Here is a 57671-nt window from a genome sequence, read left to right as displayed (position 1 = left end):
CGGATCGCATTCTATACCATCATCGCCGCATCCCTCCTCCTTGCAGCCCTGGTCTGGCCGGCTGCCCCCGACACCGTTCCGATACACTGGAATATCGCGGGCGAACCCGATGCCTGGGCAGATGCACGCACCGGCATCGCGATCCTGCCGGCACTCATCATCGCCACAGGAATTGGCCTTGCTCTTCTCTCACGGGAGTTTGGGTCAGGCGACACACAGACCAGGAGAGCCACCGGCTGGTTCATCGTTCTGCTGCTCGCCTTTCTCCTTGGTATCCAGGTATTTGCCGGGCTCACCGCAACCGGCTACCCGGTCCCCACAAACTTCTTCTTCCCGATCCTCTTCTCCCTCCTCTACCTTGGGACCTCGATCCTCCTCCCCCGCCTCAGAAAACCAAACAAACTGATCGGCATCCGGACACCATGGACCATGAAGAGCGAAGCAGTCTGGATACGAACCCACCAGAAGAGCGGCCGGGTCATGCAGGCAGCAGCCGGGATCACCCTCCTTGGCTCATTCTATCCCGATTACCTCTTCCTCTTCATCCTCGCCCCGGCACTCGGCGCCCTCCTCTGGCTTGTGCTTGTCAGCTACCGTGAGTATCGAACCTTCGGTGAGATCCCATGAAGGATGACACCACCTCCCAGCAGACCCTGGAAGCATACTTTGGCCACCGGACATTCCGGCCAAACCAGGAGGCAATCGTTGATGACCTCCTCGCAGGCAGGGACGTCCTCGCCGTCATGGCAACCGGCGGCGGCAAATCCCTCTGCTACCAGCTCCCCGCCCTCCTCCTCGGGGGTACAACAATCGTCATCTCACCCTTGATCGCCCTGATGAAAGACCAGGTCGACGATCTCAGGGGACAGGGGATCGCAGCTGCCCTCCTCACCTCAAACCAGACCTATGACAGGCGGCAGGCAGTTGAGGAGGATCTCAGAAACCAGGCGATCAGTATCCTCTACGTCTCCCCGGAACGCCTGAGCCTCCCTGCATTCCAGGCACTCCTTGGGTCAATCCAGCCGAAACTCTTTGCAATAGATGAAGCCCACTGCATCTCCCAGTGGGGGCACCAGTTCCGGAAAGACTACCGGGAACTCCGGATCATCCGCGATCTCTTCCCACACACGCCGATCATCGCCCTCACCGCCACTGCAACTGAGGAGGTGAGATCCGATATCACCACCCAGCTCCGCCTCAGATCCCCCCGCCAGTATGTCGGCGGCTTTGACCGTACAAACATCCGGTATACCGCACTCCTCGAAAAAAGCGATTCAGAACGGTTCCGGAGACTTGTTGCATTCATCGCAGGCCACAGGAACGGATCCGGGATCATTTACTGCCGTTCAAGAAACGCAGCAGACGAGATCGCAGCAAAACTCCGGAAACGGCATATCCTTGCCCTCTCCTACCACGCCGGACTCCCGGGAAACGAACGCGAACGGATACAGGAATCATTCCTGAAGAACAATACGCAGGTCATCTCGGCAACTGTTGCGTTTGGGATGGGGATCGACAAACCCGATGTCCGGTTCGTCGTCCACTACCATCCTCCAAAAGATATCGAGTCCTTCTACCAGGAGAGCGGCAGAGCTGGTAGGGACGGCAAACCCGCCGAATCCCTCCTCTTTTACAGCAGGCAGGACTTCGTGATCGCAGGGAAACTTATCGAAAAAGAGTACCAGAACCAGAAAGACCGCGAGATCCGGCTTCGGAAACTCGCGCTCATGCAGGAATGGTGCGAATCAGCAACCTGCCGCCGCAGACACCTCCTCGCCATCTTTGGGGAAGAATATGGGAAAACCAGCTGCGGCAGCTGCGACTCCTGCCTGCCAGGAAAAAAATAAAAAAGATCTCTTTACTCAGCCGGTGTTCCGCAGTTTGCACAGAACTTTGTACCGGGTGCAAGCTCCTCGCCGCATTTCCCGCACGTTTTGGGCCCGGCATCCATTTTAGCACCGCACTCGGGGCAGAACTTCATCCCTTTCTTCACAGATGCACCGCAACTCCCGCACGGCTCGCTCTCCTGAACCTGCGGTGAACCGCAGTGGGGACAGAATTTTGTGCCGGGTGAAATCTGCTGGCCGCATTTGACACAGGCAACAGTCTGCTGCTGCTGCGGTGCCTCCTGCTGCTGACCCCCGCCACCAAACGGTGCAGCGGGACCGCCGCCGCCTGCCATGGACTGGCCCATAACATTGCCCATACCCATACCGGCGCCCATACCGGCACCGAGTGTGGCAAACCCGGCTCCTTCACCGCCGCCGCCCTCTGCAGCACCCCGTCCGATATTCTCGATTGCACGGCCGGACTGGTACTGCATGAAGTTGACACCAAGTGCAGACATCGCACCGCGTTTATCAACAGCCTCCTGCACCTCTTCGGGGAGGTTGATATTCAGGCCTGAGAACTTGGTGATGGAGAGACCGTAGTTGCTCGTCTCGGACCCAAGCTTTGAAAGGCACAACTGCTCTATCTCGGTGAGATACGCAGGCATATCGAGAATGCCCATCTGCTTGTGGGTCTTCAGCTCGCCGAGGGTATCATTGAGGATCATGATGATCTGGTCTTTCAGCCAGCTGATGATCTCCTCAGAGGTTGTCATCCCTTTTGTACCGACAAACTGGGTGATCAACAGCATCGGATCGGCAACTTTGTACGCAAACTGGCCAAAGATCCGGATCCTGACAACCCCAAAGTCGGTGTCACGGAAGGTCAGAGGCTCAGATGTCCCAAACGTTCCCCGAAACTCCCGCTTCTGTGCCCAGTAGAACTCGCCGATCTGCTTGACACCCACAAGGGTTGCGGAGAGTGCCTGGAGCCCGGCGATGTTCTGGGTTGTGAGTGCGTAGCGGTCCGGCCGGTCAAAGACCTGCATGGCCTTGCCGTCACGGAAGAAGATACCCCACTCATCCTCACGGACAAGGACGTTATCGTTCCACATCACATTCTGGGGGAGCCGCCACATCACGTTCTCGCCCTTATGCTCCTCCACCCAGTAGAAGAGTTTCCGGGCCTCTGTTCCCTTGATGTCGCTTCCCGCTCCCGTATCTTTTGAACGCCTGAAAAATACCATCAGATTGCCCCCAGATCAGCCATTACCTGGTGCCGCTCCCGAAAGACAGTGCCAAACTGAATCACACCTGCCTTTGCTTCACGGCAGGCCGGCCCGACCGCCTTGAAATCTCCGATCTCCGCATCAGCGAGGATCTTCTCTGCTGCTTCCTTCAGCCCGTTCACATACTCGAGCATGGAGAGATCATACTCGTACAGGGTATCCAGCTGACTCTCGTCGATCCGGAAATTCGGGTTGATCCCCGAATACCCCTGGTCTGCATGACGGATCTTTGCCTCAAGCGTCTTCAGTGACTGGATGAGTGTTCCAAGATCATTCATCACCGGCAGCTCCAGTGCCCGTGATGCCGCCTCCCGTGACTGCATAATTGGAGCCATACAGTCATCACGGATTTTGTCGGCAAGCTGTATCCTGAGAAGATTATCTGCAATACGAAGATCCTCACGTTTCCTGTATCCTCTGAATCCAGGGATCGCAAGCTGGATCTGCTTGATCAGCCCGCGATCATCCTCGACTCGTTCCCTGAGATCTGCCATTTTTTTTCCGTCCTCAATTCCTACTTCCTGGCAAATGTATAGACCATGAATGCAAGCGCCGCTCCGGCAATGATACCGCCAAGCAGCAGCCCGATGTCGACAATCGGCCAGACTGGCCGTAACGCAAGCGCCACAACGCCAATAAGTCCAAGTATGCCTGCGAACCCGAGAAGGTACTTGTTCTGGGTGCCAACACCCATTGAGAGCCCTGCCAGTATCAATGCCAGACCGACAAAGAATACCGACACGACAATATAGATATCGCCCTCCCTGAAATAGTTCACAAGCAGTGCGACACCAAACATAAGGGCAACTGCTGCCCATCCCATCTGAAATCGTTTATCTTCCTGTTTCATCTCTATCATCTCCAACGTAAGGGTTTTGTCAACTACAATCCACTCATATATTTTGCATTGCTCTTGTAAAATGGTAGGTATATAAGCTCTTTTCCATGAACCGTGAAGTCATAGGTGAGAGACTGGAGTGTTCCGGATATCTCAACCTCATGGCGCAGGAACAGAAATTCAGCAGCCTGTGCCGCATCTTCCCGGTTCATCACAACCGGCAGGCGGTCAACCCTCTGGAAACCGTTCTGTTCTGTAAATGATGGTTGTTTGAGCGTATATTCCATATTCCATTCTTTTCTCTGGTCATTTTCAATATCTGCTGCGCATATCCAGAACTTCATCTGCCCTGATAACTGCTTCTGGCCTTTGAAGAACCGTCCGATCCGTCCTCCGATCACTTTCTTGTCCGTGACATTGAGATCAGCATCCACAACCCAGAACGGGATATAGATCTTCTCTCCGCCTTTCTCTGTTCCAAAACCTGCCACCCGGGTTACCAGATCATTGAGGTTCCCGGTATCAAACTCCATGATCTTTTCACATTTCGGGCAGGCGAGTGCGAGGTCACGTTTCTTTGCCGAGAGAGACGCCCCGCATGATGTACAGGCTAATGATTTCAGTCGTAACATAGCAAAGCTCACCGTCCAAACCTGATCTGCGGCTTTCCAATCGAAACCGATCCCTTCAGCTTCGACATATCCATACCTGCCGAAGCACCCGGCCGGTCACCTTCCACAATCTCTGATCCATACCTGAACTTGTAGTAGGCTCCGGCTATCATCACCAGACCGACGATAATCAGCAGGAAGCCAAGACCATCGTCTGCGGCAAGCATCGAGATGCCAAACCCGGTCAGGCTGCCGGCAACCGCAGATCCAAACCCGATGATGAGCGTCTGGTAGAGTGGATCCCCAGGCGCCCTCCCCGAGAGGATCTGGCCTGTTACCCCATCCACAATCGCGAAATACCCGCGTTCCTTGTACCTGAACCTGACGATCCAGAACGGGTAGTAGACCAGCTCAAACCCTTTTGGCAGAATAAATGACCGTGAGAAGGTGACATTTTCAATCCCGGCAGTGGCCTCTGCCAGTGCCATGTTCCTGATCCCTTCTTTGGCCCGGTCATTTGCATCATCCCGCGAACTCGTCGGCTCAAAGGTCGGAACTTCACCCTCCTCAAGTGGAGCGGCTTCCCCCTCGGTATTTCGGAGGGTCGTAACGCCGATATCCCCGCTGTCACAGGCGATCTCAGTCCAGGTAAACTCCCGGTCAACAACCCTCTCGTAGTAATCAGTGGAGGTCTGTGTATTCCCCTTATCATCTGTATCCTGCCGCTCGGTATACCCGCAGGCAATAGCCCTGCCCTGGCCGACCAGCCTCCAGAAGGGAAGATACAGCGAGGAGACCTCGGTTATCCGTGACTCTTCCGTCAGATCGCGGGCCTTGAGCCCTTTTTTGAACCAGGCCCTGACAATCTCTTCTGCCTTCCCGGCATCAAGAGTATTTTTCAGCCTGATCTTGCCAACACCCTTATCAACAACAAGTGAATGGGCGGCTTCACAGAACGGGCAGAGGGCAAGCTGCTCACCCTCCTGGATATCGATTCTGCCACCGCATGAGGGGCAGTTCATCCCGAAAACAATCTTCTGGCTCATCTCTCAGACCTCCCGTGTGACCCGGTGGCCAAGGTAAAGCGACACGCCAAGCCCGATAACAACCAGGATGAAGAAGATGGCGTCGACAATCCCCCCGAGAAGCGCTCCGATAAAGGCGATCCCAAACCCGGCACCGGCAACAAGCATGTACGGAAACGAGGATCTCGTTGGAAATGTCCCTGCATAGACTGTTCCGCCTGACCCATCGATTATGGCATTGAACTCCTCGCCATTGAAGGAGTAGGTGACCGAATAGATCGGGAAGTAGATGAGCGACTGCTCCTTTGGGGTGCCCGGCATCTCCTCAAGGTATGCGTCCATATTGATCTCAACCTCCTCAACCAGTGCATCACCTGCATCAAATGAACTGTCATAGAGGGTGATATCGCCTGGCGGGATCTTGAGCTCCTGCATACCCGGCAGGGTTGTTCCTTTCGCTGGCCTGACCAGAATCTTCTCCCGTCCGTTCTCATCCCGCTTAAACTGGTAAACGGGGAAGTAGATCTTTGTAAATGACGTTATTTCAGCTCCTTTCTCAAGCTCCTTTGCCATGAGAGGCCCTGCTGTCCAGCGCCTGAATATGGCTTTTGCTTTATCCTCGTTGATTGTGAAGGGGAGTGCGTAAAAAAACATCACGCCTGCCCGATCCACAAAAACCGTGCTCTCACAATATGCGCACTTCGAAAAATGTATGCCGGAGTCCACTTTCATGGGTGCGCCGCATTTCGGGCATTGAAAAGCCGACATAATTGATAAGGGTTTATGTTATTATTTAAGGATATCGAATGGACAGTTTTCCTGAAAAAAAGCGTGTATAGGCCCTGAAAAAAGATTGTATTTGGGATAACCTCCCGCCGGAACAGGGCATTCGCTTTTCGGATGGTGTAAACAATTTGAAAAAGAGGGCAGAATGCTGCCCACGCAGTTCACCGGTTTGCCGGGTTCTTTACAATCTTCAGGGTTACAGACGCCTCCTTAGCACCAATTCCAAGGAATCTGCCGGGATTTTCAACCTTCATCTTGGCTGCGCTTCCGAGGGTGATCACCTGATCGTAGACGGTGACGCCTTTCCTGTCATAGGTGGAGGCGGTGTCAAAGGCAACATCCACCTTCTCATCAGAGGTGACGTGAATCCAGTAGGTACCTGCCTCCAGATCGTAGGTGACAAACTTTCCACTATCCAACGTCAGGGTTGTGTCGTGGAGCACCTCTTCACGATCCATACACCCTGATACCAGAACGCCCGCTACAAGAAGTGTAACAAGCACGAGAAAAGACAGACTCTTCATACTAGTGTCTTTCGGCATTACGAGGTATTAACATTTTGGTCATATCGGTTCAGGCGGTTTCTTTATAAGTTTTGAGTACAAATGTGTACATCATACAACATACTTTTACCCTAAGAGGAGTTTGTGTACTATGAGGACAAAAATATATCTTGACGAGGAGAGCATGCCAAAGACCTGGTACAATATCCAGGCAGATCTCCCCTCTCCCCTTGACCCGCCGCTCCACCCGGCAACAGGCAAGCCGGTTGGACCAGACGATCTCGCCCCGATCTTTCCAATGGAGCTGATCGGACAAGAGATGAGCCAGAAGCGTGAGATCCCTATCCCGGATGAAGTCAGGGAGATTCTGCAGCTCTGGAGGCCGGCTCCCCTGTACCGTGCCCACCGGCTTGAGCAGTACCTCAAGACACCGGCAAAGATCTACTATAAGTACGAAGGTGTCAGCCCCGCAGGCAGCCACAAGCCAAACACCGCAGTTCCCCAGGCATACTACAATATGAAAGAGGGAACCGAGCGGATCGCAACCGAGACCGGTGCGGGCCAGTGGGGATCAGCCCTCTCCTTTGCAACCAGCCTCTTTGGACTCGAATGTACTGTCTACATGGTCAGGTCAAGTTATGCGCACAAACCCTACCGGAAATCCATGATGGAAGTCTGGGGTGCAGAATGCATCCCAAGCCCAAGCCCGCGAACGGCTGCCGGCCGTGCAATGCTTGAGAAAGATCCAGAGACCACGGGATCGCTTGGGATTGCCATCTCCGAAGCTGTCGAGGATGCAGCCACCAATGGCAACACCCATTACGCACTCGGCTCTGTCTTAAACCATGTCTGCCTCCACCAGACCATCATGGGGCTTGAAGCACGCGAACAGCTCGCAATGGAAGATACCTATCCTGATTACGTCATCGGGAGCGTCGGCGGCGGATCGAACTTTGCCGGGATCGCGTTTCCGTTTGCAGGCGACAAGCTGACCGGGAAGGCAACAGGGACCGAGATCATCGGGGTCGAACCGGCTGCCTGCCCGACACTGACACGGGGGCTGTATGAATATGACTATGGCGATGTTGCAGGCCTCACCCCGATGCTGAAGATGTACACCCTCGGCCACGACTTCATCCCGCCAGCCCTCCATGCAGGCGGCCTCCGCTACCATGGCGACTCGCCGATCGTCTCCCGGCTCGTCCATGACGGTATCATCACCCCGAGATCATATCTCCAGAACGAGATCTTTGAAGCAGCAGAGATCTTTGCCAGGACTGAAGGGATCATCATCGCTCCTGAAGCAGCACATGCAGCAAAAGGTGCAATCGATGTCGCACTCGATTGTAAAAAGACCGGCGAGGAGAAGACGATCCTCTTCTGCAACTCCGGCCACGGCCACTTCGATATGTCTGCATACGATGCCTACCATGCAGGCGAGATCATCGATTACGAATGCCCTGATGACCTGATCAAAGAGTCACTTGCAAACCTCCCGAAGCGATCGTGATGGTGTCAGTCGGGCTTGTGATCAACCCGATTGCAGGTCTTGGAGGGACAGTCGGGCTCAAAGGGACCGACGGTCTCTCCCTGGAGGCTCTCCGGCGGGGTGCAACACCCCGCTCCTGCAGACGGGCAGCAGAAGCCCTCTCCTACCTTGGAAAAACCAAAACCAGGTTCCTCACCGCATCCGGGCCAATGGGTGAAGATGCAATGCTTGCAGCCGGCATCACCGGCTATACCATCCACTATCACTGCGGGAACCAGACGACTGCAACTGACACAGAGGCTGCCTGCGTTGCAATCCGTGATGCCGGGGCAGACCTCCTCGTCTTTGCAGGCGGCGACGGCACAGCACGGGATGTTGTTGCCGCAGTCGGCACAACAATCCCGATACTTGGTATACCAGCCGGTGTCAAGATGTACTCTGCAGTCTTTGCAACAGATCCGGCAGCCGCAGCAGCCCTGATCCGTGATGCCGGCAGGCTGCCGGTCCGTGATGCCGAGGTGCTCGATGTCGATGAGACGGCATACCGTGAGGGCAGGCTCAGCACCACGCTCTATGGGATCGCCAGAACACCCTACCGTCCGGGCTATGTCCAGCATGCAAAAGAGACATTCCGGGGAGCCAAAAACGATGCAGATGATCAACAGGACATTGCCGGTTTCATGGCAGGAGTCCTTGCATCAGGCAGACCCTTCATCCTTGGACCCGGGTCGACCACCACGGCCATAGCAGGTGCAATGGCTCTTCCAAAGACACTCCTTGGATTCGATGCCTATGCCGGCGGCAGGCTCGTCATCTCTGACGGTGATGCACACGCTCTCCGGGAATTTCTCGATGATCACCCGGATACCCGCCTCATCATCAGCCCGATCGGATCCCAGGGCTTCATCATCGGGAGGGGAACCCAGGTGATCACGCCAGACAATCTGCAGGTGATCGGCCATGACAATATCATCGTGGTGGCAACTCCGGGCAAACTGAGAGCCACACCAGACCTTCATATCGACACCGGGGATCGCGACCTCGACAGAACCTTTCCCGATACAATACGCGTCATATGCGGCTATGGGCTTGCAGAACGGCGAAAAATCAGGATACATGGTCAGGATCCCGGCACCTGATCGCACATTTTTATATATCCGCCTCCACATTGGAGACCAGTACTGGAGACGATCAGATGCCAAATGTCACCGCATTCCTCGATATCGGAGCAGCCAGATCAAAAAAACCCGTCATGATCATCCCTGCAACAGGCGAATCATACACCATGGGTGATCTCCTGAATGCTGCATCAGCGGCTGGAGATCTCCTCTCCTCCTCGGGTGTTCGGAAGGGTGATCGGATCGTCTTGTACCTGGGGAGCAGCGCCGGATACCTGATCAGCTACTTTGCGGCATGGCGGATCGGGGCAGTGGCGGTTCCAACAAACAAAACCCATACCCGGGACGAACTTCTCTATGCGGTCACGAATTCGGGATCACGGTTTCTGATCACTGATCCGGATGGGGCAATGATTGCAGAGACGATACCCGGCATCACCATACTCCGGATAAAAGAATCGCCAGGTGGCACCCCTGCCTGGCCGGATACTGAGGGAAAAAGAGTATATGACAGCCCCGTGAACTGCTCGCCAACTGATCTCTGCCAGATCCAGTATACCTCCGGAACAACCGGAAACCCCAAAGGAGCGATGCTCACGCATGGCGGCTGGATGGCGGCACTGGATGCCGAGGCTGACGTCCTCGCTCTCACTGCAGACGACGTCTATCTTGGGATCTACCCGATGGGCCATGTCGGCATCTCATGGGGCATAGCGGCACTGAAGGCGGGAGCCACCTTCGTCGTGATGGAGCGGTTCGACCCTGAACGGTACCTGCAGCTTGCAGAAGAGTACCGGGTCACTATCCTCGCAGGCATGCCGCCGGTGATCCACTCCCTCCTTGACCAGCCGCCAGGCACAGAAGACCGGATCAGGTCAGTCCGTGCTATCATCTCCGGCGGAGGCCCACTTCATCCGGGGATCTGGCACTCGTTTTACGAGCGGTTTGGGATCCCGATCGTGAACGCATACGGCCTCTCAGAGACGATCGTCGTCGGCACCGGCACAGCGATCCGTGTAGCAGACTATCCTCTCCGTGACCAGGTCAGATCAGTCGGACATCCTGTCGGGTACTCCGAGGTCAGCATTGTCGATACCGATGATCCGACAAAAACACTTCCGGCTGGAGAAGAAGGCGAGATTGCCCTCCGCGGCCCGGCAGTCGCCCTTGGATACTATGGCATGGAGAAAGAGACAGAAGAAGCCTTCCTTCCCTCAGGCTGGTTTTTGACCGGCGATATAGGGTGCCTCGATCCGGAAGGAAGGCTCATGGTCACGGACCGGAAAAAAGACATGATCATCATGTCGGGGTGGAAGATCTACCCGACCGAGGTGGAGAATATCCTCCTCCGTCACCCGGCAATAGCCGATGCCGCTGTCTTTGGGGTGCCTGATACCCGGCGAGGAGAGATACCGGTTGCGGCAGTCATCCAAAAGGAGGGGGTGGAACTGGCAGCAGACGAGATCAGAGCCTTCTGCCGAAAGCACCTTGCCGGGTACAAGGTGCCACGGGACATTATCATACAAACCTCTCTTCCAAGGAAAAACGGCTGGAAACTGATGAGAAAAACACTCAGGGAAGAATATATGGACCAGGCATAGTACAGGGAAACGTTCAGGGGGGTCTTTGGCCGGTCATCCGGTGCACTCACCCGGAAGTCTCCCCCCCTGGAAAAGCTGATACCCCTTGACTGACCATCGATATGCAGTGATACCGGTCCTGGAACGGCAGCACCCGGCATGCGGTCAGTGGGTGATTTTCTACTACAATTGCCTCTGTCTTTGCTTTCAATGGCTGCTTTTTTTGTCCAAATCACAGTCCGGTTCCTGGAAGTGCAGATATGAATGAATACCAGATGAAAGAAAGTGGCATTCCGGGGCTTGATCCGGTTATCGGGGGTGGCTTTCCCCACGGCACCCGGATCATCATTTGGGGCTCCCCTCTCTCCGGACTGGACAGGTTTGCCGCCCAGTTTGCCAAAGCTTCAGGCGGGGTCTACCTGGTGCTTGATGAAGAGCCGGGAGAAGCGATGATCCCGGCAGCCGGTCTCTCAATTGAGGATCTGGCAAATGATATCAGGGGCGATGCCGCGGTACTCGACTCGCTCTCGACGGTGATCCTTGATCGCGGCATCACCCAGGCACTCCGGCTTCTGACGGTTGCAACAGCACCCTTCCGCAGAGAGGGGGGCTGCCTTCTCTGCACGATGTATGAAGGGATTCATCCAAAACAAGAGGAACTGCTCATCTTCAGGCAGGCGGATATCGTCATCGCCCTTCATGCAGATACTCACCAGTCCCAGATCGAACGCAGGCTTCAGATCATGAAGTTCCGCGGCATGAGGATCCCGGACAGAACCATACCGTTTATCATCTCAGCAGACGGAATCGAGCTCTCGACAACATCACGAGTGGTCTGAGGGAGGCTGCTCTGGCATGCCGCCTGGTTCGACATAAACCTGAAATGGCGGCATATCGTCAGGCTCACCCCCTTACTCCAGTTCGTTTCTCACCAGCCGTGCAGCCTCGCCGAGGCGTGAAAGTTTTGCAAACGCCCCTTCCGGCGTATGCATCCTGAGTCCGCAGTCCGGGTCGACCAGGATATTCTCAGGCCCAAACACCTCAATGCACCTCTCGATCCGGCTTTTTATCAGGTCAACAGGCTCAACCTCGTGATCGGCAGAGGCAACACACCCGCAGCCGATCATCTTCCCGCCGAGATCCTTCTCCGAGCAGACCTCCAGGTTTGCCGGCTCAGTTGCAGCCTCGAAATCAAGGATTGCTATCGGGAGGGAGAGGAGCGGATCAATGATATCCCCAAGCGGTCCGCAGACATGCAGGCAGAGAGGAACCGGAACATTCTCAGCAATCATTTTGATTGCATCGACTGCGGTGTGTAGATCCGCAACACCTGTTGAGAGGATCGGCTCATCCACCTGGATGATACAGACGCCGGTATCGGCAAGCGCCCGGGCTTCTGCGGCAAGAGCAGCAGCAAGGTCCATGACCAGTTCTTCCCTGTTCCGGTACCCGGGTGTTGTGATCCTGAGTGCATGGGCAAGCGATGTCGGCCCGGTGAGAATGCCCTTGACAGCTGCTGCCTGTGTCAGCGCATATGCAGTATCCTTCACGGTGATCCCGCCGGGAGCAGCACCGACACGGGAGATCACCTGGTCATCCCTGATCCCGGGCAGACTGCCAGTGAAAGCCTGGATCATCCCTTCGCGGACCTGTCCGTCAGAAATGATATCGATTCCGGCACGGATCTGTTCGGCGACAGCAAACTGCACTGCATGCCGGTACGGGTCAATGAGCGCACCAAGCCCTCTTCCCGGAACTGCCGGAAAGCTCCCGACAACAGTTGTTGGGATCAGGATGCCGGGTGTGAATGCCCTGGATGTCATGATAGTCACCTATGGGGTGACACGGTGGCGATCCCGCGGGAAGAGGACCGCTTCACGGATATTCTGGAGTCCGCAGATCGTCATCACGAGCCGCTCGGCACCAAGTCCCCATCCGGCATGCGGCGGCATCCCGTACTGGAAGGGCCTGAGATAAAACTCAAAACCCTCAGGAGACAGCCCTTTTGCCTGGAGCTGTCTGACAAGGATCTCATAGACATGGCAGCGCTGTGCGCCTGATGAGAGCTCCATTTTTGGGTGCATCAGGTCAAATGCGTTGCAGATTGAATCATCTGCTGCAGACGGCATCGCATAGTACGGCCGGATGGCAGTCGGCCACTCGGTAATAAAGTAATGCTCCCCCATCTCTTCGCCGATTGCACGTTCCGATGCGGTGCCGAGATCATCGCCGTACTGGATCGGCTCTTCGATCTTTTCAGCAGCAATCTCAATAGCCTCGGCATAGGGCAGCCTCGCGAGTGTTCTGCCCGGGATCTCAAGATCGCGGATACCGAGGTGCTCAAGGTGGCTTCCACAGTCGTCTGCAACTGAGGTGTATACCTCATGCATCATCCTCTCCAGGATCTGCATCACATCCTCATGATCGGCAAAACTGACCTCGATATCAATTGAGGTTGCCTCGTTTAAGTGCCGGACGGTGTTATGTTCTTCTGCCCGGAATATTGGCCCAATCTCAAAGACTTTTTCACATCCTGCCGACATCATCATCTGTTTATACAGCTGCGGGCTCTGGCTCAGGAACGCCTCTTTCTCAAAGTATGCTATCGGGAAGAGTTCGGTTCCACCCTCTGTGGCTGCGGCAACCACCTTCGGGGTGGTGATATGCAGAAACCCTTCACGAAAGAGGAAAGAATGCACCGTCTCCATGACGCGTGAGCGGATCGCAAAGATAGAAGCGATCTTTGGCCGCCTGACATCAAGGAACCGTGCATCGAGCCGGGTATCGATCTCGGCAGGCACCTTCTCGGCAACATCAAGGGGAAGCGGGGAGGCTGCCTTTGCGAGGATCACAAATGTCTCGGGAACCAGCTCGCGGCCCCCGGGTGCCTTCTCTGTGGCCTTGACGACTCCTTCAACCCTGACAACAGACTCACGCGAGACCTCTTTTATGGCTTTAAGAACTTCTTCTGGGACTTTCTTCTTTGGAACAGTCACCTGGATGATCCCTGTCCGATCACGTACCAGGAAGAATGCAAGACCACCAAGATCCCGCTCTTCATGGACCCACCCGGCGATCGCGGCCCGTTCCATATCGGCTGTTACCTCTGCTACTGGTATACGCATAGAATCCATTACTGGTACTGCCCTTGAAGGTGAAAAGGGTTTACTCACCGGGTCTCTCTCTTGAGAAAACGTGGCTCCCTGGATCTTTAACTCCCGCCAGATCTGAAACACGTCACTCACAGGCGGCCCGCTTCTCTTCTCTTACTCCTGATCCCTCCCATACGGGGGATCTGAATCATCATCGGGATCGGGTTGTGGCAGATCCGGATCCACGGACCCATCAGCACCTGGTTCTCCACTCCAGGTATATCCACGCTCCTTCCTCCATGCAATCCCGGTCGTCTGGCCTGCATACCATTGCGGCCGGCTGGAGGGAGAGACCTGCTGCGCGCTGCTCTGGAGGCTTGCAAGCGCTGAAGAAACCCCTGCTGCCGACATCCCGAGCACCCCGCCTGAGACCTGGATGACTGCACCCTGCTTCATACTCTCAAAGATTTCAGGAACTGTTGATCCGACCGGCAGGACAAAACAGGCTGCAAGCTGGCTGCTGGCGGTTCCGGCATTCATCAGGGCCGGTGAATTCGGAAGAAACCGGCACCGCTCCAACATCCGGAAGAAAACCTCTCGCTCGGTCTCATCTCTTCCGACAGCGTCTGCAACACGCCGGCAGAGATCAGAGAACGTCTCTTCACCAGGGAGCAGGTACCGGCTCTTCAGGATATGGTCCCGCATGGTGGCTGACATAAACCCGTTCACGCCCCGACTACGGACGTAACCCGTTCCACAAAGAGCCTGGCATGGTCGATCAGATCAGCGGTGAGATCGCCAAGAGCACTGAGGGAAAAGCCGTCCGGAAAGAGTTCGCCTTTCGGTGTCGGCCTGGGCAGGGGTGTCTGCACGGGTGTCGGTGGCACCGGTTCTGGCACCTCAGTTGGGGTGGGAGTGATGGTGGGGGGCTCTGTCGGTGTCGGCTCGATGGTATCCGGCGGCTCTGTGGTGTGAGATCCGGCGATCACAGCCGGGTGAGCGAAGACTGCTCCTTCCCGTGCATAGCCGTCAGGCCCGCACTGGCTGATCTCAAGAAGCGGTCCGCCAGCTGCTTCAGGAACCTCTCCCGTCACGGCAACCGAGACCGAGACCCGGTCTCTTGCCGGATAACTGAGTTCAAACCCGGGAATCGAGTAAAAATAGCCCCACCCCGGGGCCCGTACGCTTTCCCCGCCACGTATACTGATCCTGACATCCCACCTGGCATCGGAAAGACTCGTCCTGAGACGGAGGGTGTCAGAGAGCGGAAAAGCCGTCTGCGTCAGTCTGTCAAACGAGAGATGTGTACGGAGGGTTACAGTCTCTCCGGGCTCAAGATCACCTGTTGGAGTTGTTAACCTGGAACTGACGGTGAAGGCCGAGAGATCAGGAGGTGGCGGTTCAACCACAACCGGTGCAGGTGGGGTTTTTGAAGGCAGATCTGACTGGTTTGAAGCGATCTGGGAGATCGAATACTCACCGTTTTGCCGTACCTGGCTGGTCCCGTCAATCTGGCGGATCCGGAGGAGTTGTATTTTTTTAGGAGACTCCATGTCCGGGATGATCCCGGTGAGCCTGATATGCAGAATCATACCATCAGCTGCAGGGTAGGCCAGTTCCCATCCCGTGATGGTAACCCGGGTTCGTCTCTCCTGCCTGAGGGTACTCGTCCCTCCATGTCTCTTCAGATCCGCATTCCATGCGGGATTAACCAGGTCCGTCTCCAGGATGAGCCTGTCGCCTGATGGAAACGCCGGATCATCAAACCCTGGAAAACTGATCCAGAGATCGATCTCCTGCAATTCACCCGAAATAAGATACCCGTCAGGCAATCCCTCTGCATCATCGACGAAGAATCCAGCGGCAGCCTGGACCAGGAGAAGAGCCAGGGCAAGAGAGGCAACAGCCCACAACCTCATACACACTTCATCTGCCGGAAGAACAAAGAGCCTTTCGTCTCCGGGAGACCTACCATACCATCATGCAGCTTTCTGTCCTTGTCGAGAACACCACACTGATCGATCGGTACTATCGCGGAGAGCCCGCCCTCTCCTTCTTTATCGAGGATGGCGATACAAAGATACTATTTGACTGCGGGTACTCGGACATCTTCCTTCAGAATGCAGAAGCAATGGGCATCAATCTTCTTGAAACTGACACTATTGTTCTCTCCCATGGCCATATCGATCACACAGGCGGGCTCCCCCACCTTACTGCATATCATATCCGGGCATCATCTGACAAAAAAAGGATCACCCGGCCGGTCTTTCTCACCCACCCGGCAACCTTTACCCAAAAGACTGCAGCAGAAGGAGTTCCCGTTGGCTGCCCCCTCTCCCCGGAGTATCTCCGGCGTTTTGGAGAGGTTACGTTAACAGACAAACCTCTTTTGATAACCCCCCGCCTCTTGTTTCTTGGAGAGATTCCACGATATTATCCTGACAGGATCCAGAAAAGCAGCGCATATATCGAATCGCCTGAAGGCCCAAAACCTGATCCGGTTATTGAGGATTCGTGTCTTGTCTACCGAAGTGACCGGGGTCTTGTCCTGATATGCGGGTGCACCCATGCCGGTATCGAGAATACAGTTCGCCATGCGCGCCATATCTGTGGGGATGAGAGAATTGCCGCAATAATTGGTGGACTCCATCTTTACCAGGCTGACTCAGCCAGGATCAGGGAGGTGGCGGCGTGGTGCGCGCAATCAGGGGTAGGTGACATCTACCCCTGCCACTGCACCGGAATGCCTGCTGCAATCGCACTCCAACAGAACCATATACTCACGCCAATTGGTGTTGGAACCAGGCTGTGCTGGGATTCGGGTGAGATTACTGATGGACAAACCTTAAACTTCAGACACTACGAATGATGGTTATGGTTGTTCCCTCAAAGGTTTTCTTTACGAAGGGTGTCGGTGTCCACAAGGACAAGCTGGCATCATTTGAACTGGCGCTCAGAAAAGCAGGTATCGAGAAGTACAATCTTGTCTATGTCTCGAGTATCTTCCCGCCCCATGCAACAATTGTGGCTCCCGAGGAGGGGCTACAAGAGCTGAATGCAGGTGAGATCGTCTACTGCGTGATGGCCCGGAATGAGACAAATGAGCCGAACCGGCTTTTATCCTCAGCAATAGGGCTTGCCCTGCCCAAAGAGGCAAATGAATACGGCTATCTCTCAGAGCACCACGCATTTGGAGAAACCGCGTTTGTCTCCGGTGAGTATGCAGAAGATCTCGCAGCAACAATGCTTGCAACAACCCTCGGTATCGAGTTTGATCCCGACAAGGCATGGCAGGAACGGGAACAGATCTATAAAGCAAGCGGCAGGATCATCAAGACAACCCATATCTGCCAGTCAGCAGAGGGAGATTCTGACGGCAGATGGGTGACAGTCATCGCAGCTGCAGTCTTTGTCCTGTAAGAGCTGATCCCAACCCCCCCAGGCCTGTTTTTGGAGTGATATGGATATGGAGATCCTGGGTATACCGTTTACTGATCTCTATACCTGGGTGATCATACCCGCTTTAATCATTCTTGCCCGGATTCTCGACGTCAGTATGGGGACAATCCGGATCATCTTTGTTGCCCGGGGGTATCGTTTCCTTGCACCGGCAATCGGCTTTTTTGAGGTGATCATCTGGCTTCTTGCCATCGGCGAGATCATGAAGAACCTCGATAACCCTGCCTCCTATATTGCATACGGCCTTGGATTTGCCATTGGCAACTATCTGGGGATACTGCTTGAGGATCATCTCTCAATCGGGCAGGTGATCGTCAGGGTGATCACAAGCCGTGATGCCACACAGCTCATTGAATCACTAAAACAGAAAAATTATGGAATCACCTCGATAGATGCGGAAGGTGCAACCGGTGACGTCAAACTGATCTTCCTTGTTATCAAACGATCCCACCTGACTGAAGTGATCAACCAGATAAAACACTTCAATCCAAATGCATTCTATTCAGTCGAGGATGTCCGGTCTGTGAAAGAAGGGGTATTTCCCCTTGAAAAAAAGGGTTTTCTCAGCTCACGGTATAATGCAATGAAGGTGAGGCGGAAACAGAAGTGAATTACCGCCTCTTGATCTGCTCAAGCGCTTCAAATGCAACCCGTCGCACACCCGGATCGCTGTCATGGATGAGATCGGTGAGGGGCTCATGTGCCTCGTAGTTTCCGATTTCACCAAGCACGACTGCTGCACGCTTTTTCATGACCGGATCGTCATGTGAGAGATAGGTGATCATGGTGGGAACAGCAGGATCACCCATGCCTGCGAGGATCTCCATAGCCCCTTCCCGGATACGGGGGTTATCGTTCTCAAATGCGGCTGTGACTTCGGGGAGCGCGGCTTTTCCAAAACCTGTAAGTGCTGCAATGGTGCAGTTCCTGACCTCGGGATCAGGGTCGGCAAGCGCACCGATGAGGTGGGAGACGGTATTCAGATCACCAATCCCGCCGAGTATCCGGACACCGGATTCACGTATTGCCGGATCCTGGTGGCGAAGAAGCGTGACAACATCTGATCGGCCAGCTGTTCCTATCCCGATCAGCGCCTGCTCAACAGACTCCCTGAACGCGGGATCAGTTTCGGGCAGTTGCGCAAGAAGAGGGGGAACTGCCGGCTTTCCAATCCGGATGGCAGCAGATACCGCAGCGGTCCGAACCTCCTCCACGGGGTCGGAGAGGAGATTTTTGAGCACCGGCATCGCCTGTTCGCCGGGGAGGTATCCAAACGCTGCTGCGGCAGCTGCCCTGACACCGGGATCGGGATCATGTAGTGCTTTTTGGAGCGCGTCTCCCCGATTACCGGCTTTTGTCAATGCAATCGCAGAGACTGCTCCTGATCTGATCCCGCTGTCTGGATCGTCAAGGGCAGCGGCAAGGGATGGGAATGCCCGGTCTCCTGCAATACCAAGTGCCCGGATCAACTCCCTCCTGACATCGGTTCTCGCACCCTCAAAAGCCTTGATCATGGGCTGAATTGCGGGTTCACCAATCTTTCCAAGTCCTGATGCCGCTGCTCTCCTGACCCTCCAGCTTTCATCCCTGAGTGCGTCAATCAGGAGCGGAACCGCTGCAGCCCCGATCTCGCTGATCGCATGTATTGCATGGATCCGAACCTCTGGATCGGGACTTCCAAGTGAATCGTCCAGTGAAATGCGGGGCAGGTGCTCTTCAGCGTCTGCCTCATCCTCAACAGTCTTTCTGCCCCTGCCGAAACGGGATCTGAGCCCTTTCAAGAAACCCATTATGCTACCTCTCTCTACCGTGTATCTGTTGAACCATGATATATAAAGCCCTCCCGCATTGATTTTTCAAACAAATTGTGGAGCCTATCGGGCACGGACAAGCGAGAGGAGGTCCCAGGCGAGTGATTCGCTCTGCCGAATCCCGGTCATCATGGTATCGAGCCTGAGGCTGCCGCCCACCTCGATCTCGTCACGGGTATCCTGGACAAAGATATCGACGATATCGCCGTAGGCTTCACGTGTCCCCCGGGAATCAGGAGTTTTTCCCCAGGCTTCCATCAGTGCGGCAGCAGGACCAGAGATTGGCCTGCTCCCGATAAAGGGGCTGACCGCAATGACAAAGGCTTCAGCAAGCGCCTCACGCATCCCTCTGCACTCAAGGATCGGCCCGATGCTGGTGACGGGGTTTGACGGCCCGATGATCACCGCTTCGCTTCGCTGAATTGCATCGATAGAAGCCTCGGTTGCAACAGGGGGCGTCTCAGCCTGCCGGATGATCCCGGATATCCGGACATTGCCCCGGTGCTTCACCCAGTACTCCTGGAAATGCATCGGCCCGGTCTCTGCTGCGACGCAGGTTGCAACAGGCGTGTCACACATCGGCAGCACCCGCGCCTGGACGCCGAGTGCTGCTCCAGTTGCGTCTGTTGCCTCTGTGAGTGTCTTTCCTTGCCTGAGCAGTTCGCCGCGTGCGATATGGACAGCCCGGTCCCGGTCACCGATTGCGATCGATTCCGGCAGACCGATCCGCTCCAGGTACCGGTTGGTCTCAAAACTGTCGCCCCGGATCCCCCACCAGGTCTCGGTATTCAGGATACCGGCAAAGAGGTACAGAACCGTATCGATATCAGGTGAGAGATGGTTTCCCGATACCCAGATATCCTCTGCGGTATTGACGATGACAGAGATATCGGGATCGTTTTCGATCTGGCGGATGCCCTGGAGCAGCTTCGGGGTTCCTGTTCCGCCTGAGAGGAGCGTGATCATACTGATCACCTCTATGTCAGATCTGTTTAAGATTGTCGGAAACTACCCGTAATTTTGGGGAAGGGGATATATAATAAATCTCATGCATCATAGATCAGGTGCATGCATACTGGCAGAACAGAGGGAGACCCCCTGGAGAGGCCGAAGATGATCAAGGATCCGGTCCATGGCGATATTGAGGTGAACCAGGAGATCCGATCCCTCCTTGACATACCTGCCATCCAGCGTCTCCGGATGATCCGCCAGCTCGGCTTCTCGTTTCTGGTCTATCCGGGTGCCAACCATACCCGGTTCGAACATGCACTCGGGACGATGCACCTTGCCGGACAGCTCTGCACCCGTCTCTGCCTGCATGATGATGAGTCACGGCTCCTGAGGGCAGCGGCTCTTCTCCATGATATCGGCCACGGGCCGTTTTCGCATGCAATCGAGCCGCTGATCCGGGCTTTCTTCGGTCATGGCCATGACCGGGTTGACCATCTCCTTGAAGATGCCGAAACATCCCGTGCTCTCACCCGCCTTGGAGCTGATCCCGGGGAGGTTGCCGGGGTTATTGATGGCACGCACCCGCTTGCAGGGGTCATTCATGGTGAGCTGGATGTGGACCGGATGGACTACCTCAGGCGGGATGCACATTATACCGGTGTTCCCTATGGCTCGGTTGACTCGAGCAGGATCATCAGGAGCATCTTCCTCTCGGAAAAAGGCCCTGTCCTTGATGAGTCAGGTGTCCAGGCAGCAGAATCTCTCCTGGTTGCCCGGACACTGATGAGGCCGTCTGTCTATTACCACCATGTCTCAAGGATTGCTGAGCGGATGTTTCTGGTAGCGGCACTGGATCATTGCGACCATGGTGGTGATCCACAATCCCTGATCCTGATGGATGATCCCGCATGTGTAACAGCTTTCCGGGAATCAGATAGTTTCGTCACGAGATCGATTATCAAAAGCCTGCTGACGAGAAAACTCTACAAGCGTGCGGTGTATGTCGGGGTCGGCTCGATTAACCGTCTCCGTATACCGCAGCCGGATCTCCGTGAATCCATGCGGCTTGCAGAAGAGATTGCTGAGTGTGCAGGTGTTCTGCCGCATGAGGTCTGTGTGGATATCCCGGAGTTTCCCGAGGATATGGTGATGGAGGTCTATGTACAGAACCGCCATGACGTCATATCAATCGAGGAGATCTCGCCTTTAATCAGGGGCATGAACGAGATCAGGCGTTCACAGTGGCGGCTTGGAATCTATTGCCCGCATGGCCTTGAGGATGCCGTCGCCCGGGCAGCAGCCGGGGTGCTGAACGTACGGCCCCCGACAAAACAAGATAAGCTCCCAATAGAAACAGAGTAAAGGAAGGGGAAGATGCGATGAAAGAACTGGTCATTGGAGTGACAGGTGCAAGCGGGATGATCTATGCCGCCAGGCTGCTTGCTGTTCTTGAGAAGGAGTGCCGGGTGCACCTGATCATAAGTGAGACAGCTGAGATGATAGCAGGACTTGAAGGGATCTCGTTTGCGGACTACCACTGTATCCACGAAGAGAACGCAGATCTCGCAAGCGCAATTGCAAGCGGATCGTTTCGGTTTGACGGGATGGTCATCATCCCCTGTTCGATGAAGACGCTTGGCGGGATTGCGCATGGCATATCAGATTCCTTAATCGGAAGGGCCGCTGATGTCTGTTTGAAAGAGCGGCGGCCGCTGATCCTTGTCCCGAGGGAGACACCGTATTCAAGGGTTCATCTCACCAACATGCTTGCCGCACATGATGCAGGTGCTGTTATCCTCCCCGCATCACCTCCATTCTACCAGAATCCAGGTGGAATCGAGGATCTTGCCGATATGATCGTCCAGCGTGTTTTGGATCATCTCAGAATCGATCATACTGTTGGCTCGCGATGGAGCGGATACCATGCGTGACTTTATCGAAGAGCTGCGTGAGCGGGATCTCCTCATTGATGTGGAGGAAGAGACCGGTCTTGTCTTTGAAGCAGCGAAGATGGCAAAATCAACCGATAAGCCGCTTTTTTTCCATAAGTTCGGAGGCGGCAGCCGCGGTGTGATGAATGTCACCGCAACACGGGAGACACTGGCACTTGCCCTCGGTGTTGATCCGGCAGCCATGGTTCCCGCACTTGCCAGGTGCAGGTATGACGGCAGGGTTGTTGAGGAAGGTACCCTTCCAACCCATACCCCGGATCTCGGGCAGATTCCTGTCCTGACCCATTTTCCACTGGATGCAGGACCCTACATCACCGCCGGGATCGTCTTCTCCTCGTTTGGAGGGGTTGAGAATGCCGCAATCCACAGGATGCTGGTGACCGGCAAAGATCGGCTTACTGCCCGGATTGTCGAGGGGAGGCACACCTACCAGCTTCAGAGGTCTGCCTGCAGTGCCGGGGAGAAACTGCCGGTCGGGATAGCAATAGGTGTTCATCCTGCTGTCACCTTCGCCTCATGCACCCGTGTTCCCGAGGGAAAAGAACTTGCATATGCAGCCGAACTGATGGGCGGCGAGCTCCGGGTCCAGACTCTCCAGAATGGTGTCTGCGTACCAGAGGCAGAATATATCCTCGAAGGGTATCTCACCGACAAAACCGCGACAGAAGGGCCGTTTGTGGATATTACGGGAACCTATGATCCCGTCCGGAGCCAGCCGGTGATCGAGATCACCGGGATCGCAAAGAGGCCGGATCCGATCTATCATGGGATCATGCCGGCAGGTGCAGAGCACCGTCTCCTGATGGGAGCGCCGTATGAGCCCCGGATCTACCAGTCGGTTGCAGGGGTGACGAAGGTGCGCGACGTCCTCCTGACCCCGGGGGGTGCAGGCTATCTCCATGCGGTGGTGCAGATAGAGAAACAGACTGAAGGAGACGGGAAAAACGCGATCATGGCGGCATTTGCTGCACATACATCGCTGAAGCATGTCTGTGTCGTCGACTGCGATATCGCGATCCACGATCCCGGGGATGTCGAGTTTGCAATAGCAACCCGTGTCCGTGGCGACCGGGATATCATGATCATCCCCGGTGTCCGTGGCTCGTCCCTTGATCCGTCAAGGATTGCTGACGGGCTGAACGTGAAAGTCGGTGTGGATGCGACGATTCCCGCCGGAAAAGAAGAAGAATATGTCAGGGCAGGATGGGATGCATAATGGAGCTGGATAGATCTGATGAAGAGGTACTGAATGGAGAATACGGCGAGACGCCACGGATGATGCTTGAGATATTAATCGCACTTGGAAAGATCTACGATGCAGAACGCCTCATCCCGGTCTCGAGTGTCCAGGTGAGCGGAGCCTCGTATAAGACCATCGGCGATGCAGGCCTCGAATGGCTCGAAGGCCTTGACGCACGTGCGGTTGTCCCCTCCTTCCTGAACCCGATCGGGATGCCGCGGGAGCAGTGGAGCGAGATGGGGATTGACGAACATTTTGCGGCGAAACAGCAGGAGATCCTCAATGCCTACAGGCGGCTTGGCATCCGCCTCACCTGCACCTGCACCCCCTACTACCACCAGATCGTGCAGTATGGGGATCACCTTGCCTGGTCAGAATCCTCAGCGGTTGCCTATGCGAACTCGGTTCTCGGCGCACGGACAAACCGCGAGGGGGGTCCGTCTGCGCTTGCCTCTGCACTGATAGGGAAGACGCCGGAGTACGGCCTTCATATCATGAAGAACCGGATACCCGATCTCATCATCGAACTGGATGATCCGGATGCTGCAAAAGAGTGGGGTATAGCAGAATATGGAGCGCTTGGGTATCTTGCCGGGAAAGAGGCAGGAAACCGGATTCCATACTTCCGTGGTATCAGGGGGAACCGCGACCGCCTCAAGGCGCTTGGGGCTGCGATGGCAGCAACAGGAGCAGTCGCCCTCTTCCATGTGGAAGGCATCACCCCGGAGACGAGAGTGCCGTTTATCAAACAGTCGTTATCTGCAGATACCGAGACGATATCGCTTTCAGTTGCAGATGTGCATGAGGTCTTCTCTGAGACAGAGGTGAATGCAATCGCTGTTGGATGTCCGCACCTCTCTGAAGATGAACTGAGATCCCTTGCTGCTCTCCTCTCCGGGAAAAAGGTTAAAAAAGAGTTTTTTGTCTTTGTTTCAGAAGAGATGATGAAAGAGCACCGCGATCTCGTCATGACAATTGATAAGTCCGGTGCACGGGTTTATGCGGATACCTGCATGGTCGTCTCACCGGCAACGGACCGGCTTGGATCGGTGATGACCAACTCCGGCAAGGCATTCACCTATCTTCCGGCGATGTGCGGGGTTGTTCCACGACTTGGGACAATTGAGGAGTGTGTCAGGGTCGCCACAGAGTGACGTGGGCAAACAGGGAGGCTACCCCTTTATGGTTCCTGCTTGCAGATAACTGGTCTGAAAGAGCATGTATCAGATTGAAGGGGACAACCTGCCACAGACGATTACACCGGAAGTACTGTTCCGGAAGGCAATCCTGCGGCTCGCCCTGAAAGGGCATGAACGGCTTCTGCACTGCGGATCGGCTGATGCGTTGGAGACTGCTGCACTTGCTGCATGCCTGTCGAGAGGCAGCGTGGTGGGTCTGTCTCCTGGACTTACCCGGGATCCGGGTGACCTCTTCCTCCGTAACCGGTACCAGAATATCACGTTCATTGCATCAGATATTGAAAAGATGCACTTTTCTGGAGAGTTTGATACCATCTTCTCCCAGTATGCATTAAACTGGGCAGTGAATCCGAAAAAAGCATATGAGGCTCTCTATACAGCCCTCTCTCCCGAGGGGCGTATCCTTATCTGGCTGGATGCAGACGGCCTGTCAGAAGAGGTGGTCAGGGAGATATCCGCCCTCCTGAACGATCCGGCATGGAGTGGGTACTTCAGGGAGTATTCCTTCCCATATTCCCTGGTGACCGAGGATGAGGCAATGGAGCTCTGCGAAGATGCAGGGTTCTATCTTCTCAGCCTTGAGAGAATAGAGCGCCTGCTCACGTTTCCTGATGAATCATCGTTTGCTGCATGGGTGGAGAAGACCTGGCACCCGCTCGTCTCACGTCTCGATCGGAGTGTCTCTGACCAGTTCGTCTCGGCACTGATGGGGATATATCAAACGCTGTACCACCAGTCCGGGGAGAGTGGCGCAACCATCCCGGTAGCAGGAATTGAGATCGAGGGAAGACGGAACTAGCTCCCCCCGTTCTCATTTTTTTTCTCATCTCAGAATCCGATCATCCTGAGCACGTACAGTATCCCGACAATACAGATCGAAAAGACTGCGACAATGATACCCGGCCGAACCCCCAGGAGCTCCGGGATCGTCTCGGCCGGGAAGACGCCCTTGTTCAGGATGTTCCGGTCAAGTACCGGGTAGAAGCGGGCAAAGACTGCAGCCCCGATCACAATACCGATTACGCCGATGAGTGCATCAGCTGCACCTGAACCCACCGCGCCTGCGACCGTACCCGGACAGTATCCGAGGATCGCAAACCCGGCGCCGAAGATCAGGCCGCCGAGAATGGTGGCTCCAGCAGATCCCACCTTGTAATGGAGCCTGACAAGCCCTGCTGCCTTCAGTATATGGATCCCGATCATCCCAACCAGAACAGCCGAGAGCATCACCTTCACAACCGTGAAGTCGGTGAGGAGGAGCTGGCCGAGTATCACGTCATACTGTGTCACCCCGCCTTTATGGAGGAGGAAGCCGAATATGATGCCGAAGAAGAGCCCGAGGAGAACCTGGGCACTTTTATTGGATCTCAGTTCATCAAAACCCATTCTCTTTCCCTCCTCAGATGAATGTGAACCCATAGATCATCCCGGCGACCAGGATGCCCCCTGCAAAGAAGCAGATTGCAGCAACCAGGCTTGCAAGCGATAACTGGAGTGTCCCGGATATGCCGTGGCCGGAGGTGCAGCCGCCTGCCCACCGGGCGCCAAGCCCCATCAGGATGCCGCCTGCAAGCGCGACTATCCCCCGGAAGATCATATCTGTCCCAAACGCCCCTGCAAAGAGCGGCGGCACCGTGATCACCGAGAATGTGCCTGAGAGAACCGCCGAGAGAAAGGCGCCGATGACTATCCCGATAACAAGGATCCACTGCCAGTCAACAGTCGGCGTGAACTTCTGGTAATAGGGCATGGATTCTGCCTTCTCCCGTGAGAGAGCCGTCTCAACCATCCCGGCGGTCTTTGCATAGGCTGTCGATGCCCCAAGGGGCCGGTCAGAGAGGAGGAAGGTGAACCATATCAGAACACCAATCCCCGCCCCGACGATATAGGGCGACCAGGTCGCCGCTGTGAACCATTCAAGCATAGGAACCCTCACTCACTGATATTCTAGGGTGCAAACCCGGCCCGGCTGTATGCGGTGTAGCCGCCGCCGAGGTTTGCGACCCTTTCAATTTGTTTCATCTTCAGGATGCTTGCAGCGATACTGGCACGCTGGCCGCCCCGGCACATCACGATATATGATCCCTCTGCATCGAGTTCCTCATACCGTATTCTGAGATCATGCCAGGGGATATGGATCGACTTTTCGGCATGGGCAGCATCCCACTCCTCCTGGGACCGGACATCTATCAGGGTTGCTGTGCCGGATTTGACCTCTGCATCAGCCTCTTCAGGCGATAGCACCGGCACCCGGCTCACCGGGAGTGCGGCTGTACCCCAGGCAAGCATCCCACCGCTGAGGAATCCGCTGATTCTGTCAAACCCAACCCGCCTGAGCTGGAGCGCTGCCTCTTCTGCCTGCCGTTTCTCCTCAACAACCAGGAGAATCTCCCTCTCAGGAGGGAGCACCCAGCCCGCCTGCGTGGCAAAGTTCCCGGAGAGATCGATATGCCAGGCATCCGGGATATGCAGCCCTGAGAAGGCTGGATAGCTCCGTGTATCCAGGAGGAGAGCGCCGCTTTGGATCTTTTCCAGAAATGGTTTTGGATCAACTGGTCCGGGCTGATCAAGTGTCCGCATCAGGGCAGGTCCTGTCCTGTTGATCTCGGAACAGCGGGCAAAGTGGTCGGGTGCAGCAGGCATGTCTGAAGTGAGGGCGTGGATGAACTCCTCTTTTGTCGCGATATTGAGGGCATAATTGTATTTCTTCTCGTACCCGATGGTGCTTGTCCGCTTTGCCGCCATCGCCCTCCCGCAGAGGGATCCCATCCCGTGCGCCGGATAGACCTCGACTTCGTCTGGGAGTGTCATGATCTTTGTATGCAGGTTCTCATAGAGAGATGATGCAAGCTCAACTGATTGTCCGGGGAAGAGATCCGGCCTCCCGACATCCCCGACAAAGAGGGTGTCGCCTGAGAAGAGGGCAACCGGGCTCTCCCCACGGCCGAGATCGGCTGCGATATAGCAGATATGTTCAGGCGTATGGCCTGCGGTATCGATCACAGAAAACCGGATATCCTCTACCAGAATCTCGTCTCCTTCTGCGACTGCTTTATGCGGAAAAGCGCATTTTCCGGATTTCGGGGCATAGATTGTCGCACCAGTCAGTTCAGCCAGATCGAGATGGCCTGAGATGAAGTCTGCATGAAGGTGTGTCTCAAGGATATGCGTTATCTGAAGTCCGTTCTGCGATGCATACTCGATATACGGTCCGACATCACGGCAAGGGTCGATGACGGCACATTTCCTGTTCCCGGCAACAATGTATGAGCTGTGGGCGATGCCGGGCACGAAAAACTGCTGGATGATCATAGGCTCTCAACATCGACTATGCAACCAGAAGGTAAATGAGTGTTGTGGCGATGACAATGAAGATCACGGTCATAATACTCCCTGCCCTGAGGAAGTCCCTGGTGGTGTACCCTCCAGGCCCCATTAAGAGGGCATTGACCTGGTGGGTCGGGAGGATGAACGAGTTTGAGGCGCAGACAGCAACCAAGAGTGCAAGGGCCCGGGGATCGATCCCTGTACCGGCGCCGGTGATCATCACAAGCGGAACAAGAAGAACGGTTGCCGCCACATTGGAGATGATCAGGGAGAGGATCGTGGCAAGCACCGCAACAGCTGCCATGATGACCAGCGGATGCATGCCGAGTAATGCGTCTGTGAGGGATCCTGCCAGTAATGCGGCAGCCCCTGTCTTCTCCATCGCGATCCCAAGCGGTATAAGCCCTGCGATTAAGACGATCGTCTTCCATTCTATTGCCCGGTATGCCTCATCTATCGTGAGGACTCCTGTGATCACCATTGCAAGGGCGCCGGTGAGGAGAGCGATTGAAAGAGGAATACCGGTCAGGGTGAGTCCAAGGGCTGCTGCAAAGATCAGAACTGCCAGTGTGCTTTTTCCATACCGCATCCCTTCACCTTCCGGGTGGGTGAGCAGGATCAGATCGCGGTTCCCTGCAAGGAGCCGGAGCGTGTCCCAGGATCCAAACGCGACGATGGTGTCTCCGGGTGCGAGCGGGATATCTGAGAAATCGACACGGTTTTCGGTCTCACCTGAGAAGTGGAGGATCGGTTCAACAGAAAAACGCTGCCGGAACCCGATCTCACGCGGGGTCTTCCCGATGATTGATGCTCGTGGCGCAACAGTGAGCTCGGCAAACCCAAACCCCTCGCCATCGAGGATCTCCCTGAGCCTGCTCTCTTCTCCGGACGGGATGCAGCCCGAATCATTGATAAACTGTTGAAAATGCTCCTCAGACCCAAGGAAGGCGAGCTCCTGTCCTGGCTCAAGCCTGATTGATCGGGATGGGGCGACTGTTATATCTGTATAGGTCCTGACCGCCAGGAGGTCAAGGCCATAACGGATCTTGAAGAACGCCTCTTCCCGTGTTTTGCCGACAAACGGGGAGCTTGGGGGGAGGCTGCAGGTCCTGACCGGATGATCGATCCCCCAGATCTCGGCAATGGATGGGCCGGGAGGTTTCTCTTCTTTCTTCGGGAGTATCCGGTCGCCAAAGAAGGCGAAGAGGGCAACTCCCGCAACAAGGAGGGCAAGACCTACCGGGGTGACGGCAAAGAGACCGAAGGGCTCAGCATCTGACTGGATAAGCAGGTCGTTTAAGACGATCAGGGGGCTGGATCCGATCATGGTTGTGCATCCGCCAAGGATTGCGGCAAACCCCATCGGCATCATCAGCCGGGAGACGGGTATCCTGGTCTGTTTGCAGATCCTCCTCATTGCAGGCAGGAAGAGTGCGGCAGATCCGATGTTCTGCATCACCGAGGATAAGAGCCCGACCGTCATCCCGACAGTTGTGCTGACCCGCCGCTCCCCCGAACCCGCATACCTGATAATCGAGCGGGCAAGTTTTGCGGTGATTCCGGTACGCTCGATCCCATATCCAAGGATCATCACCGCAGCCATCGCCATGACCGCATTTGAGGCAAACCCTGAGATTGCTTCCATCGGGCTGATGAGGCCAAGCCATGCCAGTGAGAGTGCCGCGAATATCGCCACGAGATCGATCCGCACCCGGTCACTTATGAAGAGCAGAATTGTGACGGCAAGTACGAGTCCGACAAGTATGATCTGGATATCCATCTGACTGATAACTGCTGATTGGAACAGGTGAGAGAAAAAGGTTGCTTTAAAGTTCTTTGAGGCGGGCTGCTGTCAGGTGTCGCCTGAGCGCATCTGCTGCATCGGGTTCTGCTGCAAGGCAGTCAAGGAGTGTTCTGATCTGCTGGATCGTCTCAGGATGGAGTTCATGTTCCATGAAACAGGCATCCTCCTCGGCGACCCGTTCAGGAACCCTGAGGAGGAGGAGAAATTCCTTGAGTGTCTCGTGCCTGAGATGGACGGTTCTGCCGATCTTTTCACCTTCAGGACGGAGAACGACTCCTTCATATCTCCGGTACTCAAGCAGGCCAAATGAATGGAGTTTCCGAAACATCTCAACAACAGTTGAAGGCCGGACACCAAGTTCCAGTGCCACGTCTTTTGTTCGTGCATACCCTTTTGAGCTGGCAACCCGGTAGATTGCCTCTAGATAATCTTCTGCCTTTCTGGAGAGATTATTCACAGAACATCCTCTCTGCCTGCCATGATCTGAATCTGCTCCCCGGTGCTGATGCATCAATTGAAATCCCACCTGCTGATAGTACCATTGATTACTATCATATCAGTCTTCCGGAGATAAGAATAGTTCCCGAAAAGGTTTTGGTTATGCTTCTGTATCCGAGATGGAATAAAAGAATACATAAAAGGAGAACGGAGAGAGTGCCTGTCTGGCTGGTGCATCAATGAAATGTGTTGCTGGTTCTGTGTCATATCCGACAGGTATTGGATGAGGTATTAAGGTACCCTGGCTGATGAGGTACTCCAATCGAACAATGTGTGCAGGGTGTGACAGAAGCCTCCGTCTGCTCTGTCTCCCTGGCACCCCGTATCTCTTTTCTTTTTCTCTTCACCTCCATTATGTTTTTTATCTGGTGCAATCCGGTATTGCCCGGGGGGTGCCATTGCATTGCCCAGGTGAACACCCCCCCTCTTGGCCGCAACCGGATTGCTTACTCTATACTCTGGTGCTTCGGGAGGTATGATGGATGCCCCAACATGTCGGGCTTTCCAGAAAAAATCCGAAACAGATTTGGAATCTGCTGGCGTTCCGTCTGCCTGTGCGCATGAACAGAAGAGAGAGATCCTGCGTAACCTGCGATTTTTAGGGTTCGTGGATTGGTCCTGCCCGCAGGCTCCCGGCCTGGCGTTTCCGATGGTCATATATTCCCTGATGCTGATATGGGGAGGTATGCACCAGCAGGGTGGCCACAATCTGCAGGTTACGATCATTATCCTTGGTCTTCTTCTTGCATCCGCAGCTGAACTGATCCTTCATGCGGGAGCAGGTATTGTGAGTGGCTATACGCATCTCTATTACCTGGTTATCATCTTCGCTGCGTACTATTTCCGGTATACGGGGGCAATTGTTGCCCTCTATCTCGCCTTTATCCATATCTCTGCTGAGATCCTCCTGACGGGAACGCCTTCACCCGATGCCCTGCTCCGGTCCGGATCGTTTCTGGCAACAGCTGTCCTCTCGGCATTTCTCTTCACAGCACTGCCAGCCAGAACCCCGGTCTCAGAAACCCTCCAGGAGGGTATGTACCGTGTCCGGGCGATGATGGTGCGGGAGGAGGATATTATGGAGATGCGAAAGCAGGGGGATGTCACATCCCTCCTCTCTGTTCTTGCCCACGGCGAGATGGATCAGAGGTATGCTGCCATCGATGCACTTGGCCTTCTCAGGGATCCAAAAGCCATTGAGCTGCTGGTGGAATCCCTCAGGAGCGATGCCTACTCCGGTCTCAGGTGGAAGGCAGCAGAAGCCCTTGCCCGGATTGGAAAGCCTGCTGTTGGCCCGCTCATCACGATGCTCACTGATCCGGATGAGGATGTCCGCTGGAAGGTGGCGATTGCACTTGGCGAGATCGGTGATACACGGGCAGTTGAACCGCTCCTCTCGCTTTTTGCCGATCCCGATGCCTATGTCCGGAGCCGGGCGGCATTTGCCCTTGCCCGGTTTGGTGATCGGATTGTTCCTGACCTGATCCGGCAGGTCTCTTCAGATGATCCGCATGTCCGTTTCTCTGCGGTATCCGCGCTTGGGGAAATCGGATCAGAGGAGTCTGTTCCAGGCCTTGCTGCTGCACTCTTTGACCCGGTGGACCGGGTGAAGGCCGAAGCAGCAGCAGCACTTCACCAGATTGGATCTCCGGCCATACCGGCTCTTGCTGAGATCCTTGATTCGGCCTCCCCTGAGCGCCTGCAGAGGCTCTTTGCCGATCCCGGTGTTGCCGAGCGGCTTGCCGTCCTCTTTGATGCTGCAGATGAACCGACACGCCAGAGGATTGCGCCACTCCTTGATCGGATCGGCGAATGTTCCATATCATCTCCTCCAGGTGAATTGAATGATGAAGACGTATGATGGAGTGGTTTTTCTCTCTCATTCTCTGAACCAGACCCATGTGAGATAACATTTATTGGTATCGGGGTACATGGTTCACCTGATGTATGGGCGGTATGGATATGAATTTTGCATTGAGAAAGATGATCTCTCTCTCTGTTTTTCACGGGATGATGATTTTCTCAGGTATTCCCGGGACCTGGGCGGATCAAAGGTGGAACGGGTTATTGCATCGGAATCCGGTACAGTGATCATCAACCCGGTTGAGCCTTTGAACCTGCCCGATGAAGTGACCCGGTATCTTGAGATCCGGTTTGAGCCAATTGAGATCGAACCTGGGGCGACACGCCGGGTCTACCTCACCTTTCCAATAGAGATTGCAGTCTTTGTGATGAAGGATGATGCATACCGGTGCATCGATATCCTCTCACGGGTTACGCCGAAGTACTCCCTCTATGGACCAACTGATTCCGGTGTGATTACGAGGTACCACTACAGCGAGCTCTTCCTCAGATCCCCAAACCCTGATCCGAGTCTCTACGGGGTGGTTGAGCTGGATCTGATGAACACCATGAAGGGATGGGTTGAGGTCTCCCGCGTGGTCTTTGAGAACTATGGGATGAAGATCTATTATGATACCGACCTCGTCTCGATGAGTGCGGGGATGAAGATTATAAAGCAGAATGTTGCCTACACCGCATTTGAGAATAAACCGTTACGGGATGGAATGCAGAAGTCAATTGAACTCTACTACACCCGGACGGTTGCGGGTGTTGAGAAACCAAACTACTATGAAATGCTGGAGGGGCTGGTCTAGATGAATGGCGAAGAAGAACTTCCCGGTCCAGCTGACGGAAGTGTATTGGATCTGCTGACACGACCCCTGATCGGGGAGATCACAACGCTTGATATCCTCTGGATCGCTATCATTCTCATTGCCGGTATTACGATCGCCCAATTCGTCAAAATATGGCTGAAGAGGTCGCTTGGGGATAAGGTTCCGGCGTCAGATCTCGATCTGATGACCACCATCGTCACGTACCTGATCTACCTGGTGGTGATCCTGAGCATCCTGCCACACCTCCACTTTGATCTGACCGGTCTCTGGGTTGCGGGAGGTATCGGTGCAGTCGCAATTGCGTTTGCCACCCAGAATATCGTCGCGAACTTTGTTTCGGGGATCTTTTTGATGTTCGAGCGGCCGATCAAGATCGGAGATACCGTTATCATCGGTTCAACCTGGGCAACTGTACAGAAGATCCAGCTTATGTCGACGATCGTCAGGGCATTTGACGGCACCTATATCCGGATGCCAAATGCGAAACTCTTCACAAGTGACATCACCAACCTGGTGATCCACCCGGCACGCCGGTTTGAGTATACTATCGGGATCCGGTACCAGGATGATGCAGACAAGGCGATCAGGGTTATCAAGGATATGATCGAAAAAGAGCCGTATGCATTGAAGAGCCCGGGACCGGCTGTCTATGTGGATAAGCTTGATGATTCAAGTGTCAATATTGTCGTCAGGATATGGTCTCCATCACTCTACTGGTGGGGCTTACGGACAGAACTCCTCTGGAAACTGAAGGTTGAGCTTGAGAAGAATGATATCATCGTACCCTTCCCGCAGAGAGAGCTCTGGTTCAATAATATCTTAAAGACTGATATGAAAACCATTAAGGGTCCGCCCCCCTTGAAGGAGGTGCCCCTCCAGGAGGCGGAGAAGCCCGATGCAGGGATTGGAAAATCAAAACCGGGAGAGACATATGACTGGTGAAGAAGAGATCCGCACACTGATACGGGTGGTGACTGAGCCTGATCTTGAGGCAAGGAGATCAGCTGAAGAGGCGCTTGCCGCCCGCGGGCCGGCAGCCCTTCCGGAGATTATGGCTGCCCTGAGCGAAGCGAATGCAACAACCCGGTGGTATCTTGCCCGTGCTCTTGCACGGATGGGTACTGGTGCGGCACAACCCGCAATCGATGCTATCCGGGAGTCTGATGATCCTGAAATCCGCCAGTATCTTACCGCAGCACTCGCGGCAATGGGTGAGGCGGTCATTCCATTTCTCATCCCGGCACTCTCAGATGATGATGTCCATGTCCGGGGAGCAGCTGCCCTTGCGCTCTGCAGAATTGGGGATTCTGCTATCCCTGCCCTGAAAGAGGCAACCGAAGGGGAAGATCCCTTCCTCAGGACCTGTGCGGAACTGGTGCTCTTCCGGATGGGTGAAGAGGGAATCCATTCACTCTTTCCCGATGAGACGAGGTAAGCAATACCTATGAGTCTTCCTGCGATGTCCCCTGCCATGGAAGGCTACCTCGCCTCCATCAATGCACAGCTTGAGGAAGCGCTCTCGATAGCAAGGCAGGCCCGGTTGCTTGGGTTTGATCCAGAGACGGTACCCGAGATCCCAATCGCAAACGATCTTGCTGACCGTGTCGAGGCGCTCCTTGATCTGCCGGGTGTTGCCGCCAGAATCAGGGAACTTGAAGCGGAGATGTCCCGTGAGGAGGCAGCCCTTCGTATCGGGGATGATTTTGTTGCACGGAAATTCGGGGAGACGACCAGGGAAGAGGTGGTGGATCACGCGATCCGCTGTTCGATGGCGCTCCTGACAGAAGGTGTGGTCTCTGCCCCGACTGAGGGGATCGCAAAAGTCGGGTTCGGAAAGAATGACGACGGGTCGGAATATCTCAGGATCTACTATGCCGGCCCGATCCGATCGGCAGGCGGCACTGCACAGGCGCTCTCTGTGCTGGTCGGGGACTATGTCAGGCAGGCGCTTGGTATTAACCGCTATATCCCGCGCAACGAAGAGATCGAAAGGTATATTGAGGAGATCAGGCAGTATAACAATATTCTCAGCCTCCAGTATGCTCCAAGCGACCAGGAGCTCCGGCTGATCATCGGGAACTGCCCGGTCTGCATTGATGGCGAGCCGACCGAGAAGGAGGAGGTTTCGGGATACCGGAATCTCGACCGGGTGGAGACGAATGCCGTCCGGGGCGGGATGGCACTTGTTATCGCAGAAGGCCTGGCACTGAAAGCCCCAAAGGTCCAGAAAAATGTGAAGAAGATGAAGATCGAAGGCTGGGACTGGCTTGATGGGCTGGTCCAGGGGGATTCATCTGCCGGTGACGAGGAGGAGCATGGGATCCTTCCAAAAGACAAGTACCTCAAGGATGCCATCGCCGGCCGCCCGGTCTTTGCCTACCCGATGCGAAAAGGGGGTTTTCGTCTCCGGCTCGGACGGGCCAGAAATTCCGGGTTTGCTGCAGCAGGCCTCAATCCAGCAACCATGCATATCCTGGGCGAGTATCTGGCACCTGGTACCCAGATGAAAGTGGAGCGGCCGGGAAAAGCCGCCGGTGTTGTGCCGGTGGACTCTGTTGAAGGGCCGACTGTCCGGCTGGATACAGGTGAGGTTCTCAGGATAGATGATCTGGATAATGCGATCCGTCTTGGCTCCTCTATTGAGATGATCCTGGATGTCGGCGAGATCCTGATCGGATACGGGGAGTTCCTGGAGAACAACCATCCGCTTGTGCCGCCATCATATTGTGAGGAATGGTGGCTTCAGGAGGGGGGTGTGCGGCACCCGGAGAATGAGATGGAGGCGATCAGTTTTGCGATGCATGGTGCCCCTCTCCACCCCGACTATACCTGGTATTTTGAGGATTTATCACTCCGGGATTTCTGCCGGCTTGCCGATCTCATCTGTTCCGAGGGGAGAATGGAAGAGGGGGTACTGCTGATCCGCCATGGCCAGGAGATCAAGGCGCTTCTTGAAGAGATTCTTATTCCGCACCGGGTGCAGGGTGATGATATTGTGGTATCCAGCTGCTATGCCCTGCTTGCCTGCCTCGGCCTCTCATTTGACCTGGCGAAGCGCCCCGGATGGGAGAGCCTGAAGGAGTCTGGATCAGGCCTTGATGCCGCATGCCATCTCAGCGGGTTTCGGATCCGTTCAAAGGCAGGCACCCGGATAGGTGCCCGGATGGGCAGGCCCGGAAAATCTGCTCCACGGAAGATGAAGACCGCACCCCATGCCCTGTTCCCTATCGGAGATGACGGAGGTGCACGCCGCTCGTTCCAGGGAGCGGGAGCAAAACGCAGGCAGGAGACGGTGGAGAACGGGGATATCCTGATGGCTATCGAGACAGAGGGGCAGATCCGGGTTGAGGCCGGTGAACGCCGGTGCAGGTCCTGTGGAGATCTTGTGTTCTGGAACCGTTGCGGCTGCGGCAGCCATACCGACCCTGTCTTCCGGTGTGTTGCGTGCGGCAAAGAGATGGAGGAGGCACGATGTCCCCGGTGCGGGACCCAGTCTTCCTGTTCCCGTGAGTTTGAGGTGAATATCAGGAAGGAGTATGATGATGCGCTTGCAACACTTGGCATGAAGCCTGGTGATCTCAAGCTCCTGAAAGGCGTGAAGGGGCTGATCTCAAGGGAGCGTGCGGTTGAGCCGATCGAGAAAGGGGCGCTCCGGGCAGTCCGCGATCTCTTTGTATTCAAGGACGGGACTGTCAGGTATGATATGATTGATCTTCCACTGACACATTTCCGGGCCGATGAGATCGGTGTGTCGCCGGATATGCTTCAAAGCCTTGGTTACCTGCAGGATATCCATGGCGAACCGCTCACGGGTGGGGAACAGGTCTGTGAACTGAAGCCGCAGGATATCCTGGTATCCAGGGACTGCGGCGAGTACCTGGTCAGGGTTGCCGGGTTTGTGGATGATCTCCTGGAGAAGCTGTATGGGCTTCCCCGGTTCTATCGTGCGGAAAAGCCCGAGGATCTCGTCGGCCAGCTGCTGGTTGGTCTTGCACCGCATACGAGTGCAGGCGTGCTCGCCCGCCTGATCGGGTTTTCTGAGGCGCTTGTCGGGTATGCGCATCCTTTCTTCCATGCGGCGAAACGGCGGAACTGTTTCGACGGCGATACGGTAATCGGGGTCTATGGAGATAAAGGATGGCGGGATATGCCGATCCGGGAATTTGTGCTTGAGAATTTCGATATCTCACAACCCGGAACGGACCGGCTCGGGACATTTTATTCTGATCCCGCATCCCCCCATATGGTTGTTGCTATTGATACGAACGGAACACCGAAGATGCGTACGATTACGTCAGTCTCGGTCCACCGCTCCCCTGATCATCTCATCATCTTCGAGACTGAGCGGGGAAAGAAACTTGCGGTGACACCGGATCATGCGATGCTGGTCTGGGATTGTGCGTATCTCAAAAAGATCAGGGCAGTTGAGGTGAAGCCGGGTGATTGTGTCCCGGTACTGGAGGGGGGGATGGTGATCTCGGATCGGATCAGGTCTGCGGAACCTGCTCCCTGCCTGGAAGACCGTGTCTACTGTCTTACGGTTGCAGAGGATCATACGCTCCATGCGAACGGGATCTTCTGCGGCCAGTGCGATGGGGATGAGGACTGCGTGATGCTGCTTCTGGATGGTTTCATCAACTTCTCGCGATCGTTTCTCCCGGAAACCCGTGGTGGTACGATGGATGCGCCGCTTGTCTTAACGAGCAGGATTGATCCAAAAGAGGTGGATAAGGAGACATTGAATCTGGATGTGATGGGCAGGTATCCGCTTTCCGTGTACGAGGCCTGCCTGACCTATACGCCTCCAAAGGATCTTGAAGGGGTTGTGGATTACGTGGAGAAGCGGCTTGGAACTCCGGCCCAGTACGAGGGGTTCTCGTTTACACATGATACCAGCAATATCTCGGCGGGGCCTCAGACGACGATGTATACGCGGCTTGGGTCGATGGTGGATAAGCTGAATGCGGAGCTTGATCTTGCAAAGATGATCCGGGCTGTTGATGAGGATGATCTGGCTGAGCGGGTGCTGACGACGCATTTCATCCGGGATATGATCGGAAACCTCAATGCCTTCTCAAAACAGGGGTTCCGCTGTCCCCGGTGCGGCCAGAAGTTCCGGAGGATGCCGCTTGCCGGGAAGTGCCGGTGCGGGAACAAGATCATTGCGACGGTCACTGAAGGGTCGGTGAAGAAGTACCTGGCGGCGTCTCTGTTGATCTGCGATCAGTTCCGGGTCTCAGATTATACGAAACAGCGGATCGCCGTTATCGATGCCTCGATCAACTCGACGTTTGGCGAGGAGGAGAAGCTTCAGCTGGGTCTTGCGGATTTTATGTAGGTCAAGGAATGTTTTTTTGCATTTGAGTGCGAATATACTTCCTTCAGGAGCGAGTGTTACCGAGAGGCCAAAGGTGATCGACTCAAGATCGATTCCCGTAGGGGTTCGCAGGTTCGACTCCTGCCACTCGCATCGTTTTTGGAATAGTTTTTATTTTCATCAAGCCAATCATCTGAATAGTGAGTAAGACCTTTCTGAAACGGATGAGGCCACCTTGAGGTGGGCGGGACAAAGTAGGAAAGGGTTCACGTCTCTTTTGCCTTCTTCATAGTGTTCTGCCCAAGCATCTCCTCAATCTCCATACAGTAAAAACCCTCTTCCCTTAACTCTTCTCTATCCTCAATCTCACGGGCAGCGATGCCGAGCGTTACCTGCTCGGAGAGCCCCTGCACGGCGGGAAGTTTGGCTTGTAAAGAGGTGAGAAGGGAATATGCCTCGGAGCGGGTGAGTGTTGTGTTCTTGATCTCCACCACAAGATCTGCTCCCCCGGATAAGGCGAGGAGATCGATCTCGTCTCCCCGGCGGTTCCACCATGAGCCGACTGCATCATATTCCGGGATGAGGCTTTCCCTGAGAAGGGTTCTCACCATCTCTTCAAATGCAAACCCCGAGAAGCCCTTCCACTCATCCTGGATCAGGTTCAGCAGCTTTCCGTAGCGGCCGGACTGGTAGAGGCTTCTGTTTCGGTAAATGTATCGGGCATAGAACCGGAAGAAGTTGTCTGAGAAGATGTACCTGCCCATCTTCGAGCGCCTGCCCCTCTCGGTGACGGGTGTGCGGTACTCGATGATCCCGAGGAGATCGATAAGATCCCGGAGATATGTGGGAAGCGATGTCGGGGCAATATGGATTGCATCTGCTATCTCTTTCTGCGACTGTTTCCCTGAGGCGATTGCAGCGAGTATCTCATAATAGGTTGCATGTTCGCGGCCAAACACCTCAACAACGATATCTCTCATCTCGTATGCAAGCGGAGCAAAGTCATTGAGGAGCAGGCGGCTGAGTGCACTCTCCATATCCGTACATCCGAACTTCTCAAGATATGTATAGTAGTAGATCGCTCCACCGAAGAGGAGGTAGAGATCGAGGCGATCATCTGGTTCCAACACCCCGATATCGCCGAGGATAGCGAGGCACTCCTCCGGACCGAATGGCTTCAGGGTGAGGATGGTGTCTGCCCTCTTGAAGAGGGGGGCGCCGCCTGAGAGGAAGATCTCACGGATCATGCCAACAGATGATCCCGATACAATGATGAAGAGGCTGGAGTTACGCCGTGAGGTGTCCCAATACCGCTGGAGCTGTGAGATGAAGGAGGGATCAATCTTCTGGAACCGCTGGAACTCATCGAAGACGACAACAAGCGGCTCCCTGTACGAGAAGAGGAATTCAAGGAAGGCTTCCGGTGTTTCCAGCCTGACATAGCCTGGGAGATTCAGGGTCTCTCTCATCAGCCGGGAGAATTCTTCCAGCAGGCTTCCGATGCTCTTGTTTGCATCAACATAGAAGTAGATGGCAGGCTTCTCTTTACAGAACTCAAGGATCAGCTCAGTCTTTCCAACCCGCCGCCTGCCGGTGACGACGAGGAATGAAGGGCTCTGTGCATAGAGGTGCTCCATCAGCCTGAGCTCGTCTCTCCTGCCATAGAATCTCATAATGATTATTATTGTAATCATTATAGATATAATTATTGTTGGGGGTTTCCGAAGGTCGTACTTGCTGACTGGGATCTGAAGAAGGAAGAGATCCTCTCATACTTCAACACGATCCTGCTGCATGATATCCTGGCACGATATAACCTGAGAAACTATGGTATGCTGAAGAAAATGGTCGAATATCTCCTGACAAATGATACGAAACAGAACAGCGTCCACAGTATCAGTAAGGCGCTTTCGTACAACTACACCACCGTATCCGGGTATCTCGATTACCTCAAAGCAACATATATGATAGCAGAGCTCCGGAACTATGATTACTCCCTGAAGAAGCAGCTGAGAAGTGATCTGAAATACTATTGTATCGACACCGGATTTGTCAATGCCGTCTCGTTCCTCTTCTCCGACAATATCGGCCGGCTATATGAGAACATCATCTTCAACGAGTTCGTCCGCCGGGGGCAGGGAACAGGGCTCTTCTATCTCAATGAAGGGGGTCAGGGCGGGTATGAATGTGATTTTATCATACAGGAGAAGGGCCGGATCACCGCTCTCTATCAGGTCTGCTATGAGCTGCATGATCAGAATATGGAGCGGGAGGTTGCCGGTCTCATCATGGCCTGCAAAAAGTTCGGCCTACCGGGGGGAACGATCATCACAGAACACCAGCAGAAGACCATGATGGTGGATGGATTGAAGATTGAGGTCATTCCCATAACGGCGTTTCTGGTGGGTTTTGGGTAAAATCGTGGTAAATATGGTATTATCTTTGGATATTGGTGTTTGCGGGTGAAGTGGTCGGCTGAAGAACTACAGACGAGCTCTCTAAAAACAGGAATGTCTGGAGTAATGAGAGCCGAATGTTCCTGCCTCTCTCTCTCTCTCTCTCTCTCATATAAACCTCATCGGAAAAATTATTGTCTTTTAGCCCAATCACATATATATGCCGCCAACCGGGAACCCGGTTTTCCGCCTTCTCCTCGTGGATGATGAACCTACGCTTCTGGATGTGGGAAAGTATTTTCTGGAAAAATCCGGAGTTTTTTCTGTAACTGTTGTGGATAATGCAGAGGACGCTCTTTTTCTCCTCAGGGAACAGCATTTTGATGCGATAGTCTCCGATTACCAGATGTCGCGTATGGATGGGATCTCGCTTCTCCAGTATCTCCGTGAGATGGACAGCCAGACTCCCTTCATCATCTTAACCGGAAGGGGAAGGGAGGAGGTGGTGATCGATGCCTTAAACAGCGGCGCAGACTTCTATATCCAGAAAGGTGGAAGCCCGGCAGCCCTGTTTGCAGAACTCAGCAGAAAGATCGAATACGCCATTCAGAGGAAACAGGCAGAGGCAGCACTCTGGAGGAGCACAGAGATATTCAGGACCCTGGTTGAACAATCATACGAAGGGATCATCATCGTGGACTATAATGGACGGATCCTCTTTGCAAACCCCAGGGCATCAGCGATAATTGAGAGCGATCCTGGTATAGACACAAACGACAACATCAATGCACTTGATTTCATCATCCCCCCAGCAGAGCGGGAGAGAGCCGTTTCAGCTCTTGCCGGGGTCCGGAATGAGAATGAACCATATTATCTCCAGTACCGGATTAAGACACTCAGGGGAAATGAGTTGGTCGTTGAATGTATCGGGAATGAAATTGAATTTGGTACGAGACCCGCAGTCCTCTTATCTATCAGGGATATAACCGGGCAGATTGAAGCTGAAACTGCTATAAAAGAATCCGAGAAGAGGCTGAGGGCAATTTTTAAGCACACCCCGGTCTCCCTGATACTCGTCTCCCTTGAAGACGGGGTGTTTGTGGATGTCAATGATATGTTTGAGGAGAGCTTTGGCTACTCCCGGGATGAGGTGATCGGAAAGACTGTTGAAGAACCTGGTCTTCTTGTTGCCGATGAAAAATGGGATGCTTTCTATTCAAAACTCAGGGAAGAACGGGTTGTCAGGGGCATGGAACTGCGCTTCCGAAAAAAGTCAGGCGAGATAGGTATCTGCCGTATCTCTTCAAATTTCATCACAATAGAGAACAGACCCTGCATACTCTCTTCAGTCGAGGATATAACGGATATAACGGATATAACTAATACCAGGGCTTCTGATTCGGGGTAAGAAGGCTCTCTGGCGACTGTGTAAACAACCCTGAGAACTTCGTTGTTCCCAACTGATCTCCTTTTCGCCCATATCCAGGGTTTATTCCTCCTCCCCTGTCTTTCATGATCCCAATTTGGAGTCTCCCTGCTCTCTTTTCCATCCCGTTTTTGGCACTACCATCTCAAACCTCGCCCCAGTCCCATACGCTCCGCACTCGGTAATTGCAATCCCGGTGATCGAGAGGATCTCACGCGAGAGGAAGAGGCCAAAGCCTGTGTTTTTGCCAACGCCCCGCTCAAATATTCGCTCTTTCTGATCATCCGGGATCCCCGGCCCGTCATCTTCCCATAGGATCGCAAGCCTCCCATCCTGCTCCTCGCAGCAAATGGTTACCCGGCTTGCCCCCTCTGCATGCCGGATGGTATTTGTCATCAGGTTGAAAAAGACCTTCTCGATCATCGGATCAGCAAAGACAGCGATACCGTGACAACAGTGCTGGATGGGAATGTGTGGTGTATCAATCAATCCGATGAGATCATCTATGGTCTGCCAGGCAGGCACCGTGACACCAATCTCCTCGTATAATCGTGTAAATTCTATCTGTTTCTGTATGGAAGATGTTGCCTTCTCCATCTCATTGAGATATCCGGTGAGTTTCGGATTGCTGCTCATATCGCTGCCAAGCTCAATATATCCCTTCAGTATCATGATATTATTCAGAATATCATGACGGGTGATGGAGCTGAGCAGGCTGAGTTTTTTGTTTGCTTCCTGGAGTGCTTCCTCAGCGGCTACCCGCTCGGTGATATCCCGTGCAGCCGCGTAAATCAGGTTGCCTTTGGGATGTGACCGCCACTCGATATGCCGGTATGAACCGTCTTTACAGAGATAGCGGTTGGTGAAGTTCAGGACCTCCTCACCCCGTTTGAGATCGGCAATGGCATCGAGAGTGGCCTGCATATCCTCTGGATGCACAAAATCAAGGAACTTCCTTGTATTAAGTTCCCTGGTTGAATACCCAAGAATAGTACTCCATGCCTCATTGGTCTTTATGAAGTTTCCATCCAGGTCGGCGATGCACAACAAATCCAGATTAACTGTGAAAAAGCCTTCCAGTTCCTCTTCCTGTCTCTTCCGTTTGGTGATGTCTGAAAATGTTACAGCACACTGGCCTGGCTCGACCTGGTAGGCAGCGATATCAAACTCGATACCAAGGAGCTCTGATCCCTGCTCAAACCGTAGCGGCACCCCGGTCTGCGCAACGTTTCCATACCTTTTGATCCAATCTGCCCGGTCATGCTCTATTCCGGGTAATACTTCTGTTAATGATTTGCCTATGATATCCTCTGTCTTTAATCCGGCAATGGTAGCAAAACCTTTATTTGCTTCGAGAATGCGAAGATCCACAGGACTGTTTGTTTCATCCCCGATAACCTCAAAGAGGACAAAACCGGCAGTCATGTTCTCAAAAAGGGTTCTGAAGCGCCTTTCAGTGGCAAGCAGTGCTTCCTCCGCACGCTTCTGCTCTGTGATATCAACAGCTATCGCCAGGATTCGTTCCACGCCACCGATGACCACAGTGATCAGCCGGACCTGTTCCCAGAACCGCTCCCCTGTCACAGAGCGGCTCTGCCACTCAAACTCCTGCGGCCCTTCTGCTGCTGCCTTCTGCAGCAAGGCATAGGCCTCATTGAAGGAATACGGCGGTTCCATCCAGAAATCATGTGCTTTCAGCTCTTCAACTGAAGAGATGCCATAACTGGAACATGCTTTTGTATTCGCGTCAATGATCCCGCCAGAGTCACGATCATGGATAATAATAGATACCGGGGATTCCATAAAGATGGTTTTGAACCGCTCCTCGCTTCTGAGAAGCTCCTCTTCGGACTCTTTCCACCCGGTTATATCATGGAGGATCTCGATTACCTGCTCGACCTCGCCGTTCTCATCAAGAACCGGGTTGCTCGTGCATTCCAGATACTTTCCAAATTCTGGGATGTATCTCTCGACGGTCTCCAGCTTCTTTGATCTGACTGCCTGCGTTGTGGCACAGTCCTCGCAGGGGCTTGTCCGGCCGATGATCTCAAAACATCTCCTCCCTTCAACCTCCCCTGGTGTCAGGCCAAGTATCTCATAGCCTGCCTTATTGTACCTGAGGATCGTATGATCCGGCAGCTGGACGCCGACGATATCAGGGATGCCGTCCAGCATCGCTTCAATGAGGCGGTTGTTCCTGTCAGCATCAAGTTCAGCTCTCTTCCTTTCGGTCACATCCCTGCCGACGATGAGGATTGCTGTGGCAACCCCATCGCTGTCACGAAGGACGGTCATGGTATTATTCACCCAGATCGTTCTTCCATCCCTGTGGTAGGTTTCAAGATCGAGGCTCATAACCCCAACAGGTTCTCCGGCAGCCTCACGAGCCATTGCCTCATGGAATGTCTGGTGGGCAATCGCCAGGGAATCTGGTGCCAGAATATCTTCCAGAGACTGAGAGAGAGCTTCCAGAACTGTATATCCCCGCAGGGCTTCAATTGACGGGCTGACGTACCTGAACCGGAACGAGAGATCCATGATCGTTATCGTCTCGGTCATATTCTCGGTGATCAGCCGGTACAGCCGCTCGCTCTCCTCTAATGCTTTCTCAGTCTCCTTCCGCCCGGTGATATCGGTATGGGTTCCAAGGAGCCGGAGAGGCTTTCCCTCTGCATCGCGGCTGACGATCCTGCCGCGGGCAAGGATCCATCTCCAGCCGCCATCTTTTGTCAGCATCCGGAACTCAAGCTGGAAACTTCCTTTTTCCTCCCTGATATGGTTCTGGATAAAATCTTCAGCCCGCTTCAGATCGTCTGGGTGAACAAGCGATCTCCATGTTGCATATGATCCCGGCATCTCGCCTGGTTTGTACCCAAGCATCGTATACCAGCGGTCACTGAAGAAGGCGCTGCCACTTGTAATATCCCAGTCCCAGATTCCGTCATTGGCTGCATCCAGTGTGAGACGGTACCGCTCCTCGCTCTCCTGGAGTGCCTCTTCAGAGCGCCTCTGTTCTGTAATATCGCGTAATGTCTCGATTGCCCCGACGACCTCTCCATCCTCATTATAGAGGGGGGATGCCTTTCCGGCGAAGATGGCGTATCCCCCACTCTGTCCTGGCATTGCTATCTCGGCAATGAGGATATCCCCCTCCCTCCTGATGGAAGCGTATTTTGATTGCAGTAATTCATCATCAGCGATTGATACGAGATCGATCAGGATCGGCCGGCGTTCCCCGTAAACGGGAACAGCATATTCGTAATTGCCCTTTCCAACCATATCCTGTGCAGCAATGCCGGTCATCTCCTCGATTGCATGGTTCCAGGCGATTACCACTCCGGAAGAATCGATTGCGAATGTGGGGTCAGGGAGGAACTGGATGATATCGTAGAGCCGTTTCTCCGTCTCTTTTGCGAGTTTTTCAGCCATCTTATGGCTGATGGCGGCGCGGATCATATTGGTGAGTTCGGCAAACTGGGACTTCGGATCGCCGCCTTTCTGGAGGTAGAAGTCCGCGCCGCTGTTTAAGGCTTCGATCACCACCTCCTCACGCCCTTTCCCGGTGAAGATTATGAAAGGAATGGTATTACCGGATTCCCTCAGGTGTTTGAGAAACGCGATCCCATCCATACCAGGCATCTGGTAATCAGAGACGATTCCATCAAAATGGCGGCCTTTAATGAGCTGGATTGCTTCTTCTGCACCCTCCGCTGTTGTAACGGTAATATCACCTGCCTGTTCAAGGAAGAGTTTCCCTATCTCAAGGAGTGCAGGCTCGTCATCAACATAGAGAACGGAGACAGGCAGTTCCCCGGTTCCGGTGCTTTTCATCCATTGTATGATGAACACTGAAGTAGAAAAATTCTTTCTCAGTTGGGCAGGTGTGCAGGGAAATCAGGTATTGCCAGAATGTCTCTTCCATCCCGTTTTTGGCACCAGTATCTCAAACCCCGCCCCCGTCCCATACGCTCCGCACTCGGCAATTGCAATCCCGGTGATCGAGAGGATCTCACGCGAGAGGAAGAGGCCAAAGCCTGTGTTTCTGCCAACGCCCCGCTCAAATATTCGCTCTTTCTGATCATCCGGGATCCCCGGCCCGTCATCTTCCCATAGGATCGCAAGCCTCCCATCCCGCTCCTCGCACCAAATGGTCACCCTGCTCGCCCCCTCTGCATGCCGGATGGTATTTGCCATCAGGTTTGCAAAAACCATCTCGATCATCGGATCGGCAAGCACCTGGTAACCGACGCAGTCTACCTCGACAGGCATCCCCGAATCGGAGACTGTGCTGATGAGATCCCTCACTGCCTGCCATACCGGCTGCCGCATCCCAAGCTCCTCATAGGTCCGGGTGAACTCAATCTGCCGCTGTATCTCTCGTGCTGCCCTGTCTATCTCAGCCAGGTATCCGGATTTTCCAAGATCTTCAGCCTGTTGACTTGTAAGTTCGAGGTATCCCTGGAGCGTCATAAGCTTGTTCTGGATATCGTGGCGGGTGATACCAGCGAGGATCCGGAGCTTGTTGTTTGCCATCTGTAATGCTTCCTCAGTCTCTTTCCGTCTGGTGATATCCTGTACTGCACCGTGAAGCCCGATGCAGCTGCCATTGAAATCATGGCTCCTGCGCCCGAGCGCATGCACGTTTCGTATGCTGCCATCCGGACGCACCATCTCAAGCTCAAGACTGAAGGGCTCCCCGGCCTCAAGTGTCCGGTGAATCGCAGGCTTCAGAAGAGCCCAGCTGGCAGGGGTGTAGAGTGGCTCATGCTCCTGGTAGTTCAGTGCCGGGAGAGCCGGATCCCGTCCGGCGATTGAATATAACTCTTCAGACCAGGTCATACTGTCTGTTGCCTCCACCCAGTCCCAGACACCGATATTTGCAAGCTGGTGCGCCTCCTTCAGCCGCATCTGTGCAGCCGCAAGATCAAACTCTGCACGTCTCCGCTCGGTAATATCCATGCCAAACTCAATGAGTCCGCTGATCTCCCCCTCCTCATCATACACAGGGCACCCCCTGATCAAAAAGATCCTGCCATCCGGCACCACAACTTCTCCTTCTTCCACCATCCCGGTGGTCATGGACCGGATCACCGGACAGTCCGGGCAGGGCTCAGATCGATTCTGCCAGATCTCATAACAGTGCCTCCCAACCATCTCCTCCGGCCTCTGCCCGACCGAATCTCCTGATACCTGGTTTGCATAGAGCACCTTCATATCAGTATCATAATATGTGAGCATCACCGGAAGTGCATGGAAGATTGCACTTTTTTCTGCCTCTGACTGCCTGAGTGCTTCATCTGCATGTTTTCTCTGGGAAATGTCCCTGACAACTCCTTCAATTCCGGCAAAAGCACCGGAATCATCAAAGTAGCAGCTGCTGGAGACAGAAGCTGGGAGGGTTGTTCCATCGCGCTTTCTGAACAAAACCTCATAATCATGCACCCTCCCCTCTTCAGTAATCCTCTTCATAAATTCGTCCCGCTCATCGGGGTTTACCCAGAAATCCGAGGCAGGAACGCCGACTATCTCTTCTATTGAGTCATATCCGAGGATCCGGGCGGCTGAGGGGCTCACCATACGGACTCTCCCCTCGAGATCTGTTCTATAGTAGATGTCCTGGAAGTTTTCGATGATGCCGCGGAACGTCTTTTCGTTCTCCCTGAGTTCTGCTTCAGCCTCTTTGCGGTCTGTTATATCGGTTGCAAGGGCCATGATGCAGGGTTCCCCATGAAGAATCACCTTTGTTGCATGCACTTCTGCCGGGTAGACAGATCCATCCTTCCGCTGGTGCCGTGTCTCAAAGATCATCTCCTCGTAGGGTTTGGATTCCTTCCAGAGCCATTCTGTGAACTCATGTTCCTCTGTATCCGGGTCAATATCCCACACGGTCATCGAGAGGAGTTCCTCCCGGCTGTATCCGGTGTTCTGAACCGATTTTTCATTGACATCGAGGAATGCCCCGGAGAGATCATGTACAAAGAGCATCTGGCTTGCCCGATCCACCAGTATCTGGTACTTCTCGGCTCTCACCCTCTCCTCGTCTTCTGTTCTTCTCTCTCCGTCTTCACATCCGCGAAGAGCAACAGCTTTCCTGATCTTCCTCTCAAGCTCGGCAAACCGGGATTCCGGGTTATCACCTTTCAGGAGCGTGAAATCCACGCCGCTCTCAAAGGCTGAAATGATGAACTCCTCTCCTCCTCTCTCTGAGAAGAAGAGAACAGGTGTTCTGTCGCCCCGCTCCCGGAGTGCCTGGACAAAGGCTCTCCCATCCATTCCGGTACTGCTGGTACAGAGATCGTCTGAGACGACTGCATGATACCTGCACGTCTCAAGCATCGGCAACGCTGCTTCAGCCGAGCCTGCGGTATCAACCCGTACTTCCTCACTCTTTTCAAGAAAAGCCTTCAGAGCTGTCTGAAGCTCCGGGTCATCATCCACCCCAAACTATGCTCTCACTTAGGGAATAAATCGAGGTTCAGCTTCTTCTCAAGCTCTCGAACCTTCTTTGGCACCTCAGTGATCTGTTCAAATCCATCATAGGAGATCCGCATCACTTTAGAAAAGATCAGTAGGACATCTTTGGGAGCATACTCGGATGTCAACCCGGCTCTCTTAATAACTGCCTGAAGCTTGCAATAGAGATACAGGCAGAGAAACCCGACAAACAGGTGCCCACATACTGCGCTCCGGTCACCAAGATACAACACATCTGCCTGCACTTCATTTTTCAGAGTATCAAAGAACCGTTCAACAAGATCACGGGTCTTGTAGAGTTCATAAATCTCCTCGGGCGTTTTATCGACATTCGAAACAAAGAGAATGCGTCCTGCCAGCTTCTCCTGTTTCTTCGCTTCAATCTCGGTAATATTCCCTTTCCTGACGTTTTTAAAGAGTGTTTTGCATTCTTCAAGCTCAAGGTCCTTATCCTCAAAGAGATAAAGGAACCTATCTCCAATCTCTCTTTTACCGCCACGAATCAATCTTTTATGGTACAAAAATTTCTCTTTCAAATGAATCCGCGTCTCGAAATATGTACTATTTCGTCGTTGTGGAACGATCGCCGAGCAGTTCCGCTCAAATATTCCTTGCAGCACCTCCTCTGAGACAAATCCCCGATCAAGGATGAGGATCGCATCCTCAAGTTTCAACTCATCCATTGAGGGGAGAAGTGTTTTGACATCCTTCACTGATCCGGGAATCGCTCGAAGCATCACCGGGAGGCCAGTTTCGAGTCCGCAAAACAGGGCCAGGTTTACCTGAGGCAGGGCAATCTCCTCGTGGTTGCGTCCCCATTCGGCAAGAGAGAGATTATCTGAGAGTGAGAAGATAAACGAGAGATCATAGATGAGATGGCGGTTTCCCTGGCAGAGATGTTTGAAGACCATATCCTGTCCGATGATATCGTCACCGATAGCCCGGAGTGTGAGAGAAAGGTTCTTGGGAGAACAATTCGGTGAGATATCCAGCAGATTATCCAGTTTCTCCCATGCCGGTTTGACTCGTTTCAAAGGCAGATACCCGGAGACACGGGTGAAGACAAGGGCGAGAATCTCTTCCCAGTGGTCAGGGAATGCCTCAGTGACGATGGGAATAAGATCCTGAACCTCGTCAACCATCAGTTTTGCGTTCCCATATTCATGTGCAGAACGCGGTCTTGGAATGGATGTATTCGTGGTAGCAGCCTCCTGAGACGGGCGGGTTGAACCCTTGACAAGAAGACCTCTGTCCTGAGTAAGTCGCCCGATATATTCCGAGATCTTCTTTGTCTTCTTTGTTTCCCTGTTGTATGTACTGGTCGAGTAATAGACGTAGGGTTTCCCTTGGATATACTTGATCTCAAGGCACTTCTTTCCCATCTTGCGCTGTTTTGCAAGCCACTCTTTAGCCCAGTCTTCCATGACATAATATTAGGGAATAATACTATATAGATCTTTTGGTCATGCGGCCATGATTTGATGAAAAAAGCATTATGTGAAGAGATTATGCCCTATGTGTTGAAAAGTTTGGGATCCACGTACAGGATCGGGATCTCATTATTGCCGGATCCCGGATGGGGCATGATCTCCAATTGGTACAGAGAACGATAAAGGTGTCCATTTGATTTATATGCCAACTAATATCTTGCTTATAATATCAACTCATAGTCTCCCAGACAGGCCAGTCTGCATGCAAAAAAGTGCACCGGGGGGCCTTGGCCGGGTGCAGCTGGTATCAGCCACGGGAACACATACAGCAATACGGTAGCTGACACGAACACGGTCTTACCTTCAGTCTTCCTATCCACGGGAGGATACACCACGGGAGGATACATCTGCCCCCCCGTCACTTCCCATTCACTTCAGCCCGAGGCTGATCTCCACGATATGGTGCTTTTCCGGATGGTCATTTGGTGAGTTGAGATAGATCTCATAGCCTGGCCGGGAGAGATCCAGCTCCAGGTTCTGTTCAGCTGCTGATTCCACCAATTGGTACCATGCAGGAGCATACTCCTCCGGCCCGTTCAGCTCAACACGCATAACGAGGAACCTGCCCCCCGGAAGCTGCTTCTTCTGAACTCCTCCCTGTATCTCTCCGGGCAGATCGTCCTGGTCTCCCTGCAGGAACTCTCCTTTTCCTTTTCCTTCTCCTTTTCTTTTTCCTTCTCCTTCTGCCTCTCCCTGATTCTGATCAGCTTCGATAACCACATCAGGTCCAATGGTCATGCAGACATCGACGAACAGATCCTCAGGGGGTGTTGTGTCGGGATCATCATAGTATGCAGAGAGAAAGACCGTCTCCGGCTGAATCAGCTGCCGCGGCCCTGCAAAGTGAAAGAGCGTGTTGAAGAGCCGCTCAAAAACGGCTGGATTTCCAATGTAGTTGCCGACAAATGAGACTGCTGCGACAGTTCTCTCTTCAATGTCCCTGATCTCTGGTTCAAGTATGATCTTCAAATCATATCACCTGTTTTTCTGTTCCAATCCAGGTGGGAGGAGTCTCTTCTCCATTGCCTGGATTACAACGTATGTCTCTTTGACCTGGTTCATATACCCGGTACCCCGGAGCATGAAAGTGATTGCACTCCCTTCCCGGCACAGGAGGCCTGCCTTCCCGGCACCGGGGTGTCAGGCAGGAACATTCATGCCGGTATACGTACGAAGAAATAGTCGCCTCTCCAATTATTGTGTAGAACGGCAGAGACGTATCAGTACCTTCACTCCAGAGCCTTCAGCAACTTCAGCCGTACCCATATGCGAGGTTTTACCCATGAAGAAAGGTTTTGCAGCAGATATTGAGACAGAGACCGTAAAGAACACCGATTTCCGCAGAGTCCTCTATACAGGAAAGTACAGCCAGCTCGTGCTGATGAGCTTAAAGCCCGGCGAAGAGATCGGATCAGAAGTCCATGATGACATCGACCAGTTCTTCCGCTTCGAGGAGGGAGAAGGAACAGTCGTCATTGACGGTGTGGAACATGCCGTGAAAGACGGAACGGCGGTCATCGTCCCTGCAGGTGCAGAGCATAACGTGATCAACACCTCCTCAGCTGGTGATCTCCGGCTCTATACCCTCTATGCCCCCCCGGAACACAAGGACGGAACCATCCACGCAACAAAAGCAGTGGCCGATGCCGCCCATGAGCATTTCGACGGCAGAACGACCGAGTAACCAGCCTGAAAAAATACCACCTTCTTTTTTCGCGACTGACCCTCTCCAAACCGGTTGAGTTGGTCATCGGGCACGCATCTGAAATTCATATCCGGCAGTTTCGGGCACCAGCCCGGTTTCTGGTCGTGCATCATTTCCAGGCATCTTTTCCAAGCTTATAAATGCACCTGGCACCACCTCTCATGGAATGAAAGAGCTCCTCCGCCAGGCAAGCCACCTCCTCTTCGGAGTAGGTGCTGCCGCCCTCATTCTTATCCTTGATCGCGAGTATGCCATCGTTTTCTTCACCTTTATCCTCTTCATCGGCTTTCTCCTCCTTGAAATCTTTACACGCGGGTACTCGCCTCCGGTGCTCGGCACGATCATGAAATGGCTGGAACGGAAGCGCACCGTCCCGGCACAGGGTGCGCTTGCGTTTGTTGTCGGGATTCTGATCTGTATCGTCTTCTTCCCGATGACGATTGCTGCAGTTGCTGTTCTTGCACTCGGAATCCATGACTCCATCTCGACGATAGTGGGAGTGAAGTATGGAAAACACCGGATTTATCAGAAGAAGACGCTTGAGGGGACACTAGCAGGCATGCTTGCAACAACAGCAGTCCTTGCTCTCCTCATCGCCCCGCTCCTTGCTCTCATCACCGCGGCTGCAACAGCAGTAATCGAGCTCTATTCGCCAATTGATGACAACCTTGTCATCCCGATCAGCATCTGCCTGCTGCTCTGGATACTGGTCTGACACTCTCACCTGTTTCCCGTGCTGTGTGCGTCATGAGTGGTGGAGATGGGGGAGGTACTGATCAGGATTTGAGGTCTCTCAATATGTGGAAAAATATATATAACTCATTGAACATAGTATATGGCATATGAAAGCACTCCCTCTCATCCTCTGTCTCTTCCTCCTCCTCGCAACGGCCGCCCCGGCGCTTGCAGCAGAAGGAAAAGTCCCTGCTGCTGAGCCGCTCCGCGGATCGGCAAAAGCAGAGGAAGCAACCGGCCAGAAAGGGCCTGCACAGGATCAGGCACGCTCACCCCCCGATCCACCAGGTGAGGCGGTTGCTGAAGATGCCAGAGAGACGCCACCAAAGCCTCCTGCAGATCCGGTTCGCCTGCGTGAGGCGATCCGATCCCATGACGAGGCAGGAGACGATCTGGTTCGCACCCTTCCCGCACCTGCACGGGAGCGTTTCAGGCATGAACACCAGGTGCGGACCGCTGTCTTCTCCCTCCTTGCAGCAGAAAACATGACCGGCATCGGACCGGAGGTTGCCGGGATCGCACGATCATATAATGCCTCGGTCAGTTCCCAGTGGCGAGATGAAGCTGCTCTTGAAGCAAGATCCGGGATCATGACGGCACTCTTCGGCGGCGATCACAAGACTGCAGAACAAATACGGCTGCATGCAGACGAGAACCTTGGAAACGTCCGGGAGCTGAGAAACGCGATCCAGGCAGCAGATCCCGCCACCCGGTCTATCCTGCTTGAGCAGCTTGATGCCATGGAAGAGGAACAGCATCGCCTTCTGGAACGGGCGATGGTGGAAAAAAACAGACGCGGCATCTTCGGCTGGATCTTGGGCTGAGTCCATACCATGGAGGGGCAGGACAATCCTCCATCATACATCTTTTTTAGGGTATGGGTCAACAGGTACTGGTACATTGCCAGACACTACCTGCGGGATGTCGTCCTGGTCTGACGCCTCCTGCCATACTGGCTGTGTGAATCATTCAGGGGCCTGTAGCTTAGCTGGTTAGAGCGCCCGGCTCATAACCGGGCGGTCATGCGTTCAAATCGCATCAGGCCCATATCTAAAACCCTCTTTCTCTGAAACGAAGGTGTTCAAAAAAGGAGTTATATGGATGGGTCCGGTAGAGGGCGCGCACAGGAAGCAGTAGTTTTTCACATCCGCATTATGCCTTCCTCCCAGTGTAAAATCACATTTTTTCGCCTTCATGGGGTATTGAATCGCCAAATGCGAATTTCTCTCCTTACTATCGATCCGGACATGATACTGATACTTAAGTAATGCATGCACCAACCGGGGTATATGAAGTGCCCGGTCTGTGGTGATGACTGCGTCTCTGATGCCTTTGAGATTATTAACGGCATGGAGACGATCTTTGCTCCCTGCCCCCGCTGCAGGGGGAGAACACTTGAGAAGAAGAGCATACCCCCCGACTACCAGATACCAGATCCCTGCATCTGCGGGAAACGGTTCATTGACGATGTCTATGCAGCCATCTACAAAATCGGGGTGGAAGAAGGGGACCTGGCTGGATCTGAATCCTTAAAAGATGTTGGCATACCTCTTATTCATCCGGGAATGGTGCTTGAGGAACCTCCCTACCTGCCTCCCCGCTCTCTTGTGCTCCTGACCGACCAGTTCACCGAAGAGACTGCCAGGCGAATTGTTGATTCTGTTCCTGAAGTCCGTGGAGTCGTCCGCGACAATCACATCACTCCCGGACTTGTCGATCCGGATACAATGGAGACTCCACAGACGCATACCCTCCTTGCAGGCTGTGATGTCCGGGCAAACATCTTCGCAACCCAGGTGGGCCCGATCGTCACCTACAAACAGGCATCAACCATGCATATCGAATTTCCCCGGCCCATCAACCCCAAGATCATCTCAGTTGATCGCCAGATCTTCAAACGCCATCCAAAGGTCTTTGTTGATGCCTGCTCTGGCCCCGGTACCCTTGGGATTGCCGCCGGACGCCTCGGCGTCCAGCGCCTGATCTTCAATGATGCCTGGTATGCCGCTGCCTTCTGGACCGCCTTTAATCTCAGGGTAAATCATGCGTATCTCGGCATTGATGATGTGGAGATATTCGAGAGCTACCAGGCGATGGCTGAGACACCGGTGAGAACGGATCCCCACCTTGTTGCGATTGCCAGGGGATCCGTATCAGCAGAAGTCTACCAGGGAGACTACCGCCTCCTCTCGCCGCACCTCCCGGATACGGATCTGTTAACGGTCATCGATCTCTTCGACAAGGGTTCGCGGGAGATGGTTGATTCAGTCATCTCGGACTGGAAGGCAAAAAACCATGGGGATGTATTTATCCCATAAAAAAACAGAATAAATACGGGAACTAGCCTGGGTGGTTAGACGTCACCTGTGACCCGAAACCGTCGACATGCGGGGGGCGAAGTCTGAGGAAGGCCGTGGCAGCCTCCGGGAAGGGGGTTCATCCGACTGAGAAGCCTCGTCCTGTGAGGTCAGCGGACAGGGACCAATCCTCCGGAGGGAGGTGAGGCCTGTTGCCGTGGGAACCGGTCCAGGCCCGGAAGGGAGCAGACTCACCGCGGACGTATGGCGCCCACGGGGTAGCGGGGTGGAGAAGGATGGCCTCTGGAACGGGGGTATGTACGGACAACCGATGACGCGTTCCCAAACACGCTGATTTCTATGGTGAAAGTGACGATCATCGGAGCGACAGGGCAGGTTGGATCGTATGCTGCCCATGCCATTTCGCAGATAGCCCAGATCAAGGAGGTCTGCCTCTTTGGCCGTGAGGGGAACCAGCAGTACCTGGAAGGTCTCTCCCGCGATATGCGGGATTCATTTGCCGCGCGCGGCACGAATACCAGGATAAGCTGGAGCTGTGATGAAAAGGATCTCCGTGGATCTGACATTATCATCCTGACTTCAGGCGTGGCACGAAAGGCAGACGAGAGCAGACTCGATCTCGCCATTAAAAACGCGGCGGTTGTCGCAGAGTATGCTGAAAAAATCGGCAGAACCGCATCAGATACGCTTCTTTTTGTTATTACCAACCCGGTCGACGTCATGACCGCAGTTGCCCTCAGGTACTCACATCTCCCGCCTCACAGGGTATTTGGGCTTGGCACACACCTTGACTCGATGAGGCTGAAATCCTGTATTGCCGAATTCTTCAATGTGCATGTCTCAGAAGTCCATACCAGGATCATCGGTGAACACGGCGACACGATGGTGCCCCTCTGGTCTGCAACAACGATCGGTGGCATCCAGATAAGCAACCTGCCTGCATTCTCGTCTCTTCCCAAAGAGAAGATGATGGAGATGGTCAAGACGAGCGGATCCCTAATCATCAAGGCAAAAGGCTCAACCGTCTATGGGCCAGGTGATGCGATAGCAACAATCATCAGGACTATTGTTGAAGATGAACACCGTATCCTGACTGTTTCGACATTCATCAGACAGGAGGTTCACGATATCGGCAGTGTCTGTATCGGTGTGCCTGCACGTCTCACGCGGGGCGGCGCTTTTCCGGTTCCAATCAAGCTCTCAGATGAGGAAGTTGACGCATTCCGTACATCAACAGAACAGATCCGGACTGTTACAAAGAATGTCTTTTCGACGCTTGAGACGATGAACAAAGAAAAAGAGAATTAGATCATCCGGCTGAGATCAACAATCTCTGCACGGTCGATTCCGGGAACCTCAAGGAACTTTGCCTCGATAGTTTCTGTTGCGCCCTCTTCATCCTCGATGACGGTTGCAACCTTGAGTGCGACAAGCCCAAAGCCGATAGGCTCATCCCTGATATCAGAGATGCCTGGTATCTTCTCGCGGATCGCTGCCTTCAATGCCTCAAGATCCACATCCGGAGACTCTGGCATCACTTTCAGAATAACTGCTACTGCTCCCATCTTCACGGCCCCTGGAATCCACAGGTCTGGCAGACATACGGAATGCTCTGCAATCTGCACCTGGCACACCGGCGTATCAGCTCGGAGCACTCAGGACATTTGAACTCGGTCGCTCCCCGTTCAGCAAGGGGGGCATTACATGATGTACATTTTGCTATTGCCATAGTTTGGACTCCCTTATAAGATTGGCATACCTCGGTTATAATTCCTCTGTCCTGCAGTTGATCAGTGTTCCGTAAAGCCGATCTCCAATCAGCGCACGCCTGACTCTCCCGGGCTCTCTTCCATTGATAATTGCCGCTCTGATCCCCCTCTCAAGAACAAACCCGGGGAATGCCGGATCAACCGTATCAGTGCTGAGGGGCTCTGTCATCTCCTTCAGCATGGTTCCCTGAATCATGATCCCATCCTGAGACTTCAGAACCAGCAGCGGGAGATCCAGGTACCATGCAACCCAGGCAGCGATCGTATCAGAGGTGATATCCCAGGAATGCGGCAGGGGATCCTTCTTCCGGAGCAGGCAGTATGGCAGGAGCACTGACGTCTTCTGTATCCCGCGTGGATCCTCAACAGGTGGTATTCCAAACGAAGCAATATAGTGGGCAAACTGCTCCATTGCAGCAATAGCCATCCAGTGTGCGGCATCAGGCGGGGGATGTAACTCACGGATCCGGTCTGCAAAGATGCCTCCTCCTGGAACGACAAGCACCCTCCTCTCCGAAGTCCTGATCACCTCCACGAGCCGGGGAACAAATTCAATGAGACTTCCACCCAGCTTGACAACGACTGCCTCCATCTACAGAAGATGAAACCGCGGATGTAAAAAAGCCATACATCCATATATCCACATGCACAGGTTGCTTCTTGGTATTCTTCTCCTTCTCTGTATCCCCCAGGCAGTCTGCGGGATCACTGTCACAGCCTTCTGCCCGGATCCCTATCTCCCCTATGATCCTGATGAATTTATCATTCTCACCGGTCAGGGCAGCCTTGACGGCTGGACGATCACCGATGGTGAAGGGACCCTCAGCTTCCCTCCCGGCACATGGATAGACGGGGATCTCATCATCGCCAGGCAGGCCGAAGCCTACAAAATAACACATGGAACATACCCGGATTTTGAATGGGAAAACTCTACACCTGCGGTTCCAGGTCTCGATCACGTC

At 54.0% G+C, this 57671-nt stretch carries 53 protein-coding genes, 2 tRNA genes and 1 other RNA gene (2 of these 56 running past the window's edge); 30 read left to right on the top strand and 26 right to left on the bottom strand.

Annotated features, from left to right (window positions below; all coding sequences use genetic code 11):
* Both ABCO64_RS07440 and ABCO64_RS07435 read left to right on the top strand, forming a co-directional pair.
* On the top strand, positions 1-627 hold the 3' portion of the coding sequence (locus ABCO64_RS07440) for an SdpI family protein (protein WP_253459792.1). The gene continues 12 nt to the left of window position 1, outside the view; 627 of the gene's 639 nt are visible here — the last part of the coding sequence; the start codon falls outside the window, past its left edge; its stop codon occupies positions 625-627.
* A complete protein-coding gene (locus ABCO64_RS07435) occupies positions 624-1847 on the top strand; it encodes a RecQ family ATP-dependent DNA helicase (RefSeq protein WP_253459795.1) in 1224 nt (407 codons plus the stop codon). The genes ABCO64_RS07440 and ABCO64_RS07435 overlap by 4 nt, the downstream gene beginning before the upstream one ends.
* A gap of 11 nt (positions 1848-1858) precedes the next feature.
* Here ABCO64_RS07435 and ABCO64_RS07430 read toward each other — a convergent pair whose 3' ends face one another.
* The 7 genes from ABCO64_RS07430 to ABCO64_RS07400 form a co-directional block, all read right to left on the bottom strand.
* Positions 1859-3076: an SPFH domain-containing protein gene (locus tag ABCO64_RS07430; RefSeq protein ID WP_253459798.1), complete on the bottom strand. Its 1218-nt coding sequence runs from the start codon at positions 3074-3076 to the stop codon at positions 1859-1861.
* Positions 3076-3612 (bottom strand): hypothetical protein, encoded by a 537-nt coding sequence (locus ABCO64_RS07425; RefSeq protein ID WP_253459801.1) that lies wholly within the window; start codon positions 3610-3612, stop codon positions 3076-3078. The genes ABCO64_RS07430 and ABCO64_RS07425 overlap by 1 nt, the downstream gene beginning before the upstream one ends.
* A gap of 20 nt (positions 3613-3632) precedes the next feature.
* A complete protein-coding gene (locus ABCO64_RS07420) occupies positions 3633-3968 on the bottom strand; it encodes a hypothetical protein (protein ID WP_253459805.1) in 336 nt (111 codons plus the stop codon).
* Positions 3969-4000: 32 nt separating this feature from the next.
* Positions 4001-4588 carry a hypothetical protein gene (locus ABCO64_RS07415; protein ID WP_343089312.1) on the bottom strand — a complete coding sequence of 196 codons (588 nt, stop codon included), beginning with the start codon at positions 4586-4588 and terminating at the stop codon, positions 4001-4003.
* Between the two features lie 8 nt (positions 4589-4596).
* Positions 4597-5613: a hypothetical protein gene (locus tag ABCO64_RS07410; RefSeq protein WP_292615461.1), complete on the bottom strand. Its 1017-nt coding sequence runs from the start codon at positions 5611-5613 to the stop codon at positions 4597-4599.
* 3 nt (positions 5614-5616) lie between these two features.
* Complete coding sequence (locus ABCO64_RS07405) at positions 5617-6360, bottom strand: TFIIB-type zinc ribbon-containing protein (RefSeq protein ID WP_253459814.1); 744 nt, start codon at positions 6358-6360, stop codon at positions 5617-5619.
* Positions 6361-6539: 179 nt separating this feature from the next.
* Complete coding sequence (locus ABCO64_RS07400; protein WP_253459817.1) at positions 6540-6902, bottom strand: hypothetical protein; 363 nt, start codon at positions 6900-6902, stop codon at positions 6540-6542.
* Between the two features lie 130 nt (positions 6903-7032).
* On the opposite strand from ABCO64_RS07400, the gene ABCO64_RS07395 reads away from it, so the two are divergent.
* From ABCO64_RS07395 to ABCO64_RS07380, 4 genes are all read left to right on the top strand, one after another.
* Complete coding sequence (locus ABCO64_RS07395) at positions 7033-8391, top strand: TrpB-like pyridoxal phosphate-dependent enzyme (RefSeq protein WP_253459820.1); 1359 nt, start codon at positions 7033-7035, stop codon at positions 8389-8391.
* Positions 8391-9509, top strand: a complete 1119-nt coding sequence (locus tag ABCO64_RS07390) for an ATP-NAD kinase family protein (RefSeq protein ID WP_253459823.1) — start codon at positions 8391-8393, stop codon at positions 9507-9509. The genes ABCO64_RS07395 and ABCO64_RS07390 overlap by 1 nt, the downstream gene beginning before the upstream one ends.
* A 56-nt stretch (positions 9510-9565) precedes the next feature.
* Positions 9566-11089: a class I adenylate-forming enzyme family protein gene (locus ABCO64_RS07385; RefSeq protein ID WP_253459826.1), complete on the top strand. Its 1524-nt coding sequence runs from the start codon at positions 9566-9568 to the stop codon at positions 11087-11089.
* Between the two features lie 239 nt (positions 11090-11328).
* Positions 11329-11907: an RAD55 family ATPase gene (locus ABCO64_RS07380; protein ID WP_253459829.1), complete on the top strand. Its 579-nt coding sequence runs from the start codon at positions 11329-11331 to the stop codon at positions 11905-11907.
* Between the two features lie 72 nt (positions 11908-11979).
* On the opposite strand, the gene ABCO64_RS07375 is transcribed toward ABCO64_RS07380, so the two are convergent.
* The 4 genes from ABCO64_RS07375 to ABCO64_RS07360 all read right to left on the bottom strand — a co-directional run bounded on the left by ABCO64_RS07375 (position 11980) and on the right by ABCO64_RS07360 (position 16079).
* Positions 11980-12891: a methionine synthase gene (locus tag ABCO64_RS07375; RefSeq protein WP_253459832.1), complete on the bottom strand. Its 912-nt coding sequence runs from the start codon at positions 12889-12891 to the stop codon at positions 11980-11982.
* Between the two features lie 9 nt (positions 12892-12900).
* Positions 12901-14193 carry an aspartate--tRNA(Asn) ligase gene (aspS, locus tag ABCO64_RS07370; protein ID WP_253459995.1) on the bottom strand — a complete coding sequence of 431 codons (1293 nt, stop codon included), beginning with the start codon at positions 14191-14193 and terminating at the stop codon, positions 12901-12903.
* Between the two features lie 141 nt (positions 14194-14334).
* Positions 14335-14877, bottom strand: a complete 543-nt coding sequence (locus ABCO64_RS07365) for a ribonucleotide reductase N-terminal alpha domain-containing protein (RefSeq protein WP_343089311.1) — start codon at positions 14875-14877, stop codon at positions 14335-14337.
* A gap of 8 nt (positions 14878-14885) precedes the next feature.
* On the bottom strand, positions 14886-16079 hold the full coding sequence (locus ABCO64_RS07360) for a hypothetical protein (RefSeq protein ID WP_253459841.1): 1194 nt from the start codon (positions 16077-16079) through the stop codon (positions 14886-14888).
* 62 nt (positions 16080-16141) lie between these two features.
* On the opposite strand from ABCO64_RS07360, the gene ABCO64_RS07355 reads away from it, so the two are divergent.
* From ABCO64_RS07355 to ABCO64_RS07345, 3 genes are read left to right on the top strand one after another with little or no spacing between them, the layout of a single operon-like run.
* Positions 16142-17029, top strand: a complete 888-nt coding sequence (locus ABCO64_RS07355; RefSeq protein WP_253459844.1) for an MBL fold metallo-hydrolase — start codon at positions 16142-16144, stop codon at positions 17027-17029.
* A gap of 5 nt (positions 17030-17034) precedes the next feature.
* Positions 17035-17580 carry a pyruvoyl-dependent arginine decarboxylase gene (locus ABCO64_RS07350; RefSeq protein WP_253459847.1) on the top strand — a complete coding sequence of 182 codons (546 nt, stop codon included), beginning with the start codon at positions 17035-17037 and terminating at the stop codon, positions 17578-17580.
* A gap of 46 nt (positions 17581-17626) precedes the next feature.
* Positions 17627-18229: a DUF2179 domain-containing protein gene (locus ABCO64_RS07345; RefSeq protein WP_253459850.1), complete on the top strand. Its 603-nt coding sequence runs from the start codon at positions 17627-17629 to the stop codon at positions 18227-18229.
* Between the two features lies 1 nt (position 18230).
* On the opposite strand, the gene ABCO64_RS07340 is transcribed toward ABCO64_RS07345, so the two are convergent.
* On the bottom strand, positions 18231-19409 hold the full coding sequence (locus ABCO64_RS07340; protein ID WP_253459852.1) for a HEAT repeat domain-containing protein: 1179 nt from the start codon (positions 19407-19409) through the stop codon (positions 18231-18233).
* Positions 19410-19493: 84 nt separating this feature from the next.
* Entirely contained in the window at positions 19494-20396 is a 903-nt protein-coding gene (gene cofD / locus ABCO64_RS07335; RefSeq protein WP_253459857.1) for a 2-phospho-L-lactate transferase, read from the bottom strand.
* A 147-nt stretch (positions 20397-20543) separates the two neighbouring features.
* Here cofD and ABCO64_RS07330 point away from each other — a divergent pair, with 147 nt between their 5' ends.
* The 5 genes from ABCO64_RS07330 to ABCO64_RS07310 all read left to right on the top strand — a co-directional run bounded on the left by ABCO64_RS07330 (position 20544) and on the right by ABCO64_RS07310 (position 25571).
* Positions 20544-21743 carry an HD domain-containing protein gene (locus tag ABCO64_RS07330; protein ID WP_253459860.1) on the top strand — a complete coding sequence of 400 codons (1200 nt, stop codon included), beginning with the start codon at positions 20544-20546 and terminating at the stop codon, positions 21741-21743.
* Positions 21744-21760: 17 nt separating this feature from the next.
* A complete protein-coding gene (locus ABCO64_RS07325; RefSeq protein WP_253459862.1) occupies positions 21761-22312 on the top strand; it encodes a UbiX family flavin prenyltransferase in 552 nt (183 codons plus the stop codon).
* Positions 22305-23549 (top strand): UbiD family decarboxylase, encoded by a 1245-nt coding sequence (locus ABCO64_RS07320; RefSeq protein WP_253459864.1) that lies wholly within the window; start codon positions 22305-22307, stop codon positions 23547-23549. Before ABCO64_RS07325 ends, ABCO64_RS07320 begins: the two co-directional genes overlap by 8 nt.
* A complete protein-coding gene (locus ABCO64_RS07315; RefSeq protein WP_253459867.1) occupies positions 23549-24727 on the top strand; it encodes an aconitase X in 1179 nt (392 codons plus the stop codon). Before ABCO64_RS07320 ends, ABCO64_RS07315 begins: the two co-directional genes overlap by 1 nt.
* A gap of 64 nt (positions 24728-24791) precedes the next feature.
* Positions 24792-25571, top strand: coding sequence for a class I SAM-dependent methyltransferase (locus ABCO64_RS07310; RefSeq protein WP_253459870.1), 780 nt, complete (start codon positions 24792-24794; stop codon positions 25569-25571).
* A gap of 29 nt (positions 25572-25600) precedes the next feature.
* Here ABCO64_RS07310 and ABCO64_RS07305 read toward each other — a convergent pair whose 3' ends face one another.
* From ABCO64_RS07305 to ABCO64_RS07285, 5 genes are read right to left on the bottom strand one after another with little or no spacing between them, the layout of a single operon-like run.
* Entirely contained in the window at positions 25601-26158 is a 558-nt protein-coding gene (locus tag ABCO64_RS07305) for a DUF6691 family protein (RefSeq protein WP_253459872.1), read from the bottom strand.
* A gap of 13 nt (positions 26159-26171) precedes the next feature.
* A complete protein-coding gene (locus ABCO64_RS07300; protein WP_253459875.1) occupies positions 26172-26696 on the bottom strand; it encodes a YeeE/YedE thiosulfate transporter family protein in 525 nt (174 codons plus the stop codon).
* Between the two features lie 23 nt (positions 26697-26719).
* Positions 26720-28084: an MBL fold metallo-hydrolase gene (locus tag ABCO64_RS07295; protein ID WP_253459877.1), complete on the bottom strand. Its 1365-nt coding sequence runs from the start codon at positions 28082-28084 to the stop codon at positions 26720-26722.
* A 16-nt stretch (positions 28085-28100) separates the two neighbouring features.
* A complete protein-coding gene (locus ABCO64_RS07290) occupies positions 28101-29879 on the bottom strand; it encodes an SLC13 family permease (RefSeq protein ID WP_253459879.1) in 1779 nt (592 codons plus the stop codon).
* 46 nt (positions 29880-29925) lie between these two features.
* Positions 29926-30414: a metal-dependent transcriptional regulator gene (locus ABCO64_RS07285; protein ID WP_253459881.1), complete on the bottom strand. Its 489-nt coding sequence runs from the start codon at positions 30412-30414 to the stop codon at positions 29926-29928.
* A gap of 672 nt (positions 30415-31086) precedes the next feature.
* Between ABCO64_RS07285 and ABCO64_RS07280 the strand changes: the two genes are divergently transcribed.
* The 6 genes from ABCO64_RS07280 to ABCO64_RS07255 all read left to right on the top strand — a co-directional run bounded on the left by ABCO64_RS07280 (position 31087) and on the right by ABCO64_RS07255 (position 38549).
* The gene (locus tag ABCO64_RS07280) at positions 31087-32262 is read left to right on the top strand and encodes a HEAT repeat domain-containing protein (protein WP_253459883.1); all 1176 of its coding nucleotides are present in this window, start codon (positions 31087-31089) and stop codon (positions 32260-32262) included.
* 82 nt (positions 32263-32344) lie between these two features.
* Positions 32345-33058: a DUF432 domain-containing protein gene (locus ABCO64_RS07275; RefSeq protein WP_253459885.1), complete on the top strand. Its 714-nt coding sequence runs from the start codon at positions 32345-32347 to the stop codon at positions 33056-33058.
* Positions 33059-34021, top strand: coding sequence for a mechanosensitive ion channel family protein (locus ABCO64_RS07270; RefSeq protein WP_253459888.1), 963 nt, complete (start codon positions 33059-33061; stop codon positions 34019-34021).
* On the top strand, positions 34011-34514 hold the full coding sequence (locus ABCO64_RS07265; RefSeq protein WP_253459890.1) for a HEAT repeat domain-containing protein: 504 nt from the start codon (positions 34011-34013) through the stop codon (positions 34512-34514). Before ABCO64_RS07270 ends, ABCO64_RS07265 begins: the two co-directional genes overlap by 11 nt.
* Positions 34515-34523: 9 nt before the next feature.
* Positions 34524-38417 (top strand): DNA-directed DNA polymerase II large subunit, encoded by a 3894-nt coding sequence (locus tag ABCO64_RS07260; protein ID WP_253459892.1) that lies wholly within the window; start codon positions 34524-34526, stop codon positions 38415-38417.
* A 49-nt stretch (positions 38418-38466) separates the two neighbouring features.
* Positions 38467-38549, top strand: a tRNA-Leu gene (locus ABCO64_RS07255).
* Between the two features lie 113 nt (positions 38550-38662).
* On the opposite strand, the gene ABCO64_RS07250 is transcribed toward ABCO64_RS07255, so the two are convergent.
* Positions 38663-40069: an ATP-binding protein gene (locus ABCO64_RS07250; RefSeq protein WP_253459895.1), complete on the bottom strand. Its 1407-nt coding sequence runs from the start codon at positions 40067-40069 to the stop codon at positions 38663-38665.
* On the opposite strand from ABCO64_RS07250, the gene ABCO64_RS07245 reads away from it, so the two are divergent.
* Both ABCO64_RS07245 and ABCO64_RS07240 read left to right on the top strand, forming a co-directional pair.
* Entirely contained in the window at positions 40025-40813 is a 789-nt protein-coding gene (locus ABCO64_RS07245) for an ATP-binding protein (RefSeq protein ID WP_343089310.1), read from the top strand. The genes ABCO64_RS07250 and ABCO64_RS07245 overlap by 45 nt on opposite strands.
* 199 nt (positions 40814-41012) lie before the next feature.
* Positions 41013-42200, top strand: coding sequence for a PAS domain S-box protein (locus ABCO64_RS07240; protein WP_253459901.1), 1188 nt, complete (start codon positions 41013-41015; stop codon positions 42198-42200).
* 102 nt (positions 42201-42302) lie between these two features.
* Here the strand turns inward: ABCO64_RS07240 and ABCO64_RS07235 are convergent, their stop codons facing one another.
* The 4 genes from ABCO64_RS07235 to ABCO64_RS07220 form a co-directional block, all read right to left on the bottom strand.
* Positions 42303-46049, bottom strand: coding sequence for a PAS domain S-box protein (locus tag ABCO64_RS07235; RefSeq protein WP_253459904.1), 3747 nt, complete (start codon positions 46047-46049; stop codon positions 42303-42305).
* Positions 46050-46112: 63 nt separating this feature from the next.
* Entirely contained in the window at positions 46113-48656 is a 2544-nt protein-coding gene (locus ABCO64_RS07230; protein ID WP_253459907.1) for a hybrid sensor histidine kinase/response regulator, read from the bottom strand.
* A gap of 14 nt (positions 48657-48670) precedes the next feature.
* Positions 48671-50116, bottom strand: coding sequence for a transposase (locus ABCO64_RS07225; RefSeq protein ID WP_253459910.1), 1446 nt, complete (start codon positions 50114-50116; stop codon positions 48671-48673).
* A gap of 435 nt (positions 50117-50551) precedes the next feature.
* The gene (locus tag ABCO64_RS07220; RefSeq protein WP_253459913.1) at positions 50552-51151 is read right to left on the bottom strand and encodes an AraC family transcriptional regulator; all 600 of its coding nucleotides are present in this window, start codon (positions 51149-51151) and stop codon (positions 50552-50554) included.
* Positions 51152-51464: 313 nt separating this feature from the next.
* On the opposite strand from ABCO64_RS07220, the gene ABCO64_RS07215 reads away from it, so the two are divergent.
* The 7 genes from ABCO64_RS07215 to ABCO64_RS07185 all read left to right on the top strand — a co-directional run bounded on the left by ABCO64_RS07215 (position 51465) and on the right by ABCO64_RS07185 (position 56248).
* Positions 51465-51866, top strand: coding sequence for a cupin domain-containing protein (locus tag ABCO64_RS07215; protein ID WP_253459915.1), 402 nt, complete (start codon positions 51465-51467; stop codon positions 51864-51866).
* A 187-nt stretch (positions 51867-52053) separates the two neighbouring features.
* Positions 52054-52602 (top strand): diacylglycerol/polyprenol kinase family protein, encoded by a 549-nt coding sequence (locus tag ABCO64_RS07210; protein WP_253459918.1) that lies wholly within the window; start codon positions 52054-52056, stop codon positions 52600-52602.
* A gap of 127 nt (positions 52603-52729) precedes the next feature.
* Complete coding sequence (locus ABCO64_RS07205) at positions 52730-53446, top strand: hypothetical protein (protein WP_253459923.1); 717 nt, start codon at positions 52730-52732, stop codon at positions 53444-53446.
* 149 nt (positions 53447-53595) lie between these two features.
* Positions 53596-53669 (top strand) — tRNA-Ile (locus tag ABCO64_RS07200).
* A gap of 242 nt (positions 53670-53911) precedes the next feature.
* Entirely contained in the window at positions 53912-54940 is a 1029-nt protein-coding gene (locus ABCO64_RS07195; protein ID WP_253459925.1) for a hypothetical protein, read from the top strand.
* 15 nt (positions 54941-54955) lie between these two features.
* Positions 54956-55265: signal recognition particle sRNA (ffs, locus tag ABCO64_RS07190), an RNA gene on the top strand.
* Between the two features lie 14 nt (positions 55266-55279).
* The gene (locus ABCO64_RS07185; protein WP_253459928.1) at positions 55280-56248 is read left to right on the top strand and encodes a malate dehydrogenase; all 969 of its coding nucleotides are present in this window, start codon (positions 55280-55282) and stop codon (positions 56246-56248) included.
* Here ABCO64_RS07185 and ABCO64_RS07180 read toward each other — a convergent pair.
* From ABCO64_RS07180 to ABCO64_RS07170, 3 genes are read right to left on the bottom strand one after another with little or no spacing between them, the layout of a single operon-like run.
* On the bottom strand, positions 56245-56505 hold the full coding sequence (locus ABCO64_RS07180; protein ID WP_253459931.1) for an elongation factor 1-beta: 261 nt from the start codon (positions 56503-56505) through the stop codon (positions 56245-56247). The two genes, ABCO64_RS07185 and ABCO64_RS07180, sit on opposite strands and share 4 nt — an antisense overlap.
* Positions 56506-56507: 2 nt before the next feature.
* The gene (locus ABCO64_RS07175) at positions 56508-56669 is read right to left on the bottom strand and encodes a zinc finger domain-containing protein (RefSeq protein WP_253459934.1); all 162 of its coding nucleotides are present in this window, start codon (positions 56667-56669) and stop codon (positions 56508-56510) included.
* Between the two features lie 35 nt (positions 56670-56704).
* On the bottom strand, positions 56705-57301 hold the full coding sequence (locus ABCO64_RS07170; protein WP_253459937.1) for an amino acid kinase family protein: 597 nt from the start codon (positions 57299-57301) through the stop codon (positions 56705-56707).
* Positions 57302-57353: 52 nt separating this feature from the next.
* On the opposite strand from ABCO64_RS07170, the gene ABCO64_RS07165 reads away from it, so the two are divergent.
* Positions 57354-57671 carry the start of a phospholipase D-like domain-containing protein gene (locus ABCO64_RS07165; protein ID WP_253459941.1) on the top strand. It continues 1371 nt past the right edge of the window, so only the first 318 of its 1689 coding nucleotides appear in the window; it begins with the start codon at positions 57354-57356; its stop codon lies off the right edge, out of view.

The organism is Methanocalculus natronophilus (genome assembly GCF_038751955.1).
In the GTDB taxonomy this organism is placed as follows: domain Archaea; phylum Halobacteriota; class Methanomicrobia; order Methanomicrobiales; family Methanocorpusculaceae; genus Methanocalculus; species Methanocalculus natronophilus.
The sequence above is the reverse complement of the archived record's forward strand: the minus strand, read 5'-3'. Positions and strand labels throughout refer to the sequence as shown.

Excerpts from the sequence above, each read along its gene's own strand:
- ABCO64_RS07435 (WP_253459795.1), top strand. The coding sequence starts at position 624 with ATGAAGGATGACACCACCTCCCAGCAGACCCTGGAAGCATACTTTGGC.
- ABCO64_RS07430 (WP_253459798.1), bottom strand. The coding sequence starts at position 3,076 with ATGGTATTTTTCAGGCGTTCAAAAGATACGGGAGCGGGAAGCGACATC.
- ABCO64_RS07425 (WP_253459801.1), bottom strand. The coding sequence starts at position 3,612 with ATGGCAGATCTCAGGGAACGAGTCGAGGATGATCGCGGGCTGATCAAG.
- ABCO64_RS07420 (WP_253459805.1), bottom strand. The coding sequence starts at position 3,968 with ATGAAACAGGAAGATAAACGATTTCAGATGGGATGGGCAGCAGTTGCC.
- ABCO64_RS07415 (WP_343089312.1), bottom strand. The coding sequence starts at position 4,588 with ATGTTACGACTGAAATCATTAGCCTGTACATCATGCGGGGCGTCTCTC.
- ABCO64_RS07410 (WP_292615461.1), bottom strand. The coding sequence starts at position 5,613 with ATGAGCCAGAAGATTGTTTTCGGGATGAACTGCCCCTCATGCGGTGGC.
- ABCO64_RS07405 (WP_253459814.1), bottom strand. The coding sequence starts at position 6,360 with ATGTCGGCTTTTCAATGCCCGAAATGCGGCGCACCCATGAAAGTGGAC.
- ABCO64_RS07400 (WP_253459817.1), bottom strand. The coding sequence starts at position 6,902 with ATGAAGAGTCTGTCTTTTCTCGTGCTTGTTACACTTCTTGTAGCGGGC.
- ABCO64_RS07395 (WP_253459820.1), top strand. The coding sequence starts at position 7,033 with ATGAGGACAAAAATATATCTTGACGAGGAGAGCATGCCAAAGACCTGG.
- ABCO64_RS07390 (WP_253459823.1), top strand. The coding sequence starts at position 8,391 with ATGGTGTCAGTCGGGCTTGTGATCAACCCGATTGCAGGTCTTGGAGGG.
- ABCO64_RS07385 (WP_253459826.1), top strand. The coding sequence starts at position 9,566 with ATGCCAAATGTCACCGCATTCCTCGATATCGGAGCAGCCAGATCAAAA.
- ABCO64_RS07380 (WP_253459829.1), top strand. The coding sequence starts at position 11,329 with ATGAATGAATACCAGATGAAAGAAAGTGGCATTCCGGGGCTTGATCCG.
- ABCO64_RS07375 (WP_253459832.1), bottom strand. The coding sequence starts at position 12,891 with ATGACATCCAGGGCATTCACACCCGGCATCCTGATCCCAACAACTGTT.
- aspS (WP_253459995.1), bottom strand. The coding sequence starts at position 14,193 with ATGCGTATACCAGTAGCAGAGGTAACAGCCGATATGGAACGGGCCGCG.
- ABCO64_RS07365 (WP_343089311.1), bottom strand. The coding sequence starts at position 14,877 with ATGTCAGCCACCATGCGGGACCATATCCTGAAGAGCCGGTACCTGCTC.
- ABCO64_RS07360 (WP_253459841.1), bottom strand. The coding sequence starts at position 16,079 with ATGAGGTTGTGGGCTGTTGCCTCTCTTGCCCTGGCTCTTCTCCTGGTC.
- ABCO64_RS07355 (WP_253459844.1), top strand. The coding sequence starts at position 16,142 with ATGCAGCTTTCTGTCCTTGTCGAGAACACCACACTGATCGATCGGTAC.
- ABCO64_RS07350 (WP_253459847.1), top strand. The coding sequence starts at position 17,035 with ATGGTTGTTCCCTCAAAGGTTTTCTTTACGAAGGGTGTCGGTGTCCAC.
- ABCO64_RS07345 (WP_253459850.1), top strand. The coding sequence starts at position 17,627 with ATGGAGATCCTGGGTATACCGTTTACTGATCTCTATACCTGGGTGATC.
- ABCO64_RS07340 (WP_253459852.1), bottom strand. The coding sequence starts at position 19,409 with ATGGGTTTCTTGAAAGGGCTCAGATCCCGTTTCGGCAGGGGCAGAAAG.
- cofD (WP_253459857.1), bottom strand. The coding sequence starts at position 20,396 with ATGATCACGCTCCTCTCAGGCGGAACAGGAACCCCGAAGCTGCTCCAG.
- ABCO64_RS07330 (WP_253459860.1), top strand. The coding sequence starts at position 20,544 with ATGATCAAGGATCCGGTCCATGGCGATATTGAGGTGAACCAGGAGATC.
- ABCO64_RS07325 (WP_253459862.1), top strand. The coding sequence starts at position 21,761 with ATGAAAGAACTGGTCATTGGAGTGACAGGTGCAAGCGGGATGATCTAT.
- ABCO64_RS07320 (WP_253459864.1), top strand. The coding sequence starts at position 22,305 with ATGCGTGACTTTATCGAAGAGCTGCGTGAGCGGGATCTCCTCATTGAT.
- ABCO64_RS07315 (WP_253459867.1), top strand. The coding sequence starts at position 23,549 with ATGGAGCTGGATAGATCTGATGAAGAGGTACTGAATGGAGAATACGGC.
- ABCO64_RS07310 (WP_253459870.1), top strand. The coding sequence starts at position 24,792 with ATGTATCAGATTGAAGGGGACAACCTGCCACAGACGATTACACCGGAA.
- ABCO64_RS07305 (WP_253459872.1), bottom strand. The coding sequence starts at position 26,158 with ATGGGTTTTGATGAACTGAGATCCAATAAAAGTGCCCAGGTTCTCCTC.
- ABCO64_RS07300 (WP_253459875.1), bottom strand. The coding sequence starts at position 26,696 with ATGCTTGAATGGTTCACAGCGGCGACCTGGTCGCCCTATATCGTCGGG.
- ABCO64_RS07295 (WP_253459877.1), bottom strand. The coding sequence starts at position 28,084 with ATGATCATCCAGCAGTTTTTCGTGCCCGGCATCGCCCACAGCTCATAC.
- ABCO64_RS07290 (WP_253459879.1), bottom strand. The coding sequence starts at position 29,879 with ATGGATATCCAGATCATACTTGTCGGACTCGTACTTGCCGTCACAATT.
- ABCO64_RS07285 (WP_253459881.1), bottom strand. The coding sequence starts at position 30,414 with ATGCATCAGCACCGGGGAGCAGATTCAGATCATGGCAGGCAGAGAGGA.
- ABCO64_RS07280 (WP_253459883.1), top strand. The coding sequence starts at position 31,087 with ATGCACCAGCAGGGTGGCCACAATCTGCAGGTTACGATCATTATCCTT.
- ABCO64_RS07275 (WP_253459885.1), top strand. The coding sequence starts at position 32,345 with ATGTATGGGCGGTATGGATATGAATTTTGCATTGAGAAAGATGATCTC.
- ABCO64_RS07270 (WP_253459888.1), top strand. The coding sequence starts at position 33,059 with ATGAATGGCGAAGAAGAACTTCCCGGTCCAGCTGACGGAAGTGTATTG.
- ABCO64_RS07265 (WP_253459890.1), top strand. The coding sequence starts at position 34,011 with ATGACTGGTGAAGAAGAGATCCGCACACTGATACGGGTGGTGACTGAG.
- ABCO64_RS07260 (WP_253459892.1), top strand. The coding sequence starts at position 34,524 with ATGAGTCTTCCTGCGATGTCCCCTGCCATGGAAGGCTACCTCGCCTCC.
- ABCO64_RS07250 (WP_253459895.1), bottom strand. The coding sequence starts at position 40,069 with ATGAGATTCTATGGCAGGAGAGACGAGCTCAGGCTGATGGAGCACCTC.
- ABCO64_RS07240 (WP_253459901.1), top strand. The coding sequence starts at position 41,013 with ATGCCGCCAACCGGGAACCCGGTTTTCCGCCTTCTCCTCGTGGATGAT.
- ABCO64_RS07235 (WP_253459904.1), bottom strand. The coding sequence starts at position 46,049 with ATGAAAAGCACCGGAACCGGGGAACTGCCTGTCTCCGTTCTCTATGTT.
- ABCO64_RS07225 (WP_253459910.1), bottom strand. The coding sequence starts at position 50,116 with ATGGAAGACTGGGCTAAAGAGTGGCTTGCAAAACAGCGCAAGATGGGA.
- ABCO64_RS07215 (WP_253459915.1), top strand. The coding sequence starts at position 51,465 with ATGAAGAAAGGTTTTGCAGCAGATATTGAGACAGAGACCGTAAAGAAC.
- ABCO64_RS07210 (WP_253459918.1), top strand. The coding sequence starts at position 52,054 with ATGAAAGAGCTCCTCCGCCAGGCAAGCCACCTCCTCTTCGGAGTAGGT.
- ABCO64_RS07205 (WP_253459923.1), top strand. The coding sequence starts at position 52,730 with ATGAAAGCACTCCCTCTCATCCTCTGTCTCTTCCTCCTCCTCGCAACG.
- ABCO64_RS07195 (WP_253459925.1), top strand. The coding sequence starts at position 53,912 with ATGAAGTGCCCGGTCTGTGGTGATGACTGCGTCTCTGATGCCTTTGAG.
- ABCO64_RS07185 (WP_253459928.1), top strand. The coding sequence starts at position 55,280 with ATGGTGAAAGTGACGATCATCGGAGCGACAGGGCAGGTTGGATCGTAT.
- ABCO64_RS07180 (WP_253459931.1), bottom strand. The coding sequence starts at position 56,505 with ATGGGAGCAGTAGCAGTTATTCTGAAAGTGATGCCAGAGTCTCCGGAT.
- ABCO64_RS07175 (WP_253459934.1), bottom strand. The coding sequence starts at position 56,669 with ATGGCAATAGCAAAATGTACATCATGTAATGCCCCCCTTGCTGAACGG.
- ABCO64_RS07170 (WP_253459937.1), bottom strand. The coding sequence starts at position 57,301 with ATGGAGGCAGTCGTTGTCAAGCTGGGTGGAAGTCTCATTGAATTTGTT.